This window comes from Aureimonas glaciei, assembly GCF_014643375.1.
Classification (GTDB): domain Bacteria; phylum Pseudomonadota; class Alphaproteobacteria; order Rhizobiales; family Rhizobiaceae; genus Plantimonas; species Plantimonas glaciei.
Genome location: NZ_BMJJ01000019.1, coordinates 1 through 55,318, shown reverse-complemented (window position 1 = coordinate 55,318; position 55,318 = coordinate 1). Strand labels below are relative to the sequence as shown.

Below are 55,318 nucleotides of genomic sequence, written 5' to 3'. Positions count from 1 at the left end.
CACCCACGGTCACGCCACAGGCGACCAGGTGCTGATGGCCGTTGCCGACGCGATCCTGACATCCACCCGGGCCGGCGACCACGTGGTGCGAACGGGCGGGGACGAGTTCTGCGTTCTCCTGCCCGCAACCGATCGCCAAGGCGTGCGCGACGTCGCCGAGCGCATCCGCTCGTCGATCGCCGGGGCCTCCGAGATCACGAGCCCGGACTATCAGGTGACCATCAGCATCGGCGGCGCCACCGCGCGGGATGCGCAGTGCAGCTTCACCGACCTCTACAGGCAGGCCGACGCCAATCTGTACAAGGCCAAGAACAACGGCCGGGACAACGCCGTCACGGCATGAGGTGCCGCGCTGTCGGCTGAGCAGACGTGCCGCCGCTTTCGGCCCTCTGGACTCCCCGGCAAAAACTCCCGCATCATCCCGGCATGGACGAGAGCCTCACCACCATCGGCTTCGATGCCGACGACACGCTCTGGCAGAGCGAGCAGTTCTACAGACTGACGGAGGATCGATTCGCCGGGCTTTTGGCGGGGCATGGCGACGGGCCGGACATTTCGGCGCGCCTTCTGGCGGCCGAGCGGCGCAATCTCGCGCTCTACGGCTTTGGGGTGAAGGGTTTTACCCTGTCGATGATCGAGACGGCGCTGGAGCTGACGCAGAATGCCGCGCCGGGGGCGCTGATGCGCCAGATTCTCGACATCGGGCGCGAGATGCTCGCCCATCCCGTCGAGACGCTGCCGGGCGTGCTGCCGACGCTGGAGGCTCTCGCGCCGCGGTTCCGGCTCGTTCTCGTCACCAAGGGCGACCTCTTCGACCAGGAGCGCAAGCTCGCCGCCTCCGGCCTCGGCGAGCTGTTCGACGCGGTCGAGATCGTCAGCGACAAGACGCAGGCCGTCTATGAGCGGGTCTTCTCCCGGCACGGCGACGGGCCGGCGCGGGCGATGATGGTCGGCAATTCGCTGAAGTCGGACATCCTGCCGGCGATCGCGGCCGGCAGCACCGGCGTCTTCATCCCGCACGACCTCACCTGGGTGCATGAGCACGCCGAGGCGCCGGAAACCGACCCGCGCTTCTTCCGCCTGGAGCGTTTCGCCGATCTTCTCGGCCTCGTCGACGACCTCGCCTGAGGCGGGTCGCCGCGACGCTAGTCGCGCCCGCGCAGATGCTGGGCCTTGCGCAGATCCGGAAACAGCTTTGCCCAGAGCGCGGCGATGCCCATCGTCGCCATGCCGCCGACCACCACCGCCGGAACCGCCCCGATCCAGAAGGCCATGACGCCGGCACGGAACTCGCCGAGCTCGTTCGAGGCGCCGACGAAGACCATGTTCACGGCGTTCACCCGGCCGCGCACCTCGTCCGGCGTCCAGAGCTGCAGCAGCGTCTCGCGGACATAGACCGAGATCATGTCCGAAGCCCCCATCAGCGCCAGCGCCACGATCGAGAGCCAAGGCCAGGTCGACAGGCCGAAGACGACGGTGAAGGCGCCGAACAAAGCGACGAAGGCGAACATCACCAGGCCGGCATTCTGCCGCACGGGATGGCGGGTGAGGTAGACGACCATGGCGATGGCGCCGATGCCGGGCGCCGCGCGCAGCATGCCGAGGCCCCAGGGGCCGACGTCGAGCACGTCGCGGGCATAGATCGGCATCAAGGCCACGGCGCCGCCGAGCAGCACGGCAAAGAGGTCGAGCGAGATGGCACCGAGCACTACCTTCTCGTGCCAGATGAAGCGGAAGCCGGCGACGACGGTCTCCAGCGTCGCCGGCTCGTTGGCGGCGGCGCGCGGCAGCTTGCGCATCGACAGGACGCAGGCCGCCGAGCCGAGAAACATCAGAAGCGCCACCCAATAGGCGGCATGCGGGGAAAAGCCGTAGAGGAGGCCGCCGGCGACCGGGCCGACGATCGAGGCGATCTGCCAGGCCGAGGAGTTCCAGGCGATCGCCTCCGGCAGTTCCTCGCGCGGCACCAGATTGACCACCAGCGCCTGGCTCGCCGGGCCGAAGAAGGCGCGGGCGATGCCGAAGCCGACGAGGACGGCGAAGACCGGCAGCGGCGAGGAGAGGCCCTCATAGGTCATGGCCAGCAGCACCGCCGCGCCCAGCGCCTCGACGATGATCGACACGCCCATGATCTTGCGGCGGGAATAGCGGTCGGCGACCGAGCCGGTGACGAGCACGAGGAGCAGCGCCGGCAGGAACTGGCAGAGGCCGACGAGGCCGAGATCGAGCGGATCGCGCGTCAGATCGTAGATCTGCCAGCCGACGGAGACGGCGACGATCTGCACCGCGAAGGACGTGCCGAGGCGGGCCAGCCAGTAGCGCAGATACTGGCCGTTGCGGAAGACCGCAAACCGGTCCTCCGACACAGGCTTTTCCGAGGCCACCGGCGCTGCCGGCGTCCCGCTCTCGTCCTCGATGCTCACGGCGCGCTTTCCGGGGGAAGGTGCTTGTTCGCCCGTGGCCTAGCGGGGTTTGAGCGCTTGCGCCAGAGACACCGGGCCACAGCGGCGCGGCATTCGCCGTCCGCCCGCAGCGTTTTCCTGAGGCGCGCGCGAGACCGGTGGGGCGCGCGACGAGATCCCGGCGAATAGCTCGGCGCGATCACCGGACCGTCTGCCCGCTGCAGCCCTCGGGAAGACGCACGAAGAAGCCGTGTTTCGACTGCAACCACAAGGGTTAATGGCCGTTAAGGCTCTGCTCCGACCGCCGGAGGATGACCTCACTCAGGAACCGCGCGAATGATCCTCTCGTCCTCTCCGCGCCGCCGTGCGCCCCACTCGAACCCGACGCCGATCTGGCCGACCCTCGCGACCGCCGCAGCCATGCTGATGGTCGGCGCGATGGTGTTCGTGTAGGTCCCGGGATGAGCGAACAGCATCTGAGCGACAAAGCCATTTCGATCCTCGTCTTCGCCGCCTACCATTCGCTGTCCAGCGGGGAGATGGTCGGAGAAATCGTTCTGGACGACGGGCATGGCCACAAGGCCGATTCCGACGGGCTGGCGGAGCTGGAAGCGGAGGGCCTGATCGAAACTCATGGCGCCCGCGGCCGGCTGACGGACGCCGGATCGGAAGAACTTCAGATCGTCATCGACGCCATACGCGCCTCGCAGACCTGATCGCGACGCCTCTAAGGCAAGGCATTCGGTGCGTTCTACGGGTCCTTGCTGCGCGGCAGACAAGGCAGGGCTTCGACGACGCGATCTTTCAGATCGGCCCGGAAGAATAATCGGTCAAATGAAGTGACTGGTGGAGCTGAGCGGGATCGAACCGCTGACCTCGTCATTGCGAACGACGCGCTCTCCCAACTGAGCTACAGCCCCATTCACCAGTGGGCGGGATTTAGAGGGCGCGGCTGGAACTGTCAAGCGCGGCGGAAGGCGGGGCGAGGAGGCACCGAGCAGGCGACAGGCCTGGGCGGGTGCCGCGTCGCCGCACCGGCGGCTGGCGGGTTCCGAACGCGGACCAGCGGGGGGCCGGGATCTAACGGTCGGGTGGAAAGGCCTGAGTAACCGGATCGACGTGCCGGGCGCCCGGATGCCCGGCCGCTCCTTGCGCCAATGCCGTCCCGCCGTTACATGGAAGCCGATCTCACGAAGGTTTTTCCATGCTGGCTGTCCTGCAAGTCGTCCTCCTCGTCCTCGATATGCTGTGGTGGCTGATCATTCTGTCGGCGATCCTGTCCTGGCTCTACGCCTTCAACATCATCAATCCCGGCAACCAGTTCGTCGATCAGGTCGGGCGCTTCTTCTACCGCGCGACCGAACCGCTCTACCGGCCGATCCGCCGTGTCCTGCCCGACCTCGGCGGCATCGACCTGTCGCCGCTGGTGGTGCTGCTCGGGATCTTCTTCCTGCAGCAGCTGATCCTCATCTACATCGCGCCGGCAGTCGTCCGGGCCGGCATCTGAGCCTGCCCGCCTTCGCCGAGCTTTCCGGCGAGGGACTGACCCTGCGCGTGCGGCTGACGCCGAAATCCTCGGCCGACCGGATCGACGGTGCGGGCCTCGCACCGGATGGGCGGGCGGTGCTGCTCGTCCGCGTCAGGGCGCTTCCCGAAGATGGTGCCGCCAACGCCGCGCTCATCGCGGTGCTGGCCAAGGCGCTGAAGCTGCCGAAATCCAGCCTCGGCCTCGACAGCGGCGGCAAGGGCCGCGTCAAGAGCGTGCGCGCCACGGGCGAGGCGGCGACGCTGCGCGAGGCACTCGAGCGACTGGTAGCGTCACTGCCGTCCGTCGGCTGACAAGGCCGAGTCCGGCGGAAAAGGGTTGGGCGACAAGAGCCGGCGCAAGCCGGATTTTTTGTGCGCCAATGAGGCAGCTGCTTCTTCTCCCCACCGGGGAGAAGTGCCCGGCAGGGCGATGAGGGGTGGCGCGGAGCGGCGACACCGTTTCTGGACAGGTCGCACCCCCTCTTCCGGCCGCTGCGCGGCCACCTTCTCCCCGGAGGGGAGAAGAATGGCGCCCTACGAGCCGATGCCTCCTCGAGTACCCTCAACCCGGCCCACGTAGACGGCTGCACCCCCGGCCAAATCTGTAGGGCCGCTATCGCCGAACGATCTCCACCGGGATCGCCTTCGAGGCCGGTGTATGCGAGCCTTCGGCGTGGTGCCAGAGCGGGACGAGCGGGTTGAGCTCGGGAAAATAGCCGGCGATCGCCCCTTTCGGGATCGAAAAGGCATGCACCCTGAGATCGCAGACGCGGCGGTCGACGCCGTCGTCGGCATGGGTGGCGAGGTCGACGCGGTCGTCGTCCCGCAGGTTCAGCCGCTTCATGTCCTCGGCGTTCATCAGGATCACCATGCGCGTGCCCTGGATGCCGCGCAGTCGGTCGTCATAGCCGTAGACCGTGGTGTTGAACTGGTCGTTGGAGCGGATGGTCATCAGCGACAGGATGTTCTTCCCGTCGACCTCAATGTTTGGATTGACGTCGAAACCGGAGGGCGTGAGGAAATTCGCCTTCTTGTTCTCCGTGTTCCATTCGCGCTTGCAGGCGGCGAGATCGCGGTGGAAACCGCCGGGCTGAAGGAAGCGCGCGTTGAAGTTCGAGAAATCCTTCGGATAGGTGCGCGCGATCTCGTCGCGGACCCTCGAATAGTCGGCGACCCAGAAATCCCAGTCGATATTGGAGCGCCCGGGGATGGTCGCCTTAGCCAGTTCCGCGATGATTTTCGGCTCCGACAGGAGTTCGGGCGAGGCCGGTGGGCTCCAGCCGATCGAGCCGTGGATGCAGGCGGTGGAATCCTCCATCGAGACATGCTGCAGGCCGCTCGCCTGGCGGTCGTCCTCGATGCGGCCGAGGCAGGGCAGGATGTAGGTCACTTCGCCGGGCAGGAGATGGTTGCGGTTCAGCTTGGTCGAGATCTGCACCGATAGCCGCAGTTTCCGCCAGGCCTCTTCCAGCAGCGCCGTCTCGGGCGCGGCTCGGGAGAAATTGCCGCCGAGGGAGACGAAGGCCTTCACCGACCCGTCGATGATCCCCTTGCACGCCTCGACCGTGTCGAGGCCTTTGTGGCGGGGCGGCTCGAAGGCGTAGAATTCGGCCAGCTTGTCGAGCGGCACGAGCTCGGGCTTTTCGGAAATGCCGACCGTGCGCTGGCCCTGGACGTTGGAATGGCCGCGGATCGGCGAGATGCCGGCGCCGGGCTTGCCGATATTGCCGCGCATCAGCAAGAGATTGCACAGCATCTGGACGTTTTCGGTGCCGTGCCGGTGCTGGGTGAGGCCCATGCCGTAATTGGCGATGACCCTTTCGGCGCGGGAATAGAGGCGGCCGACATGCTCGAGGCTGTCGCGGTCGAGGCCCGAGCAACGCTCGATCTCCTCCCAGGACTGGCCACGGACAAAGGCCTCGAAGTCCTCGAAGCCGTGGCCGTGTTCGGCGATGAAGGCGGTGTCGAGAATGCGCGGGCGCCCGTCGGCGATGGCCGCGTCGTCGAGGGCGAGCACGGCCTTGGCGATGCCGGTCATCGCGGCGATGTCGCCACCCGGACGCAGTTGGAAATAGTCGCTCGACATTTTGACGCCGTCGCCCGGCGATAGCATCTCCGCCGGCGACTGCGGATCCTTGAAGCGCATCAGCCCGCGCTCCTGCAGCGGGTTGAAGGTGACCACCGGCACGCCGCGCTGGCGGGCGTCGTGCACCTGGTGCAGCAGGCGCGGCGCGTTGGTGCCGGTGTTGTGGCCGAAGAAGAACAGCATGTCGGCCAGATCGAAATCTTCGATCTGCACCGTGCCGACGGGCGAGCCGATCGATTTCGGCAGGCCGACCGAGGTCGACTCGTGGCACATGTTGGAGGAGTCCGGCAGGTTCGGCGAGCCGTAGATGCGCGAGAACAGCTGCCACATGTAGGAGGCCTCGAGCGAGGCGCGGCCCGAGACGTAGAACACGGCGGAATCGGGATTGAGCGCCTGAAGCTCGGCACCGATCTCGCGAAACGCGTCCTCCCACTTCACCGGGATGTACTGATCGAGCGAGGCGTCGTAGCGCATCGGCGTCGTCAGGCGGCCCTGCTTCTCCAGATCGTGGTCCGTCCAGTGGCGCAATTCGCTGACGCGGTGTTTCGCGAAGAAGGCGCGGTCGCAGCGCTTGCGCGTGACTTCCCAGACGGTGGCCTTGGCGCCGTTCTCGCAGAACTCGGCCAGATGCGGCTCGGCGGGCTTGGCCCATGAGCAGGAGACGCAGGCATAGCCGTCCGCCTTGTTCTGCTTGCGCAGCATCTCGTACATGGTCTCGACCGACAGGCCCTCGGCCAGGGTCTTTTCCATCACCGATTTCAGCGAGCCCCAGCCGCCGGAGGGCTGATCATAGGCCTTGATGACGGGATTGTCGGTGATCTCGCTGCGGTCCATGCAATCCTCCTGTCGGGCCAGCCCGGAAAGTGGGAAGTCGTGACCCAACGTGTCGCTCCGATCGCCGTTCCCTTTCAGCCCGAGACAAGGAGCCGCACGCCGGGGCGCAGGAAGGGTTGCAGGCGCCGCATGTCGGCAGGCGACACAGCGACGCAGCCCTCGGTCGGCCGATAGTCGCCATGGGCGACGTGCAGGAAGATGGCGCTCCCCCCGCCGCGCTGGCGACGGGCGATGTTCCAGTCGAGGACGACCACGACATCATAGAGCCGGTCCTGTCGTTGCAGGGTTTCGGCGCTCGCAGGGAACGGGAAGCGCACGGGTCGGTTGTAAGACGCATGCAGCGGTGCGTCGCACCAGCCGCTACTGGGCCGCGACCAGCGGGCGGGAAGCGCCGGGCAAAGACCAACGAGCCGACCAGATCGGCGAACGGCCTCTAGGAGGGCCATGCTGGCCAGCGGGGTGGCGCCGTCGCCCTCCCGCTTCAAGGCGGTCGTGCCGGAGCGTCCGAGCGCACAGGGGAGGCGCAACGGTCCGGCCTGGAGAATGCCGCGGGAGCGCGAAAGGGGCGAGCGCCGGACGCGGAGCACGACGGAAGATACGGTTTTTTGCATGACAACGCCGAGACTAGACCTATTTCAAACCGTCATAGGCAGCTGTACCTTTAGCCAGCGATGAAAACGAGCCAGTCTGAAATCCAGTCGGGGATCATAGTTCACCCATGAGCGCACGCAGCATTCTGATCGTCGATGACGATGACGACCTGAGGCAGACTCTGGCCGAGCAGCTGTCGCTGCACGAGGAATTCACCGTCCTGCAGGAATCGAGCGCGGCCAAGGGCATCGCCGCGGCGCGGGCCGGGCTGATCGATCTGGTGTGCATGGATGTCGGCCTGCCCGACATGGATGGCCGCGAAGCCGTCAAGGTCTTGCGGAAATCCGGCTTCAAGGCGCCGATCATCATCCTGACCGGCCACGACACCGATTCCGACACCATCCTCGGACTGGAAGCCGGCGCCAACGACTACGTGACGAAGCCGTTCCGCTTCGCCGTGCTGCTCGCCCGCATCCGCGCGCAGCTTCGCCAGCACGAGCAGAGCGAGGACGCCACTTTTCAGGTCGGCCCCTATATCTTCAAGCCGAGCCAGAAGATCCTCGTCGACGATCGCGGCGGCAAGGTGCGGCTGACCGAGAAGGAGACGGCGATCATCCGCTATCTCTACCGCGCCGACCGCAAGGTGATCACCCGCGACATCCTCTTGGAGGAGGTCTGGGGCTACAATTCCGGCGTCACCACCCACACGCTGGAGACGCATGTCTACCGCCTGCGCCAGAAGATCGAGCCCGACCCGTCGAATGCTCGGCTGATCGTGACGGAATCGGGCGGCTACAAGCTGATGCCGTAGGGCGGGTGTCGGGAGTGGAGCCAGAGTGGCCGGCTCCCATCCCTTCGGCCCCATCCGGAAGCCTCCGTCGAGAGTCCACGCGGCAGGGGGAGCGACCCTGCAGGGAAAGAGGCTTCCGGCGGCCGAGTCGCACGCCCTTTCCGGATCGTCATCCCATGGCGATGGCGCTAGGGGTGACGACCACTTTGCTTAGGGACAGGCGCCTCGGCATGGATTTTGGGTCGAGCCTGGAAGGACGAATGTTGGAGGGTGGCAGAACATATCGCCGCCTGCCGAATGCACGGCACCGTCCTCTCCGGATAGTCATCCCGGACTTGATCCGGGACCCATTCCAAATCGCTGAACATGATCGAGGACGGCGCACATTCCCAATCCTGACCCGATTTGGCAGGGACAGCGCCTCGGCATGGGTCCCGGGTCAAGCCCGGGATGACTAATCTGAAAGGGTTGCAAGAAGCTTCGTTGCCTGCCGAATGCCAAGCACCGTCCTCTCCAAATAGTCATCCCGGACTTGATCCGGGACCCATGCCAAATCGCCGAACATGATCGAGGACGGCGGACATTCCCGATCCTGACCCAATGGGGCAGGGGACAGCGCCTCGGCATGGATTCCGGGTCAAGCCCGGGATGACGAAGTCTTTGAAGGTATTGCCAGTTTCTGCAGAGGCGAAGTGCGCCGGCATCAGTGCCGGCGCGTTATCGTGTGAACCGAACCTCCCTACTCCGCCGCGGCCGCCTGCCGCGACCTCAGCCGGCGCATCGCCTCGGCCGCGATCTCGAAGGAGCGCAGGCGTGCCGCCTGATCGTGGATCTGGCCGGTGATGATGATCTCGTCCGGCGTATAGCGGTCGACGAGGGCGGCGATCTCGCGGGCGACCGTCTGCGGCGAGCCGGTGGCGGAGACGGCCAAGGCCTCGTCGACGCCCGCCCGCGTCCGCGGATCGATCACCGCGTCGATGTCGTCGACGGCGCGCGGCAAGGGGCCGGGCTGGCCGGTCCTCAGATTGGCGAAGGCCTGTTCCATCGAGGTGCGGATGCGGCGCCCCTCGGCATCCGTCTCGCCGGCAAAGACGTTCATCGCCAGCATGAAATAGGGCTTTTCCAGATATTCCGAAGGCTGGAAGGTGGCGCGGTAGACCTCGATCGCCTGTTCGAGCGCGGCCGGCGCGAAATGCGAGGCAAAGGCGTAGGGCAGGCCGAGATGGGCGGCGAGCTGGGCGCCGTAGAGGCTGGAACCGAGGATCCAGACCGGCACGTTGGTACCCATGCCAGGAACCGCGCGCACGCGCTGGTTCGGGCCGGCCTCGGCGAAATAGGCCAGAAGCTCCATCACGTCCTGCGGAAAATTGTCCGAGTTGTCGAGGCTGCGGCGCAGCGCCCGTGCGGTATTCATGTCTGTGCCGGGGGCGCGGCCGAGGCCGAGGTCGATTCGGCCGGGATAGAGCGTGGCGAGCGTGCCGAACTGCTCGGCGATGACCAGCGGCGCGTGGTTCGGGAGCATCACGCCGCCCGAGCCGACGCGGATGGTCTTGGTGCCGCCGGCGACGAAACCGATGACGACGGATGTCGCGGCGCTGGCGATGCCGGTCATGTTGTGGTGCTCAGCCAGCCAGAAGCGGTTGTAGCCCAGCGCCTCGGCGTGCTGGGCCAGAGCGAGCGAGTTCGCCAGCGCATCGGCGGCAGTGCCGCCTTCGGGGATGGGCGAGAGATCGAGCACGGAATAGGGGATCATGGCGCTGTCCAATGGCTTCGGTTCCCCTTGAACATGGGTATCATACCGATCGGTTTCCACCCTTGAAGGACGACGGCGACCGCGGCCATGCTCCTAAGCAATTGGTATCATTGCGTCCGAAAAAATTGGCCATGGCCGCCTTGGCTCTCTAGCCTCCCCGCAAAAGACCGTCAGGGAGGATTATTATGCCGCAAGGCCTGCTGTTCGCGTTCGCGCTCATGCCGATCGCCATCGTTTTCGTGCTGCTCGTCGTCCTCCGGCGATCGGCGAAACTGTCGATGACCGTCGCCTATCTGACGACCGTGATCCTTGCGATGGCAGTCTGGGGCCTCGACATCGGCACCGTCGGCGGCGCCACCGTCAACGGCATCGTCACTGCGCTGACGCTCCTGTTCATCATCTTCGGCGCGATCCTTCTGCTTGCGACCGTGCAGGAGAGCGGCGCCATCCGGGCGATTCGCCAAGGCTTTACCGATCTGTCGCCGGACCGGCGAATCCAGGCGATCATCATCGCCTGGCTGTTCGGCTCGATGATCGAGGGCGCCTCGGGCTTCGGCACCCCGGCGGCGGTCGCCGCACCCCTGCTCGTGGCCATCGGCTTTCCCGCCATGGCGGCGGTGCTGGTGACGCTGATCATCCAGTCGACGCCGGTCTCCTTCGGCGCGGTCGGCACGCCGATGCTCGTCGGCGTCACCACCGGCCTTTCCGGCAACGAGGGCGTGCTGACGTCGATCGCGCCGACGACGCTGCCGGAATACATCGTTTCCCTTGCCGTCAACGTCGCCATGGTGCACGCGCTGATCGGCTTCGTGATCCCGCTGATCATGGTCGGCATGCTGACCCGCTTCTTCGGCGAGAGCCGCTCCTTCGCCGAGGGTTTCCGGGTCTGGAAGTTCGCGCTGTTCGCGGGCCTCGCCTTCACCGTGCCCTACTACCTCGTCGCCTGGATCCTCGGCCCGGAATTCCCGTCGCTGCTCGGCGGCCTGATTGGGCTCCTCATCGTCGTGCCGGCGGCAAGGCGCGGTTTTCTCGTGCCCAAAGACCGGTTCGAGTTTCCGGCCCGCGCCGGCTGGAACGCGCATTGGTTCGGCACGCTGAAGCCGGCGGATGCGGCGGAGCTCGCGGCGTCGCCCGGCGCCAACATCTCGCTGATGCGGGCGTGGTCGCCCTATCTGATCGTCGCCGTGCTTCTGGTGGCGACGCGGGTGATCCCGCCGCTGAAGGCGGCGCTGACCTCGCCCGAGGCGACGCTCGCCTTCGACGACCTCTTCGGCTCCGGCATCAGGGCGAGCGCTCAGCTGCTCTACTCGCCCGGCATCATCCTGATCCTCGCCTCGGCCATCTCCTTCTTCCTGTTCAGGATGAGCGGCAAGGCCTATGGCCGGGCCTGGGCGGGATCGGCGAGGACCATGGTCGCGGCGGCCCCGGCGCTGCTTTTGGCGGTGCCGATGGTGCAGGTGTTCCTCAACACCGGCCGCGGCCCGCTGGAATCCATGCCGCTGGTGCTGGCGGAAAGCGTCGCCGGCGTCACCGGCCAGGCCTGGCCGCTGTTCGCGCCGCTGATCGGGGCGCTCGGCGCCTTCATCGCCGGATCGAACACGGTGTCGAACATGATGTTCTCGCTGTTCCAGTTCTCGGCAGCCGAGCAGATCGGCCTCGCCGGTCTCGGCACCATCCTCGTCGTCGCGTTGCAGGCGGTCGGCGGGGCGGCCGGCAACATGATCTGCGTGCACAACGTGGTGGCCGCCTCCGCCGTGGTCGGGCTGACCGACCGCGAGGGCGAGATCATCCGCATGACGCTGATTCCGATGGCCTACTACACGCTGCAGGCCGGCCTCATCGGCATGGCGCTGATCTATGGCGGGGTCTGGGGTTTTCTGGCGCTCGGCTGGCTGGCCGTGGTGCTGGTGGCGATGTCCTACAACAAAGGCCGCCCGAAACACCTGGCGGCCGTGCCGGCGGAGTAGGACCGGCTCCGACAACATGACAGCAAAAGGCCCGGGCGATCCTCTCGCCCGGGCCTTTTGCATGAGATGAAACCGGCCGGTGCCGACCCTTTTCGAAAATGCTGCGTCAGAGGACCCTGCGGCCGCGGACGAGCTGAACGACGATCACGATGAGGGCGATGACCAGAAGGAGATGGATCAGTCCGCCCGCGACGTGAAACACGAAACCGCCGAGCAGCCAGGCCACCACCAGAATTACCGCAATCGTCCACAACATGATCTGTTCTCCTGAGCTGGCAGTCCCGCGGGCCGCCTTGAGACCACAACGGGCCGGACCGGGGGGCGTTCCCTGCCGTGTGGCGAAACTGTGTTGTGGTTAAGCTTTCGTGACTGCGGGACCGCGCCGCCGTTTGGCGACCGGCGCGGTCCCGGGCCGCTGGCCGCCTACAGGCGGTCGCGCTTGGCCAGCGTGCGCAGGCGCAGGGCGTTTAGCTTGATGAAGCCGGCGGCGTCCTTCTGGTCGTAGGCGCCGTGATCGTCCTCGAAGGTGACGAGCGCGTCCGAATAGAGCGACTTCGGGCTGGCGCGGCCGGCGACGATGACATTGCCCTTGTAGAGCTTCAGCCGGACCGTGCCTTCGACGTGCTCCTGGCTCTTGTCGATCAGCGCCTGCAGCATCTCGCGCTCCGGCGAGAACCAGAAGCCGTTGTAGATCAGCTCGGCGTAGCGCGGCATCAGCTCGTCCTTGAGGTGCGCGGCACCGCGGTCGAGCGTGAGCGACTCCATCGCGCGGTGCGCGGCGAGCAGGATCGTGCCGCCGGGGGTCTCGTAGACGCCGCGCGACTTCATGCCGACAAAACGGTTCTCGACGAGATCGAGCCGTCCGATGCCGTTGTCGCGGCCGAGATCGTTGAGCGCGGCGAGGATTTCGTGCGCGCGCAGCGCCTTGCCGTTCAGCGAGACGGCATCGCCGCGTTCGAAACCAATCTCGATTTCGGTGGTGGCGTCGGGCGCTTCCTGCGGGCTGACCGAGCGCTGGTAGACATAGGCCGGCGCGTCCTCGGCCGGGTCTTCGAGCACCTTGCCCTCGGAGGAGGAGTGCAGGAGGTTGGCGTCGACCGAGAAGGGCGCCTCGCCGCGCTTGTCCTTGGCGACGGGGATCTGGTGCTTTTCGGCGAAGTCGAGGAGGTCGGTGCGGCTCTTGAACTCCCATTCGCGCCAGGGCGCGATGATCTTGATGTCGGGGTTCAGCGCATAGGCGGAGAGCTCGAAGCGGACCTGGTCGTTGCCCTTGCCGGTGGCGCCGTGCGCGATGGCGTCGGCGCCGGTCTCGCGCGCGATCTCGACGAGGCGCTTGGAGATCAGCGGCCGGGCGATCGAGGTGCCGAGGAGATAGACGCCCTCATAGGCGGCGTTCGCCCGGAACATCGGGAAGACGAAGTCGCGGCAGAATTCCTCGCGCACGTCCTCGACGTAGATTTCCTTGATGCCGAGCATCTCGGCCTTCTTGCGCGCCGGCTCGAGCTCTTCGCCCTGGCCGAGATCGGCGGTGAAGGTCACCACTTCCGCGCCGTATTCGGTCTGCAGCCATTTCAGGATGATCGAGGTGTCGAGGCCGCCGGAATAGGCGAGAACGACTTTCTTCACGTCGCGATGGTTTGCCATGCTGTTGTCCCACGAGAGTGCGCTGCGGGCTCTATAGCAAGAGATGGCCGGGAAGAAACCCGCGCGCGGCTTGCGGGACGCCGAACGTCGCGATTCTGGCCAGCGCCAAGCGGCCAAAACAGCGTGGAGAGCGTGCGATCTGCGAGGGCCGCGTCAGAGTCTAGGGCGATGCTGTGCGACGGCCGAGGCGGCCGAGGCAGGCCGTGACGAACTGTCGGGCGGTGGCGCCGGTGCCGGCGACACTTCGGTCGATCGACGCTGCGGCGGTGGCGAAGAAGGGCCAGATCAGCAGCATCGCAATGGCGACGATCAGCCAGGAGAGCACCACGTCGGAGAGGAAGTGGCCGCCGAAGGCGATCCGGTTCAGCGAGAAGGCGGCCGCCGGCAGCGCGAGCGCGGCCAGCACGAGCGGCCGCCAGGATCGGGTGACGATCAGCCCGACCGCCAGCAGGGCCGCGGCCGATGCCGCCTCGCCGGAGGTGAAGGAGCAGTTGCCGTCGCAGCCGCCCGGGAATTGCCAGGGTCCGGAGAAGGCGAGGCTGCCGCCGAATTCGGTGATCTCCCGCGGACGCGCCCGTCCGAACAGATTCTTCAGGACGAGATTGACGACGATCCCCGGCCCCACGGCATAGACGGCGAGCAGGAACAGCGCCTTGTACGGGCGGATCAGCCAGCGCGTCGGCCAGTCCGCGGCGGCGCCGAGAAGGCTGAGCGCTGCCAAAGCGAGGAGGGCGAGAGTGAGACCCTGGTTGAGCTGGCGGACGAGGTTGAGGGTGGGGCTCGCCTGCAGGGGAAATCCGCCTTGCGTGCCCGCGAACCAGCCGGCGACGGCGAGGTCGATGCCGGGGACCGCCATGAAGACGAAGCTCAGGGCGAACAGGATCTGCACCAGCAGGGCTACCGGCGCGGTCTCCGCCCGGTCCGCGACCCCGGCCATGCCTCGGCACAGGCCGGCGTGTCCCTTGGCCAGGCTCGCCAAAACCGTCCGGCCGATGCGCCCCGCGAGCGTGTCGCGCTTGGCCTGTCCCGTCATGGCGTCCCTCCCCAGTCTGCCGCAGGAGAGGTTTGCGGCCTGCACATGACCCGGAGATGATCGGCAGGTCACGTTTGGATGACATTGGCAAAGGGGCAGCCGAGTTCGGCCGGCGAGGGGCCGAGCCGCGACGGACGGCCGACGGGACGCCCCGTTCCGGCCCGAGCGCCGGGGTGGCCGGCGTGCGCCCGAAAACGCTCCGCGGGGCAGCTCTGTCCACCGGGCGCTGCAAGAATCGATGTCGATCTTCGGGCGGACGCGGTAGGGGATGCCGAACGCCCCTTTCAGGAAGCGACAGCATGGATTTCATTCCCGGTCTCGGGCCGCTCCTCGCCTTCACCCTCGCCGCCTTCGTGCTGACGATCACGCCGGGGCCGGACATGACGCTGTTCCTGGGGCGCACGCTCTCGGCCGGGCGCATGGCCGGCATCGCCGCCATGCTCGGCGCCTCCAGCGGCATCCTGGTGCACACGATGTTCGCCGCCTATGGCCTGTCGGCCCTGGTCGCGGCCTCGCCGGAGGCCTTTGGCATCCTGAAAGTCGCCGGAGCCGGCTATCTGCTCTATCTCGCGGTCCAGGCGATCCGGAGCGGATCGTCGCTGCAGCTGGAAGCGGTGGTCCTGCAGCCGCGCTCGCTCCTCTCGCACTGGCTGACGGGGCTCGGCATCAACCTTCTGAACCCCAAGATCATCCTGTTCTTCGTCACCTTCCTGCCGAGCTTCGTGTCGGCCGGCGATCCGCATGCGGCGGGAAAGCTGTTCTTTTTCGGCATCTACTTCATCGCGCTGTCGCTGCCGATGTGCCTCGCTCTGATCCTTCTGGCCGACCGTTTCGCCGCGGCGATGCGGCGGCGCCCGAAGATCATGCGCGGCATCGACTGGCTGTTCGCCTCGGTCTTCTCCGCCTTCGCCATCAAGATCCTGCTGACGCCGGGGCGCTGAAGCTGAGCGAAAACGGTCCGCGATCTCCCAGACTATCCGGCGCGGTAAGCGATGGCGTCAGGCATAGGCGTAGGGGCCGCCGACCGCGAGCGCCTTCTGATAGGCCGGCCGGGCATGGATCCTCTCCAGGAAAGCGCGGCAGTTCGGCCGGGCGTCGAAACCGACGCGGGTGCGGGCCGTCTCCAGCGGAAAGCTCATCATGATGTCGGCGGCCGTGATCTCGGGACCGGCGAACCAGCCCGTCTCCGCCAGCGCCTGTTCCCAGTAGTCGGCATGGAGCTGCAGCTGCGGCTCCAGGAAGACGCGGTCGAGCTTGGCGAAAACCGGCCGCATCAGGGGACGCAGCAGTTTCGGCATGCCGCCGGGCAGGCGCGAGAAGACGAGCTTCATCACCAGCGGCGGCATCGCCGAGCCCTCGGCATAATGCAGGAAATGCCGGTACTGCCAGCGCGCCGCGCCTTCCGCCGCCGGACCGAAACGGCCCGTGGTCTCGGTCAGGTAGTCGACGATGGCGCCGGTCTCGGCGAGGGTCAGCGCGCCATCGGTGATGACCGGCGCCTTGCCGAGCGGGTGGACGGCGCGCAGCGAGGCGGGCGCCTGCATCGTCTTGGGGTCGCGCTGGTGGCGCTGGATCTCATAGGCGAGGCCGAGCTCCTCCAGGAGCCAGAGGATGCGCTGCGAGCGGCTGTTGTTCAGATGGTGGAGGGTGATCATCGCGGGGCGGCGCTGCCGCCTACTTTCCGGCGGCCTGGCGCAGGGCCTGGTTGATGCGGTCCTGCCAGCCCGGCCCGTCGGCCTGGAAATGCTGCAGCACGTCCGCATCGATGCGCAGCGAGACGAGTTCGCGCGCGCCCGGCACCGGCATCACGAGCGTGCGCTCGTCGATGCGCTCGGGCTTCTTGGTCACCTGCTTGAAGGCGGCTTCCGCGGCGCTGCGCGCATCGGTCGGTCGCCGTGTTCTCTCTGGCGGTCGCGCCATGTCGGTACCTCGTGTGATGGGATGCACCGTGCTTCTAGCATGGTGAAAGCGGCCTGTTCAGGCCTTGGGCGGGGATTCCACCGTTTCGATCGGACGGGCCTTGCGGGCGCGCCAGAGGCCGGCGCCGCGGCCGGCCACGATCCAGTAGACCAGAGCGAAGGTGAGGCCGGCGACGATCATCGCGGTCTGGACGCTGGCATGCGGCTGGGCGCTGACATAGGCGGTGCGGATGACGGCAAAACCGCCAGCGATGCCGGCCGCCATGTGCAGCAGCACCGAGCGCCAGCCGAGGCTTTCGGTCAGCACCATGAACACCGCCCAGGGCACGAGCGCGGTCGAGCCGACCTGGGCGCTCTGCGCGACGAGGCCGAGAACCGCCTGCAGCCAGAACAGCGGATCGCCGGTCGCCGCGCCGGTGGTGTCGATGAACGGCCAGAGCAAAGCGAAGGCCGCAGCAAAGCAGGCGAGGACGAAGCCGAGCGGAATGACGATCAGAAAGCGCAGGACGGCGATCATCGGGAACCTGAAGCCGGGCGCCGCGTCACGGGGTGGCCGCTGCCCGCTCGGTCTTGCGCATGCGCTCGCTCTCCGACTTCAGCTGGCCGCAGGCGGCGAAGATGTCGCGGCCGCGCGGCGTGCGGATCGGCGAGGCGTAGCCGGCCTGGTTCACCACCTCGGCAAAGCGCTCGATCTGGTCCCAGTCGGAGCATTCGTAGGCGCTGCCCGGCCAGGGATTGAACGGGATGAGGTTGATCTTGGCGGGGATGCCTTGGAGCAGGCGCACCAGCTCGCGCGCATCGGCGAGGCTGTCGTTGACGTCCTTCAGCATCACATATTCGAAGGTGATGCGGCGGGCATTGGAGACGCCGGGGTAGGTGCGGCAGGCCTCGAGAAGCTGCGCCAGCGGGTACTTCTTGTTGATCGGCACCAGCACGTCGCGCAGCTCGTCGCGGACGGCGTGCAGCGAGATGGCGAGGCCGACGCCCATGTCCTCGCCAGTCGGCGCGATCATCGGCACGACGCCCGAGGTGGACAGCGTGATCCGGCGCTTCGACAGCGCCAAGCCCTCGCCGTCGGAGACGACGGACAAAGCCTTGCGGACATTGTCGAAATTGTAGAGCGGCTCGCCCATGCCCATCATCACCACATTGGAGACGAGGCGGCCTTCCGAGGGCAGGATGCCGCCTTCCGGCGTGTCGGCATCGGGAAAGTCGCCGAGCCGGTCGCGCGCGACCATCACCTGGCCGACGATCTCGTCCGGCGTCAGGTTGCGCACCAGGCGCTGCGTGCCGGTGTGGCAGAAGGTGCAGGTGAGGGTGCAGCCGACCTGGCTGGAGACGCAGAGCGTGCCGCGACCTTCCTCGGGAATGTAGACGGTCTCGATCTCGACCGGCTTACCGGCGCCGCGGGCGGGAAAGCGGAACAGCCATTTGCGCGTGCCGTCGACGGAAATCTGCTCGTCGACGATTTCCGGCCGGGCGATGTCGGCGGTCTCGGACAGTTTTTGCCGGAGGTCGCGCGAGATGTTGGCCATCTTGGCGAAATCGTCGACGCCGCGGACATAGAGCCAGTGCCAGAGCTGCGCGGTGCGCATGCGGATCTGCTTGGCCGGCACGCCGGCCAGCGCGAGGACGCCGCCGAGCTCCTCGCGCGTCATACCGATCACATGCGGGCGCTCAGGTGTGGGCGACACGATCGCGGGCCTGACCATGGCGAGCGGCACCAGGGCATCGCCGGCAGGGCCGGCCGCCTTCGGGGCGAGGTCGATGGAAACGGCCATGGGTTTGCCTTCAGGCGGACCGCGCCCCCCGGGGGGCGAGCGCCGCAAAATATCTCTGGATCGCCTTCAAATGACCTGTCGCGGGGATTTTCGCAAGGCCAGGGCCCGAATCAGCCGAAGACCGGGTCTGCCGATCCCGTCGGACAAGGGCGACCTTGCCGCCTTTCGCCCGGTTTTCCGTTCATCGAGGCGAGGCTGCCACGCGCCGCCAAGAGAGCATGGTTCGGGGAAAAGGCCGGCGCCCTCCAGCGGGCGCCGTGATCAATGTGGCGCACGGCGCCGTGCGCGCGCGACGCCAAAGCGCCCCGCATGGGGCCCGGCCCGCGGCCGTCGGATCCGCGGCGCCGGCTGGCGTCAGGCCATCACTTGCAGTTGTTGATCGACGCGAGCGCCGCCGTCACACCGGCCAGCGAATAGGTGTATTGCGTCGCGGTGCCGCGCTGCGACTTGGCGTCGACCTTCATGGCCTGGCCCTTGCGCAGGGAATCGACCAGCTGCGGCTCTTCGGCGGCGTTTTCCATCCAGGCGGATTCGCCACGGGTGAAGAGCGTGTACTTCTTGCCGTCGACGTCGACGGTGACTTTCGAGCCTTCCTGCATCTTGTAGCCCATCACCACCTGCGGCTCGTAGGAGACGCCCTGGCCGGGCTTCTGCGAGATCAGGAAAAAGATGTCGCCGTGATCGACGCTGCTGGGCAGCATCGCAGTGGGCGTCGACAGGATGTAGCAGACCTTGCCGCCGGACGAGGAATAGGAATAGCTGCCCCATGCGTCGAACTGCTTGATCCGGGTCGGCGTCTGGGCCGTGGCTGCCGCGCTCGACAGTACCAGAATGGCCGCAGCCGTGGTCAGGACGTTCTTCAAAGACATGGTTCCCCGCTGTTCAGATTGTCGCTTGAGGCTCGGCGTCCGGCCGGAATGCGGACGCGACTTGCGTTCATTTAGACTTAAAAGGTGTTGATGTCTGGTAAACGTATGCTGAACGAAGCGCGTGAGGCCGGAACCGGAAATCCTGTCGATCCGCCGGGCGGCGGAGCCTGGAGGACAGGGCGCGACGCACGCCCGGTCTCTCTCGACCCCCGGCGAATGAGCGAAAAACCTTGGCGAGAGTTTGTCGAAGTGGCGGCGGATGCGCACGGGGCGCCTCTAGCCTGTCTGCCGGCGACGATCACGCCGGCTTATGGGTCTCGCCGAGGGCCTCGTTCGCCCTGACATAGTGCTCCGGCTTGATGTTGTGGCGCACGGCACCGAACGCGGCCCAGAGAACCGCGATGTCGTCGGTGAAGCCGAGGCCGAACAGGAAGTCGGGCACGATGTCGATCGGCAGCACGAAATAGGCGAGCGCGGCCAGAAGGATGCCTTTGCTCGCCCTCGGCGTCTCGGGATCGAGCGCGCAGTAGTAGGAGGCCACGACATCCCGCGCGAAGGGGATGTGGCGCGCGGCCCGGCGCAGCGTGTCGAAGAAGGAGAAGCGCACCCGCTCTTCCTGTTCCGCCTGCCGCTCGAGCGATGCCGGCGCCAGAATTTCCGCGATCTTGGCCTTGTCCATGCTCATCTTTTTCGTCTCCCGCGATGCCATCCATCAGATGGCGCTGTTCGCGGCGCGTGCAAGATGGGCCCAAACCCCGCCCTTATCCTCGACCGTCGCCCAGGTCACGCCGACCTGGGTGCCATGGCGGCCGACCGTGCTGCCCGCGCCGGCCTAGCGGCCGAAACCGGAGACGCCGGATGCCAGGGCGCTGGCCTCTTCCAGGGGGCGAAAACGCTCCGTCGCCGGGCGCAGGGGATAGCTCTCCTCGCGCACATAGGGGCCGCCGCCGACGGAATCGCGCGAGGAATAGAGGACGAACCTGCCGACGGGAAAGGCGGGCGTGCGGAAATCGCCGCGCGCGGCCAAATAGTGCGCGACATCGTCGATCCGCGGCTGGCGCAGCCGCGCCAGCGTCACATGCGGCATGAACTTCTTGGGATCGGACGGCAGGCCGAGCCGCCGGCAGACCCGGTCGATATCGGCCTGCAGGGCTTCCAGCGGCGCCGAGGGCGCGAGTCCGGCATAGAGCGAATGCGGCTTCTTCGAGCCGAAGGCGCCGACGCCGGAGAGGCTGAGCTCGAAGCCCGGCCGTTCGATCCGGTCGAGGGCGGCGACCAGCTCGTCGGCGAGGCGGCTCTCGACATCGCCGATGAAGCGCAGCGTCACATGATAGTTCTCGACGTCGATCCACCGCGCCGAGGGCAGTCCGCCGCGCAGGAAGGACAGGGAGAGGGCCGCGTCGCGGGGGATCTCGACGGCTGTGAACAGTCTCGGCATCAGACAACCTCTCCGGGAGCAGTGGTCTCGAATCGAATCCTTTCACCTCGCTCGCATGGTTTCAAGACAGCCATGCCGCGATGGCGGCGGCGGCGGCTTGTCTCGCGCGTCATGCACAACTAGTTTCGGTGCTGCGTTGGGAGGCGCCGTCCGGGAGGGGAAACAAGGGTGGAGATTATCCCATGCCCGCCGCGCCGTCCGTGTCCGCTTCGCCGCCCGACCTTCGGCGCAAGGCGCCGTCCTTTGCCGTCAGGCGCCTGCACAAAGGCGATGTCCTCGGCTTCTCCGACCATCTGAAGCGGCTCGATGCCGAGGCGCGGCGCCTGCGCTTCGGCAATCCGGTCGATGACGCCTTTCTCGAAGCCTATAGCGCGCGCACGCTGGCGAGCGACGCCTGCATCCTCGGCTGCTTCGTCAAGGGACGGCTCTGCGGCGCCGCCGAACTGCGGTTCCTGACGCCCGACCGGCACGCCGCGGAGGGCGCGGTCAGCCTCGATCCGGACATGCGCGGCCTCGGCCTCGGCGGCCAGCTGTTCGGCCGGCTCATCGCCTTGGCCCGCCGACGCGGCGTCCGGCGGCTGTTCCTGACCTGCCTGCGGGAGAACCGACGCATGCAGAAGATCGCCCGCCACCACGGCGCCGATCTCGCCTTCAGCGACGGCGACATCATGGTAGAGATCCGCAGGCCCTTCGCCGAAGCCGAGACAGCGGCGCGGGAATGGCGCGACGAAGGACAGACCTACGTCTTCGGTGTGCTGGAATGGCGCAGCGGCTGGCGCGAGCGCATTCAGCGGCGATGGCGGCTGTTGTCGGGCTTCGTCGGGCTCTGACGCCAGGGGTGTCCGGCCGTTCAGTCCGCCGGCGCCGCGGCGATGGCGTCGAGCTCGGCCGTCACCGCCGGCAGGATCTTCTCGACGATGACGGCGACCCCCTTCGCATTGGGGTGCATGGCATCGGCCTGGTTGAGATCCGCGGTGCTGGCGACGCCCTCGAGGAAGAAGGGATAGAGCGGCACGCCGTAGCGCTCGGCGAGGCGGGCATAGATCGGATTGAAGGCGGCGGCGTAGTCGGGCCCCATGTTGGGCGGCGCGATCATGCCGGCGAGAAGCGTCGGGATCTTGCGCTGCTGCAGGCGCTGCAGCATGGCGTCGAGGTTCTTTTCGCTGATCTCGGGCGAGACGCCGCGCAGCGCGTCGTTGGCGCCGAGCTCGACGATGACGAGGTCGGCGCTGTCCGGCACCGACCAGTCGAGGCGGGCGAGGCCGCCGGTGGTGGTGTCGCCGGAGACGCCGGCATTGACGACGGTGGCCGCGTAGCCCTTGGCGATGAGGGCGGCCTGCAGCTGCTCGGGAAAGGATTCGCCCGGACCGACGCCGTAGCCGGCCGACAGGCTGTCGCCGAAGGCCACTACTTCCAGCGGCGTGGCGGCGGGCTGCGCGGCAGCCGTCGCGGCGAGACCAAAGGTCGCGGCGAAGGCTGCCAGCCATGACAATGCCGTCAGGCGGGCGGAGAGCGGTTTAAAGCGTGACATCAGGGGCCCATATAGCGATCGGCCTCCGGCGAAGGCCCGTAACCCAGCATATAGGGACCCTGACGCGTGGCAGAACCGGCGATCCGATTACAGAATGTCCACCTGACCCTCGGCAGCGGCCGGTCCTCGGTGCATGTGCTGAAGGGCATGGACCTCGTGGTCGAGCGCGGCGAGTCGGTCGGCATCGTCGGCCCCTCCGGTTCCGGCAAGTCGACGCTGCTGATGGTGCTGGCCGGCCTCGAGCGCGCCGACAGCGGGCTGGTGGAGATCGCCGGCCAGGCGCTGGGGCCGCTTAGCGAGGATCAACTCGCGACCTTTCGCGGCCGCAACATCGGCATCGTCTTTCAATCGTTCCACCTCATCCCAAACATGACGGCGCTCGAAAACGTCGCGGTGCCGCTGGAGCTCGCCGGCCATTCGGATGCCTTCGCGCGGGCCGAGCGCGAGCTCGCCAATGTCGGTTTGAAGGACCGGGTGACGCATTATCCGGGAGAGCTCTCCGGCGGCGAGCAGCAGCGCGTCGCCATGGCGCGGGCGCTGGCGCCGGAGCCGGCGATCCTCATCGCCGATGAGCCCACCGGCAATCTCGATGCGGCGACGGGGGTGCAGATCGCCGACCTCCTCTTTGCCGAACAGGCGCGCCGGCAGATGACGCTGGTGCTCGTCACCCATGACCGCGATCTCGCCGCGCGTTGCGGCCGCGAGGTGCGGGTGCGCAGCGGCGAAATCGAGACGCCAAACGGTGTCGGCCGGCCGCCGCTTGCCGGCCAGAGCGGCGAGAGCCGCTCCGGGATGGTGCCATGACGGCGGTCGACGCCGTCGCCGGGTCGCGCGACCGGGCCCGCGCCGCCGCGGGCGGACGCGGCGCCCAGCTGAAGCTGGCGGCGCGCTTCGCCTTCCGCGAAATGCGCGGCGGCCTCTCCGGCTTCTACATTTTCCTCGCCTGCATCACCCTCGGCGTCGCCTCGATCGCGGCGGTGAACTCGGTCTCGCAGATGATGACCCAGGGCATTTCCGACCAGGGCCGCGCCATTCTCGGCGGCGACCTGCGCTTTGCCCTCGTCCAGCGCACGGTGAGCGAGCCCGAGCGTGCTTATCTCGACAGCCTCGGCACGGTGTCCACCACGATCGGCATGCGGTCCATGGCGCGCCTCCCCGACGGCAGCGACCAGTCGCTGGTCGAGGTGAAGGCGGTCGGCGAGGGATATCCGCTCTATGGCACCCTCGTCACGCAGCCGGCCGTGCCGCTGCCCGAACTCCTCGGCGAGCGCGACGGCCGTTTCGGCGCCGTCGTCGCGCAGGAACTGCTCGACCGGATGGGCATCGCGCCGGGGGCCCTGCTGAAGCTCGGTTCGGCTGAGCTCGAGATTCGCGGCGTCGTCACCGCCGAGCCGGATCTCCTGTCGGACGGCATGAATTTCGCCCCGCGCCTGCTCCTGTCGGAAGCGGCGCTCGCGACGACGGGCCTGATGCAGCCGGGCAGCCTGATCGAGCACTCCTACAAGGTGCGGCTGCCGGCCGGCGCTGATGCCGAGGCGATCTCGGAGCAGGCGAACGAGCGCTTTCCCGCCGCCGGCTGGAGCGTGCGCACCTCCGACCGCGCCGCCCCTTCGCTCCAGCGCAACATCGAGCGCTTCTCGCAGTTCCTGACGCTGGTCGGCCTCACCGCGCTGATCGTCGGGGGGGTCGGCGTTGCCAATGCGGTGAACGCCTATCTCGATTCCAAGCGCCAGGTGATCGCGACCTTCAAGAGCCTGGGCGCCGGCGGAACCTTCGTCGTCACCATCTATCTCATCCAGATCATGACGCTGGCGCTCGTCGGCGTGGCGCTCGGCCTCGTCCTCGGGGCGCTGGCACCGTTTGCCACGGCGCGCTTCCTCGAAAGCGTCATCCCGGTGGCGGCCAGTGCCTCCATCTATCCCAGCGCGCTGGCGCTAGCGGCGGTGTTCGGCCTGCTCACCTCGCTCGCCTTCGCGCTGCTGCCGCTCGGCCGCACGCGCGACGTACCGGCCACGGCGCTGTTTCGCGAAATGTCGACCGCCGGCAATACCGGCATGCGCTGGAGCTATCTCCTCGGCGCTATCGGGCTGGCCGCCGTCATTGCCGCGCTGGCGCTCGCCATGGCGGACGATCGGCGGATCGCCGGGACGTTTCTCGTGGCGACGGCCGTCGCCTTCCTGATCCTGCGCGGCGTCGCCTGGGGCATCCAGCTTCTGGCGCGCAAGATGCCGCGCGTCGGCTCGACGCCGCTCAGGCTCGCCATCGGCAACATTCACCGGCCGGGGGCGCTGACGGCCTCGGTCGTCCTGTCGCTCGGCCTTGGGCTGACGCTGCTCGTGACGCTCGCCGTCATCGACAACGACCTGCGCCGGGAGATCTCGACGGGGCTCGCCGACCGGGCGCCGAACTTCTTCTTCGTCGACATCCAGAAGGACCAGATCGATCCCTTCCGCGCCGAGATCGACCGGCTGGCGCCGGGCTCGACGCTCGATGCCGCGCCCATGCTGCGCGGCCGCATCACCCAGCTGAACGGCGTCGACGTCGCCAAGATTCCGATCCCGGCCGAGGGCGGCTGGGTCCTGCGCGGCGATCGCGGAGTCACCTACGCGCCGAGCCTGCCGGAAAACTCCAACGTCACCGAGGGCGCATGGTGGCCGGCCGACTACAGCGGCGAGCCGCTCGTCTCCTTCTCCGCCGAGGAAGCGGGAGAGCTCGGGCTGAAGATCGGCGAGACGCTGACGGTGAACGTGCTCGGCCGCGACATCACGGCGAAGATCGCCAATTTCCGCACGGTCGAATGGGAATCCCTGTCGATCAACTTCGTCATGGTGTTCTCGCCCAACACCTTCGCTGGCGCGCCGCATGCCTGGCTGGCGACGCTGTCCATTCCCGGCGCCAGTGCCGACACCGAGCGGGCGGTGCTGAACGGCGTCACCAATGCCTATCCCGCGGTGACGACGGTGAGGGTAAAGGAGGCGCTCGACGCGATCAACGGGCTGATCGCGCAGCTGGCGCTGGCGATCCGGGCGGCGGCGGCGGTGGCGCTCGTCGCCTCGGTGCTGGTGCTGTCGGGGGCGCTCGCCGCCGGCAACCGCAACCGCATCCACGACGCCGTCGTCTTGAAGACGCTGGGCGCGACACGGGCGACGCTGATCCTGGCCTTCACGACGGAATACATGCTGCTGGGCCTCGCCACCGCCGTCTTCGCCATCGCCGCCGGGGCGCTGGCCGCCTGGTTCGTGGTCTCATCGATCATGCAGTTGCCCTACCACTTCGATCCGGTGGTGGCGCTCACGACGCTCGTCGTCTCGCTGGTCCTCACCGTCGGCTTCGGCCTGCTCGGCACCTGGCGGGTGCTCGGGCAGAAGGCAGCGCCCGTGCTGCGGAGTCTCTGATCCTCGCCGGAAGGGGCTCAGGCGCCGGGATGACGGAGATTTAATCCCGCCCGGCGCCTTCAACCGAGGTCGAAGCCGGTCATGGCCTTGTGCCGCGGCGCGGCAATCCGCATATTAACGTCAGGCATGCTGGACCCCGACAGCGGCGCCTCGATCGCGCCACGGCGCTGGATCGACACCGGACGGGGAGGGCAGAAGAGGGAAGCTAACGATGGCTGACAAATGGAATCAGGGCGCGCGCAGCGTCCCGCTGGCCGGGTCCACGGTTGACGTCACGATCGACCAGGGCCTGCGCTCCTACATGATCAAGGTCTACAATCTGATGGCGGGTGGTCTCGCCATTACCGGCATCGCGGCCTACGTGATGTTCACGATGTCCGTGGTGACGAACGCCAACGGCGACATCACCGCGCTGACGCCGCTCGGCCAGACGGTGTTCGGATCGCCGCTGAAGTGGGTGCTGATGTTCGCGCCGCTGGCGATGGTGATGTTCCTGTCGTTCCGCGTGCACAAGATGAGCGTCGCGGCGGCGCAGGCGACCTTCTGGGGCTATGCGGCGCTCGTCGGCCTGTCGCTGTCGACGATCTTCATGGTCTACACGCAGCAGTCGATCGTGCAGGTGTTCTTCGTCACTGCCGCCTCCTTCGGCGCGCTGTCGCTCTTCGGCTACACGACGAAGCGTGACCTCTCGGCCTGGGGCTCGTTCCTGTTCATGGGCGTGATCGGCATCATCATCGCCTCGGTGGTGAACATCTTCCTCGCCTCCAGCGCGCTCGCCTTCGCCATCTCGGCGATCGGCGTGCTGGTCTTCGCCGGCCTCACCGCCTACGACACGCAGCAGATCAAGGAAATGTACTACGAGGGCGACGGCTCGGCGGTCATGGGCCGCAAGGCGATCATGGGCGCGCTGCGCCTCTACCTCGACTTCATCAACATGTTCATGTTCCTGCTGCAGCTCTTCGGCTCGCGCCGCTAAGCCAGCGAGATCGGAACGACAGAAAGGGCGGCCCTCGGGTCGCCCTTTTCTTTTGCGCGCGGGTTTGCGATGGGAAGGACGCGGATCAGCCAGAACTGGAACAGCGATGAGTGCCTTTGTCCTGCGTGAGGCGGTTCTCGCCGACGTGCCGCGGCTTGCCGAGATCTACGGCCACGCCGTCCTGAACGGAACCGCGACCTTCGAGCTGGTGCCGCCGGACGAGGCGGAGATGCAGGCGCGCTTCGAGACCCTGAAGGCGCAGGGCTATCCCTACATCGTCGCCGCCGACCGCCACGACCGCGTCATCGGCTATGCCTATGCCGGCCCCTTCCGGGCCCGGCCGGCCTATCGCTGGTCCGTCGAGGATTCCGTCTACATCGCCCCGGAAGCCTACGGCCGCGGCGCCGGCAGCGCGCTGCTCGAACGCCTCCTGGAGCTCTGCGAGGAGGGCGGCTTTCGCCAGATGATCGCGGTGATCGGCGGTTCCGACCATGCGCCTTCGATCCGGCTGCACGAGCGGGCCGGGTTTCGCACCATCGGCATCTTCCACGGCTCGGGCTTCAAGTTCGGCCGCTGGATCGACACCGTCTTCATGCAGATCCCGATCGGCGACGGCCGCATGAGCCTGCCCGACGAGACCCACCCGCCCGGGTTGATCAAGGGCTGAGGTTTTTCGGCGGGCCGAAGGGCTGGTTCAAGCGGCCTCTGCCGGCCGACCGTCTGCTGTCGCATCCACGTCCCCGGGCTGGAGAAGCCGGCGCCGGGGGCCGTGCTCACCGGACCAGCTTCAGAGCCTTGTCAAAAACCTTCATCACCTGGCCGAGATCATGGCCGCGCTTCAGCACGAGGCCGCCGGCGGCCACGACGCTGAAGGCGCCCTGGCGCCGGGCGAGTTTCGGGTTCTTCTCGATGCGAAACAGCGGCATCTCGCTCGTCCGGCGGAAGATCGAGAACACCGCGCGGTCCTTCAACGTGTCGATCGCGTAGTCGCGCCACTCGCCGGCGGCGACCATGCGGCCGTAGACGTTGAGGATCTCGGAGAACTCCCGGCGGTCGAAGCAGACGAGCGGGACGGGCGGGCTTCGGGCGGCGGCGAAGTCGATGAGGGTCGCCGTGGCGGCGTGTTCCGAAGCGAGATCAGCCAAATTCCGTTCCCCTTGCGAGCCTGCGCAAGAGCGCGAGGCGAGCGTTCAGGATGAAGGATCTGCGTCCCTCGATTCCGTCATGGTGCCATGAAAGCCTCTGGTCGGCAAAAGCTTTTGCCTGACGGTGCGCGCGCTGCGTGCGGTTTTTGCGATGTGCCTGACCGCGCGCGAGCCAGCCAGGGCCTGTCCGGCAAGGGCAAAGGCGCCCGTCGGCGGCGATCCCGCGGCCGGTGACCGGGGCGTCAGTCGGCCATCAGAAGTCGATGGCGGCGGCGGCCAGGATCGGCCCGGGCGCGCCGGCCGCGGTGACCGATTGCAGCACCGCCGCGCAGCCGCCCTTGCGGGCTTCCGGTCCCAGGATCGACGCCAGCGGGATGTCCACGGCCAGGGCCTTGCCGTCCCACATGCCGAGAATGCGCCAGTCGCGCACGGCATGGGCGTCGCGGAGCGTCAGCCCCTTGTTCTCGCCCTTGTCGATCACCGTCTCGATCGCTTCGTCGTAGGTGATCAGCATCAGCACCGGCGCGCGGCCACCGATCCTGGCGGGGACGCCATCGGCGCTGATGTGTAGGCGGTCGCCCTGAATGGACAGTTCGACCGAGACCGGCCGCTCGTCGCCAGCCGTCGCCGTCTCCTCGAGCGCGCGGCGGATGTCCGCCTCGCGCGAGCCGACGACGTCGCGCTGGCCGTTGACGACGGCCTGCGGCGTATAGATCGTGCCGCTGCCGAGCGCCTTGGAATAGGCCCGCTGGCGGTCGGTATTGGCGCGGCTGCCGAGCGGATCGCTCCAGCCGATATAGTCCCAGTAGTCGACATGATAGGCCAGCGCGACGATGTCGGGTTCCCGCGCCAGCTTGGCGAGGATGCGGTCGGCCGGCGGACAGGAGGAGCAGCCCTGGCTGGTGAAAAGCTCGACGACGCCCCTGACGTCGCGACTGTTCGACGGATGCTCGTCGGCAGCCACCCGGCCGGCGAGGAGCAAGGCAGCGGCAAGGGCAAGGACGCGGCCAGTAGTCACGTGGGTCGATTTCCGCTTCGAATCCGGGGGCAGGGGCATGGCCGGTCGAATGGGGACCGTCTTGCCGTCTCCACGCAGGGCCATCGTCATCAGCAATCCATAAGGCAGACGCATAACGCGCTTGCTGGCGGCAAACTAGTCGCGGAAGCGTGCACTCACCACTCAATTGCGGGTGAGGGCGGGCCGCGGGGCCGCACCCGAAACGTGATCGGCCGACCCTGTCCTTGCCAAGAAAAAAACCGCCGGCACGGGTGCCGGCGGTCGGAGCCTTTATCCTGGCGACGGCCTGGCGACCCTTAGGCGGCGAGGCGGCGCAGGACGTATTGCAGGATTCCGCCGTGGCGGAAGTATTCGAGCTCGTCGAGCGTATCGATGCGGCAGAGCAGCGGCACCATGGTCACCGTGCCGTCGGCCCGCTCGATCTTCGCCTCCATCTTCTGGCGCGGCTGGATCGTCGTCAGGCCCTCGATGGTGACGATCTCGTCGCCCTTGAGGCCCAGCGTCTGCCAGGACGTGCCTTCCTCGAACAGGAAGGGCACGACGCCCATGCCGACGAGGTTGGAGCGGTGGATGCGCTCGAAGGACTGGGCGATCACAGCCCGGACGCCGAGGAGCACGGTGCCCTTGGCCGCCCAATCGCGCGACGAGCCGGTGCCGTATTCCTTGCCGGCGAACACGACGAGCGGCACGGTCTCCGCCTGGTACTTCATCGCCGCGTCGTAGATCGGCATCACCTCGCCACCCGGGAAGTGCTTGGTCATGCCGCCCTCGATGCCGTCCAGCATCTGGTTCTTGATGCGGATGTTGGCAAACGTGCCGCGCATCATCACCTGGTGGTTGCCGCGGCGGGCGCCGTAGGAGTTGAAGTCGACCGGGCGGACCTGATGGCTGACGAGATAGTCGCCGGCCGGGCCGTTCGCCTTGATCGAGCCCGCCGGCGAGATGTGGTCGGTGGTGATCGAATCGAGGAGCAGCGCCAGGACGCGGGCGCCGTGGATGTCTTCCACCGGCACCGGATCCATGGTCATGCCCTCGAAGTAGGGCGGGTTCTGGACATAGGTCGAGCGATCGTCCCAGTCATAGGTCAGGCCGCCGGAGACCTCGATCTTCTGCCAGTGCTCGTCACCCTTGAACACGTCGGAATAGCGCTCGACGAAGAGGTCGCGCGTCACCGTCTTGCGGACGATCTCGGCGATCTCCTGCGTCGTCGGCCAGATATCCTTCAGGAAGACGTCGTTGCCGTTCTGGTCCTTGCCGAGCGCATCCTTGGTGATGTCGACGAAGAGCGAGCCGGCGATGGCATAGGCGACGACCAGCGGCGGCGAGGCCAGCCAGTTGGCGCGCACGTCCGGATTGACGCGGCCCTCGAAGTTGCGGTTGCCCGAGAGCACCGAGCAGGCGACGAGATCGTTCTTGGCGATCGCCTCGGAAATCGCTTCCGGCAGCGGGCCGGAATTGCCGATGCAGGTGGTGCAGCCGTAGCCGACGAGGTTGAACCCCATCGCGTCGAGGTCCTTCTGCAGGTCGGCCTTTTCCAGATATTCGGTGACGATCTGCGATCCCGGGGCGAGCGAGGTCTTCACCCAGGGCTTCACCTTGAGACCGAGCGCATGCGCCTTGCGGGCGACGAGGCCGGCGGCGACGAGGACATTCGGGTTCGAGGTGTTGGTGCAGGAGGTGATCGCGGCGATCACCACGTCGCCATCGGCGATGCCGTGCTCGGCACCCTCGACGGCGTAGCGCGTCACGGCCGGGCCCTCGAAGGCGCCGGTTGCGCCCTCGGAGACGAAGCGGGCCTCGTCCGTCGACGGCGCCTTGGCGCGGTTGCCCTGGAGCTCCGGCAAAGCGGCGGCGAAGGCGGTCGAGACGTCGGTCAGGGCGACGCGGTCCTGCGGGCGCTTCGGGCCGGCGAGCGAGGGAACGACCGTCGACAGGTCGAGCGACAGCGTGTCGGTGAAGACCGGGTCCGTGCTCGTCTCGTCGCGGTACATGCCCTGCGCGCGCGAATAGGCCTCGACGAGGGCGACGCGCTGCTTGTCGCGGCCGGTGGCCTCGAGATAGCTGATCGTGTCCTTGTCGACCGGGAAGAAGCCGCAGGTGGCGCCGTATTCCGGTGCCATGTTGGCGATCGTCGCCTGGTCCTCGAGGGTGAGGTTCGACAGGCCCGGGCCATAGAACTCGACGAACTTGCCGACGACGCCCTTCTTGCGCAGCATTTGCGTGACGGTGAGGACGAGATCGGTCGCGGTCGTGCCTTCGGGCAGCTTGCCCTCGACGCGGAAGCCGATGACTTCCGGGATCAGCATGGAAACCGGCTGGCCCAGCATGGCCGCTTCCGCCTCGATGCCGCCGACGCCCCAGCCGAGGACCGACAGGCCGTTGACCATGGTGGTGTGGGAATCGGTGCCGACGAGGGTGTCGGGATAGGCGATCGTCTCGCCGTTCTCTTCCTTCGTCCAGACCGTCTGCGCGAGATACTCCAAATTCACCTGATGGCAAATTCCGGTGCCGGGCGGCACGACGCGGAAATTCTCGAAGGCTTCCGAGCCCCAGCGCAGGAAGGTGTAGCGCTCGCCGTTGCGGCCGTATTCGGCGTCGACGTTCTTCTTGAAGGAATCGGCCTGGCCGAAGAAGTCGACCATGACCGAGTGGTCGATGACGAGGTCGACGGGCACGAGCGGGTTGATCTTGGTCGGATCGGCGCCGAGCTGGCGGGTGGCGTCGCGCATGGCGGCGAGATCGACGACGGCGGGAACGCCGGTGAAGTCCTGCATCAGGACGCGGGCCGGGCGGTAGGCGATCTCATGGCCGGCGGTGCCGCGATCCTCGACCCAGTTGGCGACGGCGCGGATGTCGTCGGCCTTGACCGTGCGGCCGTCCTCGTTGCGCAGCAGGTTCTCGAGGATGACCTTCATCGAGAAGGGCAGGCGCGAGGCGCCGGCCAGGCCATTGCGCTCGGCTTCCTGCAGGTCGAAATAGACATAGGGCTTGCCGTCGACGTCGAGCGTCTTGCGGCATTTGAAGCTGTCTGGATGAGACACGGCGTCTGTTCCTTCTCGAACTGAATGATTGTCCGAAAGGCGAACGCCTGCGGCGCGCGGAAAAGCGCCGAAAGTGCGGGTACGACCATTTCCGCCTGTCCGCCCCGAAGCCCGTCCGCAAGGGGAGGGCGAATTCGTTTCGGCACTGAAACTCCACCCCGGCCGCTGGTGTGGTTGCCGCCCTTATAGGCAAGTTTGTAACGGCTATAAAGGGCGAACCGGCAGGATTTCGCGAATATCGCCGCGCTGCGAAAAGCCTCGCGCAAGACCGCCGCCGCGGGTGTGGCGGGCTTGCACCGGATGCTGCGCCGGACCGCCGCGCGGCGTCCCGCGGCAGGCCGCTTGCCGGCAGCCAGGCTTTGCGGCAAAGCAGCGGGATGATCCTGTTGTCGCTCTCCACGCTGCCTCTGCCGAAGCGGGCTTCGTCCCCCGTCGCCGGCCGATGAGGATCGTCGTGCGGGAACTCTGCGCGTCCCGCGGCGGCAGCGTCATCGCCGGGCCGCTGGACTTCGCGCTTTCGGGCGGCGAGGCGCTCGTCGTCACCGGCGAGAACGGCGCCGGCAAGTCGACCCTCTTGCGCACGCTCGCCGGCCTGCTGCCGCCGGGGGGCGGCGCGCTCGAGATCGAGGGTTTCCTGGCCGCCGACGGCGAGCCGGCGCGGCATCTCGGCGACATCGCGCATTATCTCGGCCACCGCCAGGCGATGAAGCCGGCCGAGAGCGTCGGCGGCGGCCTCGGCTTCTGGCGCGATTTTTTCGGCACCCCCGGCCTTGCCATCGAGGCGGCGCTCGCCGCCGTCGGCCTGCCCGGCGTGGCAGGGCTGCCCTTCGGCTACCTCTCCGCCGGCCAGCAGCGCCGCGCCGCGATCGCGCGGCTGCTCGTCGCCCAGCGCTCGGTGTGGATCCTCGACGAGCCGACGGCGGCGCTCGACCAGGGCTCGCAGGCGATGTTCGCCCGGCTTCTCGCCGCGCATCTGGAAACCGGCGGCATCGTCGTCGCCGCGACGCACCAGCCGCTGGGGCTCGCCGCGCGGGAACTGCGGCTGGAGCGCCGGGGCGACGCTTCGTCGCCGCAGGGTGCCCTGTCGCTCGATGCGGCCGATCGGCTCGCGGCGGAGGGCTGGCTGTGATCGCGGTGTTCCGCCGCGATCTCAGGCTCGCCTTTGCCGGCGGCGGCGGGGCGATGACCGGGGTGATCTTCTTCCTCGCGGTCGTGGCGACCATGCCCTTCGGCCTCGGGCCGGATCTCAACCTCTTGTCGCGCATCGGCCCGGCGATCCTGTGGATCGGCGCGCTGCTATCGGCGCTGCTCACCCTCGACCGGCTGTTCCAGGCGGACCGGGACGACGGCACGCTCGACCTTCTCGTCATGGGCGACACGCCGCTGCCGCTGGTGGTGCTGGCGAAATGCCTTGCGCACTGGGCCGCGAGTTCCTTGCCGCTGGTTCTGGCGACGCCCGTCCTCGGCCTGTTCCTGGCGCAGGAGCCGTTGGCCTCCGGCGCGGTGATGCTGACGCTGCTGGTGGGAACGCCGGCGATCACCTTCATCGGCGCCGTCGGCGCGGCGGTCGCCATCGCTCTGCCGCGCGGCGGCCTGCTCGTTTCGGTGCTCGTCCTGCCGCTCGCCATCCCCGTCCTGATCTTCGGCGTCTCGGCGAGCTATGGCGCGGTCAACGCCAACGATCCCTTCCTGTCGCCGCTGATGATTCTCGGCGCCCTCACTCTGTTCTTCGCCGTGCTGGGGCCGATCGCCGCGGCGGCGGCGCTGAAAAACGCCGGCGACTGAGCCGCTGCGGGCATCGGTCGCGACGATGACGAAGAAGTCTATTTGCTCAAGGTTTCCACACCTTCTAAAGTAGCTGATATGACCGATCTCTCCGCCACCCCCGGCCGTTTCGCCATCCTCGCCAATCCGACGCGCTTCCTGCAGATCTCGGGGGCCGTCCAGCCATGGCTCTACGGCCTCGCGGCAACGGCGCTCGCCGTCGGCATCGGGCTCGGGCTGACGGCGCCCGAGGACTACCAGCATGGCTCGACCGTCAGGATCATGTTCATCCACGTGCCCTTCGCCTGGATCTCGATGATGGCCTGGACGGTGATGTCCGCCTCGGCGCTCGGCACGCTGGTCTGGCGCCACCCGCTGGCCGACGTCGCGGTGAAGGCGGCGGCGCCCGTCGGCGCGGTGTTCACGGCGCTGGCGCTCGTCACCGGCTCGATCTGGGGCCGGCCGATGTGGGGCACCTGGTGGGTCTGGGACGCGCGGCTGACCTCGGTCTTCATCCTGTTCCTGATGTATCTCGGCCTGATCGCGCTGACGCGCGCGCTCGACGATCCCGGCCGCTCGGCCAAGGCGGCGGCGATCCTCGTCCTCGTCGGCTTCGTCAACATCCCGATCATCAAGTTCTCGGTCGACTGGTGGAACACGCTGCACCAGCCGGCGAGCGTGATGCGCGCCGGCGGGCCGTCGATGCCGGCCGCCTATCTCGTGCCGCTGCTGGTCTCGGCCGTCGGGTTCACGCTGCTGTTCTTCGCCTTGCACCTGACGGCAATGCGCACGGAGATCCTGCGCCGGCGGGTGCGGGCGCTGACCAAACTGTCGCTGCGCGCGACCGACGCCTGAGCGGCGACCCCGCGGAGAGCCCTTTCATGCCAAACGACTATTTCGGCTTCATCCTCGCCGCCTATGCCGCCTCCGCGCTGGCGCTGGGCGGCCTCGGCCTCTGGATTTTTCTCGACGCCCGCGGGCGCCGGGCGGAGCTCGCGGCGCTGGAAGCGAGCGGCGTGCGCCGGCGCTCGGCGCGGGAGGGCGGCGCGTGAGCGTGGACACCCCGACGACCAAGCGAAAGCCGTCGCTCTTCGTCCTGCTGCCGCTGCTGCTTTTCGTCGCGATGGCCGGCGTCTTCCTCTACCAGCTGGTATCGGGACACGACCCGCAGGAACTGCCCTCGGCGCTGATCGGCAATCCGGCGCCGCCGACGAACCTGCCGCCGGTGGAGGGCATCCTCGCGGCCGACGGCACGCCGGTGCCGGGCCTCGACCTGGCGCAAAGCGACGGGCGGCCGGTGCTGGTCAATGTCTTCGCCTCCTGGTGCGTGCCCTGCCGGCAGGAGCATCCGGTGCTGATGGACCTCGCCAAGGATTCCCGCTTCCGTCTCGTCGGCATCAACTACAAGGACGAGCCGAAGAACGCGCAACGATTCCTCGACGGGCTCGGCAATCCCTATGCCGCGATCGGCAGCGACCTCTCCGGCCGCGCCGGCATCGACTGGGGCGTCTACGGCGTGCCCGAGACTTTTCTCGTCTCGCCGTCGGGCACGATCGTCTGGAAGCAGACCGGGCCTTTCTCACCGGAGGACGTCACGCGCAAGCTCGAGCCGGCGCTGGCAAAGCTGCTGGCGGCGGGGGGCTGAGGGGAAGCCTTCACTCCTGTCGGGCGTTTGCTATGATCGGCCGTCATTGAAGGAGGGCTTCATGGGAGCAATGCAGACCAAGCTCGGACCTCATTTCGAGAGCTTCATCGATCGGCAGACGGCATCCGGCCGATACAAGGACACGGCCGAGGTCCTCGAAGCAGCGTTGCGCCTTCTCGAGCGGGAGGAAATGAAGCTCGAATGGCTGCGGGGAGAGATCGCCAAGGGTGAGGCGAGCGGCGATCCTCAGCCTTTCGACATCGACGAGTTTCTGGCGGAAATGCACCGGGAGTCGGACGAAGTGGATTGAGCCCGATCGAGTTCCTGCCCGCGGCGCGGCGGGATCTTGCCGGCATCTTCGTGTTCACGACGGATCATTTCGGCCGCCGTCAGGCCGATCAATACGTCTCGCTCATCGCCGAAAGATGCACCGACTTGGCTCGGAGACACCGGCGGCCTCGAAACGAGGACGCCATCCGGCCGGGCCTATTTTCGTATCGGATCAAAGCCCATCGGGCATCTTGCCTTCGCGGGCCGGACGGGCATTTGATCGTCGTCCGCATCCTGCACGAAGCCATGGATTTCGAGGATCATCTGTAAGCCGATGAGCGAACCCGCCTTCACCCTCCGCACCCCCGACGACGACTCGCTCCCGCGCAAGATCTGCGACGCCTGCGGCTTCGTCGCCTACGAGAACCCCAAGATCGTCGTAGGCTCCGTCGTCCGGGACGCGGGAAAGATCCTGCTCTGCCGCCGCGCGATCGAGCCGCGGCGGGGGTTCTGGACGATCCCGGCCGGCTACATGGAGCTGAACGAGACGCCCGAGGAGGGCGCGACGCGCGAGGCCCGCGAGGAAGCCAATGCGGCGTTGTCGATCGAGCGGCTCCTCGCCGTCTACGCCGTGCCGCGGATCAGCCAGGTCCAGCTGATCTACCGGGCAAGCCTCTCGCAGCCCGGTATCGCCGCCGGCCCGGAAAGCCTGGACGTCGGCTTCTTCGACTTTGCCGACATTCCCTGGGATGAGCTCGCCTTTCCCTCGGTGCACTGGGCGCTTCGGCACGATGCCGAGGCGGAAGCCGGCGCGCCGCCGGTGCCCTTCGGCAATCCGGCGGGGTCCACCGGCGACCGCATGCCCGATGGCCGGCTGCTGCCGACGGACGAATTCTAGCCCCTTATCGCGACCTGCGAACGCCCCCGTTCAGATCCCGCCGACAGTGCGGGCTTCCATCGTCGTGGCCGTCCCGAGAATACGGGCGGCCAGGCGATATCGCCCGCCGGTCCCCCGGATTGAACCCACGTCGACAATTGACTTCTGCCGCCTGTACGGCATTATTTCCAAGGGGATGGACACATGTCGCCTCGTTCTGACTGCCGGGCGCCGAGCGACCTGCATCAAGAATGCCGACAGAACCTGGAATTTTGAATTCGCCATAGTCGATACGCCAGCATCATCTCTGATGGCTGGGTGATTTTGACGTATCGGCCTGTTCGCATGCGATTTTCATCGCTCCATGCGAAGTCATCAATGCGCAGAGAAGCATCCGTGAAATAACAAAACCGTTCACCGTTTTGCGGAGTGGCAAAGATGGCGGCTGTTCGAATCCGAAAAGCAGGCGGCGTTGCGACGATTGGGCCGTCGGGTCTCTTGCTCCTGGCAAGCTTCGGGCCGGCAACGGCAATCGGGGATTTTGGGCCCGATACCTGCGCAGAGGGCTTTGTCTGGCGCGAGGCGGGCCCGAACGATCACGTCTGCGTCAGTCCTGAAACCCGCGACCAGGCCCGCCGCGACAATGCGGAGGCCGCCAGCCGCGTTCAACCCGGCGGCGGAGCTTGGGGTCCAGACACCTGCAAGCAGGGCTATGTATGGCGAGAGGCCTTCGGTCCTGCCGATCATGTCTGCGTCGCCGTGGAGACGCGCACCACCGCCCGCAACGACAACCGACAAGCGGGCGAGAGAAAGAAGTATCCCATCTGTCAGACATATGCGCGCGACGCGATCCAGACGGCGGCCGCGGCGGTCACGTTCAACTGCATGTTCAGCGGGCCGCGGTGGGATGCCACCTATGATCAGCATTTCCACTGGTGCCTGGACAATGGCAACCGTGCCATCAGCCGGGAGATCCAGGGCCGCGGCACGGAGCTGGTCATGTGCCAGCAGAACTACACGGTCAGGTAACGCCGAGCGGGCCGGCGGCATGTCGCCCGCCAAGGTCGGGCCCATGCCGCCGCAGCCGAGAAGGTCCCGGCTGAACTCCGGATCCTCGGCGGCCCGCGCGGCATGGGCGGCGCGCGCATACCCATCTCGTGCGAACTTTGGCGGTTTTAGGCGGCCAAAGCGTCGGCGCTGCGCCGCACCTCCGCCGTCAGCGCGGCAGGCAGCTGCAGACGCGCCGCCAGCATGTCGAGATAGGCCCGCTCCGCCGGGTGGTCCGGGTCGATGGCGAGGACCGAGGCGGTATAGACCTCGATCGCCGCTTCCGGCGTCTTGGCGGCCTCGACGAGGTCGTCGATCGACATCGGCCGGCGCATCTCGTCGATGACGAACCCCTTGGCCTCGGCGTCGAGCCCGAGATCGTCGATGCGGCCGAAGATCGCCTCCTGCTCGCCGGCGTCGATATAGCCGTCGGCCTTGGCCGCGGCGATCATCGCCGAGAGCATCAGGCGCGCGCGGTCGGACTCCTGGCCGCCCGGCAGAAAGGCTGTGCCGGCCGGCTCCGGCAGTTCGCCGGCCGTGCTCGGCGCCGGCAGTGCCGGCAAGGGCGCCGCGCCGGGCAGGGCGGTGGCGCCCTGGCTCGCCTGATAGTTCTGGTAGGCCTTGTAGGCGAGGCCGGCGACGAGCGCGGCGCCGCCGAGCTTCAGCGCCGTGCCACCCATCTTGCCGACGCCCTTGCCGCGGAAGAGCTGCGAGGCCAGTCCGCCGGCGAGACCGCCCGACAGCGCAGAGCTGCCATGGGTGCGGATCAGGTTGCCGACCGTATCCTGCAAGGAGCCGCCTTGCGGCCGTCCCTGTCCGAAGGGCGATTGGCCGCCGCCGAGCGGCGACTGGGTGCCGAGGAACTGGCCGAGAAGCTTCTGTACGTCGAGCATGGTTGTCCTTGCCGTTGATGTCACTGCAAGGGATATCGAAACGCCGATGCTCCGGCGCAATGCGGCGGCGACGTCTTTCTGGCGCCTTTCGAGGCCGATCGCGGGAAAACCGTGCGGGGCCTCAGCCTTGCGCTGCCGCCGCCCGCCGCACCTCGGCCGTCAGGGCGGCGGGAAGCCCGAGGCGGATGGCCAACCGGGCGAGATAGGCCTGCTCGGCCGGATGGTCGGGATCGATGGCCAAGACCGAGGCGGTGTAGATCTGCAGCGCCGCCTCCGGCGTCGTCGCGCCGGCGACGAGCTCGTCGATGGTCTGCGGCTTCTGCATTTCCCGGCGCACGAACTGCCGCTCTTCGGGATCCAGATCGAGGCTCTCGAGCCGGCCGAGGATCTCCTTCTCCTCGCCGGCGTCGATATAGCCGTCGGCCTTGACCGCCGCGATCATCGCCGAGAGCAGGAGACAGGCCCAGGCGTCGTCCGTGCTGTCCGGGCTGTGCACGCTGAACTGCCCTGCCGGCGCGGCGAAGGGTGCGGGCCCGGCAGCCCGCGACGGCTCGGCCGGGCTTGCCTTGGGGGCCAGGCCCGCAGAGTCCGCGCCCTCGGCGGACGGGCGCGACCCCTCCGGCGTGCTTAGGTAGTTCTGGTAGGCGGTGTAGGCGAAGCTGGCGATCAGGGCGACGCCCCCGGTCTGCAGCGCGGCTGTGCCGGCGCTGCCGAGATTGCGGCCGCGAAAGAGACGCGATGCCAGCCCACCCGCCAGGCCGCCGGCCAGCGCCGCCGCCGCGGGATTGCGCAGGAACGCGTCCAGCGACGCCTCGATCGAAGCGGCGGGCGCGCCATCGTCCGGAGTTGTGCCTGGGGCGGCGGCGCCAAGGAACTGGCCGAGAAGCTTCTGGACGTCGAACATGGATCGGCCTGCTGGCGGAAGGGAAAGCACGGTCGCGGCGATGGGCGTCCGACGAAGGTCTGTTACTTCTTGGGTTCGGTGTCGCCGAACAGCGACTCCGTCGCATGGCGCTGCAGCAGCGGGATCTGGCACAGCATGAAGACCATGGTGATCGGCATCGTCGCCCAGACCTTGAAGCCGGCCCAGAAATCGGTCGAGAAATTGCGCCAGACGATCTCATTCACCGCGGCCATCACCAGGAAGAACAGGCCCCAGCGCATGGTCAGCTTGCGCCAGCCGGCATCGTCGAGCTTGAAGGCCTGGTTGAAGACGTAGCCGAGCAGCGAGCGGCCGAACAGCAGGCCCCCCAGCAGGATGGCGCCGAACAGCGCGTTGACGATGGTCGGCTTCATCTTGATGAAGGTCTCGTTCTGCAGCCAGATCGTCAGCGTGCCGAAGACGATGACGAAGAAGCCGGAGACCAGCGGCATCACCGGCAGCGTGCGCGTCAGCGCCCAGGATACCGACAGCGCCACGACGGTCGCCACCATGAAGAGGCCGGTCGCGATGAACAGCGGCCCGCCCAGTTCGGCGAGCGCTGGAAAGCGCTCCGCCAGCCAGGGCCCGCGCGAATTGGCGAAGAAGAACACCACCAGCGGCCCGAGCTCCAGCGCGAACTTCAGCATCGGGTTGATCTTGTTTTCCTCGGGGGCGTTGGGCCCGCCCTCGATCAGATGGTGTTCGGCCATGGTGTTTCCTTTCGCCGCTGCGCTAGCGGCCGAAGTCGACGGATATGGGGCAATACCCCCGCGGGCCGGGAATTGCGAGCGTGTGTAGCGATGTGTATAAACAACCGATATCAGCGATGGGATGGCTCGTGGACAGTCGCATCATCCTGTCGAAGCTTCTCACCGACGGCTGGGTCGAGGTTGCCCGGGCCGGTAGTCATCTGCAGATGAAGCATCCCGCCAAGCCCGGGCGGGTGACGCTGCCCCATCCCCGGAGGGACATCCCGATCGGAACGGTGAAGAGCATCGAGAAGCAGTCGGGGCTGAAGCTGAAGTGAGATCCATGCCGAACTACATCGCCATTATCCATAAGGATACCGACAGCGAATTCGGCGTGTCCTTTCCGGACTTTCCCGGCTGCATTTCGGCGGGCCGCGACCTCGACGACGCGCGGGCCATGGCCGGGGAGGCGCTGGCGCTGCACCTGGCCGGGATGGAGGCGGACGGCGATCCCATCCCGGAGCCGTCCTCGCTGGAAGCGGTAATGGCAGATCCCGACAACCGCGATGGCGTTGCGATCCTCGTCGCCGTACCGGAACGAACCCGAAAGACCGTTCGGGTCAACGTTACCTTCCCCGTGGACGCGCTTCGGGCGATCGACAGGGCTGCCGAGCAGCGCGGGCTGACGCGATCCGGTTTCCTCCTGGAATCGGCGAGATCGGCCATCGGTCAGAAGGGTATCAAGCGGTCTGCCGGATGAGGACGCAAGCCCGATCCTTCACGCCGTCTGGCCGGCGATCGCCATGGCAAACTCGCGCGCCTTGAACGGCTCGAGGTCGTCGATGCCCTCGCCGACGCCGATGAAGTAGACGGGCAGGCGGTATTTCGCGGCGATGGCGACGAGAATGCCGCCGCGCGCGGTGCCGTCGAGCTTGGTCATCACCAGACCGTTGACGCCGGCGACGTTGCGAAAGATCTCGACCTGGGAGAGGGCGTTCTGGCCGGTCGTGGCGTCCAGCGTCTGCAGCACCGTATGCGGCGCGTCCGGCTCGCGCCGCTGCAGCACGCGGACGATCTTCTCCAGCTCGGCCATCAGCTCGGTGCGGTTCTGCAGCCGGCCGGCGGTGTCGATGATGAGGACGTCGGAGCCGTTGGCCACGGCCGCGTCATAGGCCTCGAAGGCCAGGCCCGCGGCGTCCGCGCCGATCGCTTTGGCGATCACTTCCGAGCCCGTGCGTTCGCCCCAGATCTTCAGCTGTTCCACGGCCGCGGCACGAAACGTGTCGCCGGCGCAAAGCGTGACCTTCAGGCCGCCGCGCGTCAGCTTGGCCGCGAGCTTGCCGATGGTGGTGGTCTTGCCGGTGCCGTTGACGCCGACGACGAGGATGACGTGCGGCTTCTTCTCCAGGTCGAGCTCCAAGGGCACAGCGACGGGGCGGAGCGTCGCCTCGACCTCGTCGGCGAGGATGGCGCGCACCTCGCTGCCCGTGATCTCCTTGCCGAACCGGCCTTCCGACAGGCGGTCGGTGATGCGCAGGGCCGTCTCGACGCCGAGGTCCGCCTGGATCAGCACGTCCTCGAATTCCTGCAGCGTCGCCTCGTCGAGCCGGCGCTTGGTGAAGAGAGCGGTGATCTGGCCGGAAAGCTGGCCGGACGAGCGCGCCAGCCCTTCGCGCAGCCGCTCCAGCCAGGGTTTTGGCGCGGCCGGCGCGGCGGGAGCGGGGGCGGCGACCTGGCGCAGGCGCCAGCCGGCGTCGGCGCTGCTGGGGGCGGCCGAGGCCGTGGCGGCGGCGATGCCGGCGGCGGCGACCGAGGCGACTGCGTCGGATGGCGAGCCTGCCTCGTCGGCGGGCTCGTCGTCGACGGGCGCCTCGAGCCAGGAGAAATCGGCCGGCTCTTCTGGCAGGGGGGCTTCCGGATCGAGGAAGGAGAAGTCCGGCTCGTCCTCGGCTTCTGCCACGGCGTCGCCGGACAGCGTCGCCGGCAGGGGCAGGCTGTCTTCCCCCGGCACTTCGTGCAGAACCGGCGCCGGCGACCCGTCGGATGCGGTCTCGACAGGAACCGTCCGTTCCGGGACGTCTTCCACGGGCCCATCGGCCTCGAGCCAGGAAAAGTCGGTCTCCGGCTCGGGCGCGTCGGGATCGAGCCATTCGGGCGTGTCCGCGACGACCAGCGCGGGCTCCGGCAGCTCCGCCGGCTCCGGCAGGTCCTCGGCCCCTGGGGCCAAGGCGTGTTCGGCCGCCGTGTGGTCGGCGTGCGATGCGCGCTCGTCCATCGGCGCCACCGGCGCGGCGGCAGGATCGGCGGCGACCGGAAGGGCCGGTACTGTCGCCGCGGATTCCCCGGCAGTCGCGCCAACGTCGGGCGCCGGCCGTTCAACAGCCGGCGCCTCGGCCGTTGGCAGGAGCGTCTCGGACGGAAGCATCTCCGCGGGCGCCGGGCTCGTGTCCTCGGCCGCGCCGAAGGAGAAGACGCGCCGGAAGAAGCCTTTTTTCTCAGACATGGACGAAGGTTTCCTGTTCCGCGGCGTTGATGGGGCCCTGCATTGCAGGCGAACGCACCAGCGTCCACCCCCGTTGCGCCGGTTGGCTCACGCTGCTTGCGCCGCGATGGGGCGTGTGGTGAGCCGCGTGCCGTCGTGTCCGGTGATGATAGTGCGCACCAGCGTGCCGGGCAGGCCCGTGTCGATATGGCAGGGCGTGAAGTCGGCGAGGCGCCCGCGCTGGCCACGCTCGACCAGCACTTCCTCGGTCGTGCCGAGCTTGGCGCCGAGATGCCGGGCGAGCGCCGCCGCGCCCTTTTCCCGCAGCCGCGCGGCCCGCTCCGCCACCACCGTCGGCGGCAGAAGCGGCATGCGCGCCGCCGGCGTGCCGTCGCGCGGCGAGAAGGGAAAGACGTGGAGGAAGCTGAGGCCGCAATCCTCGACCAGCGCCAGCGAGTTCTCGAACATCGCCTCGGTCTCGGTCGGAAAACCGGCGATGATGTCGGCGCCGAAGGCAATGTCGGGCCGCGCCGCGCGGATCGACGCGCAGAAGTCGGTGGCGTCCTGGCGACTGTGGCGGCGCTTCATGCGCTTCAAGATCATGTCGTCGCCGGCCTGCAGCGAGAGGTGGAGATAGGGCATCAGTCGGCGTTCCCCGCCGATCGCCTCGACCAGCGCGTCGTCCGCCTCGACGCTGTCGATCGAGGAGAGGCGCAGGCGCGGCAGGTCCGGCACATGGCGCAGGATCGCCTGGACGAGGGTGCCGAGTTTCGGCGTGCCCGGTAGGTCGGCGCCGTAGCCGGTCAGGTCGACGCCGGACAGAACGATCTCGGCGGCGCCATTGCCGACGAGGCGCCTGACCTGCTCCACCACGGCGCCCATCGGCACCGAGCGCGAGGGGCCGCGGCCATAGGGGATGATGCAGAAGGTGCAGCGGTGGTCGCAGCCGTTCTGCACCTCGACGATCGCCCGCGCGCGTCCCTCGATCGCCTCGACCATGTGCGGCGCGGTCTCGGTGACGCTCATGATGTCGTCGACGCGGATCTTTTCGCTCGCCGACACGCCGAAATCGGGCAGGGCGCGGTAGCTCTTCGCCACCAGCTTTTCCGCATTGCCGAGAACGGCGTCGACTTCGGGCATGGCGGCGAAGGCGGCGGGATCGATTTGCGCGGCGCAGCCGGTGACGAGGATCTGCGCGTCCGGATGGTCGCGGCGGGCGCGGCGCACCGCCTTCTTCGCCTGGCGCACGGCCTCGGCGGTGACCGCGCAGGTGTTCACCAGAATAGCGTCGCGGCCGGTCCCGAGACCGGCTTCCGTCGCCGCCTGGCGCATCACCTCGCCCTCGAAGGTGTTGAGGCGGCAGCCGAAGGAAAGAATGTCGAGGCTCATACGGGGATCACGCGGGCGTCGAAGGATCTGAAGAGGCGGGCGGTCACGCCGCGACCGCGTCCCGCTCGAAGGCGCCGGTCGCGGGATCGAGCCGGCCGGACCACTCCCATTCGGCGGGGCCGGTCATCACGACGCGGTCGTCGTCGCGCCAGTCGATCAGGAGATCGCCGCCCGGCACGGTCACCGTCACCCTGCGGCCGGTCCGCCGCGTGCGGGCGCCGGAAACAGCGGCGGCGCAGGCGGCCGAGCCGCAGGCGCGCGTCAGCCCGACGCCGCGCTCCCAGGTGCGGATGGTCATCGCATCGTCCGCCGTCACCTCAGCGATGGAGATGTTGGCGCGCTCGGGAAACAGCGGGTGGTTCTCGAGGATCGGGCCGAAACGCTCCAGCTCGTAGGACCCGACGTCGCGCGTCACCCAGAAGATCGCGTGCGGATTTCCCATCGAGGCGACGGAGGGCGAGTGCAGCACGGGCGCGTCGATCGGCCCGATCTGCAGCTCGATCGCCCGCGTATCGTGAAACGGCTCGGAGAGCGGGATGTCCTGCCAGCCGAACTTGGGTCTGCCCATGTCGACGGAAATCGTGCCGTCCTCATGCTCTTCCGCAAACAGGATGCCGGCCCGCGTCTCGAAGGTGAAGCTTCTGCGGCCGAGTTCGGCGGCGAGCGCCTGCACGACGCAGCGCATGCCGTTGCCGCAGGCCCCGGCCTCGGTACCGTCGGCATTGACGATGCGCACCAGCGCGTCGGTGTCGGGGGTGACCGGGTCGTGGATCGCCATGATCTGGTCGAAGCGGGTTTCCGCCCGGCCGGCCAGAGCGATCGCGGCCGCCGGCAGGATGCGATCGTCGCGGCCGCGCAGGTCCGCGACGAGGATCTCGTTGCCGAGCCCGTTCATGCGGGCGAAGGGGACGGTCGAGGCGACGGCGTGCGGGGTCATCGGGTTTATATGGCCGACAATGCCCCAAGTTTCCACCCCGGCCGATGTCGCAACTCGCCATCGTCTGTCGTGCCGAGGCCACGCCATCCCGGCCCCTTCCACCTCTTCCCGCATGTGTCGGGCAATCCAGCGGTTCGTCGCCCGTCGGCGATCCCGCTCCGATCGAGGGGTGGGCTCGACCGTGCCGTCATTCCCGTCGCCGCGAACTCCTTGCAGCGGGTGACGGATGAGATGCTAAGTAAGCAGATCATTATGTTCTCCATAACATCCCGACCAACGCTCACGAGGCTGCCGTCTTCTCTCTTTTGGGCTTTCAAGCAAAATTAGGAACTCGGAATTATAAATGAATAGAAATAGTAATTCTGAAAACGTACTGGTTTCTTATTATATTTAGAGATTTCTTTATTTCAGGTGACTTCGGCTCGCTGCTTTCGATGCGCTTCATCCACCAAACTGGCATTCGACCTCCGGCCGGATGCCACCCAATCCCATTCGTCCAAAACAGGATCTAGGATCGTCACATGTCGCAGGCCGGCCTCACCATCGCCAAGAAGACGTCGCTCGCTCTCTCCTCCCTTGCCGTGCTGGTCGCCGGCATCGGGGGTTTCACCTACTGGCAGAACGCCAAGACGGGCGACGCCATGAAGTGGAACAATCACACCTATCAGGTCCTGGAAAAGATCGACGACGTCCGGATCGACCTCGTCAACCAGGAGGCCGCGGTCCGCGGCTATCTGCTGACGGAGGACAAGGCTTTCCTGCCCCGCTATCACGCGAACCAGAAAGCCGGGGACGACGCGCTTCTGGCGATCAAGACGTTGACCTCGGACAACGCCGCGCAACAGCAGCGCGTGGCCGAGCTCCAGGCCACGGTCGAGAGCTGGCACAGCGAGGTGACCGACAAGCAGATCAAGCTGATGGACGAGCCAATGGGCGTCGAGCGCGCCGAGGCGATCGAAACGGCGCGGACCGGCAAGCCCATGCTGGACAGGATGGGCACGCTGCTCCAGGCCATGCGCGACGACGAGGCCGCCCTTCTGGTCGTGCGGAGCGCGGTCGCCAATTCCGCAATGAGCATGTCATCGCTGGCCTCGATCCTCGGCGGCCTGCTCTCCGCCCTCGCAGCGGCGGGAATCGCGGTGTTCATCGCGCGCTCGATCGCCTCGCCGATCCGGGCCATGACGGATGCCATGAAGCGCCTCGCCGACGGCGACAACACGGTGGCGGTGCCTTCGGCGGCTCGCCGCGATGAAATCGGCGCCATGTCCGCGGCGGTCCAGGTGTTCAAGGACGCCGCCATCGCCAAAGAGCGGCTGGAGGCGGATGCCAAGGCTTCGCAGCAAGCGCAGGAGAGCCAGCGCGCCCGGCAGACGGCGCTGGACAATTCCAAGGCGGAGGATCTGCGCAATTTCGTCCATGCGGTTGAGGATGGGTTCAACGGCCTGTCGGACGGCGACCTGACGGTGCGGATGGATCAGGTGGTGGCACCGGAGTTCGAACCGATCCGCGCCAAGTTCAATGAAAGCGTCGGCAAGCTGGAACAGGCGATCGGCAGCGTCGTCACGGGCGTCGCGACGATCCGCACGGGCCTTGCCGAGATCACAGTGGCCTCCAACGACCTCGCCCAGCGCACCGAGCAGCAGGCGGCGAGCCTCGAGGAGACGGTCGCAGCGCTGAGCCAGGTCGCCACCGGCGTCAATCAGACTGCCGAAGGCGCGGCACAGGCGCAGGGCACGGCGATGACGGCGCGCAAGAACGCCGAAAAGGGCGGCGAGATCGTCGCCCGGGCCGTCGCCGCCATGGCCGAGATCGAGCATTCCTCGGAAGAGATCGGCAAGATCATCGGCGTCATCGACGAGATCGCCTTCCAGACCAACCTCCTGGCCCTCAATGCCGGCGTCGAGGCGGCGCGGGCCGGCGAGGCGGGGCGCGGTTTCGCGGTGGTCGCCCAGGAAGTGCGCGGGCTCGCCCAGCGTTCGGCGGAAGCGGCCAAGGAGATCAAGAACCTGATCTCGACCTCGTCGAAACATGTCGGCGAGGGCGTCGAACTGGTCACGGCCTCGGGCAAGTCGCTGGAGGAGATCGTCGTCCAGGTTACCGAGATGACCGACGTCGTCACCGAGATCGCCCGCAGCGCCAAGGAGCAGGCCGTCGGCCTGCGCGAGGTCTCCGCCGCCGCCGACCAGATGGACAAGGTCACGCAGCAGAACGCCGCCATGGTCGAGGAGGCCACCGCCGCCGCGCAGACGCTGTCGGACGAGACGGACACGCTGGCCGGCATGGTCGCCAATTTCCGCACCCATGCCACGACCGTGCGCACCGCTTCCGCCCCGCGTGCCAAGACCCGGCCGCAGGCGACGGCGGCGCCGCAGCGTCGCGGGGCAGTGGTGCAGATGCGCAGCGCCAGCCAGGCCGCGCCGCAGGCGGCCGACGCCGGCTGGGAGGAGTTCTGAACGCCAGGAACGCTCGCGTCAGCCGAATACGGCTGGCCCTGCGACGACAAGGGGATCGCCGGTGGCGGTCCCTTTGTCGTTCAGGCCCTGCGGCATGGCTCTGCTCGTCTGGTCATAAAAGGCGGGGGTTTTCGGTCAATCCAAACTTAAGAAGATCTCACCACACTGTCCTGGAGAATTGCATGGAAGCGCGAGGAGAGAGGTCGTTGCTTCTGGTTTGTTTGCAGTGTTGAATATACTCAACCCGATATTGTATCGAGGATGAGTCGACCATAGGCCTGGAGCGACGATGAGCATTCTGAAGAACGCAAAGATCTCGACCAAGATCATGAGCATGGTGCTTGCCATCAGCGCGGTCGGCGTCGCCCTCAGCGCCTATTCGGCCTGGACGATGTCCTCGATCAATCATCGGTACTCCGAGATCATCAATGTCCGTGCGCCAGCAGTGGTCCAACTCGTGCGCGCCCGCACAGCGCTGGTCGAGTCAGCCTACGACTCCTACAAGATCCTGAGTTACGACGGCTCCTCCTCGGTAGCGAGAGCATCCGCCGACGACTGGAAAGCCCAGATCGACAAGACCGAGGCCAGACTGCAGGAGGCCAAGGCCGTTCTTCCGGATGCGGCGGCGTCGATCGACGAACTTGCCGGGATCGTGCAACTTATCCGTTCCAAGGGAACGCTCGCCATCCAGCGTGGTTTGGCAAACGATAACGAGAGCGCGCGCACCATGCTTGCCGCAATCGACCCGCTCGTCGCCGATTTTGCCGAAAAGAGCAGGGTCATGAACGATAGACTGCTCGCGCAAGGAGACGCGGCCTCGTTCGCGATGTCGGAGTCGGTCGCCTTTTCCAGTACGACGGCGGTCGCGCTGTCGCTTCTTTCTGCCGTTCTCGGCACGGTCGCTGCGCTGATGGTCTCCGCCAAGGGAATCACCGGGCCCCTTTCCCGGCTGCGTGACCGAATGGGCGAGCTGGCCGCGGGGCGGCTCGATGTCGAAATCGACGGACAGGACCGTCGCGACGAGGTTGGCGCCATGGCTTCGGCGGTCCAGGTGTTCAAGGACGCGGCGCTGCAGAACAAGCGTCTGGAAGAGGAGGCGGCCGAGGCGCGCAAGACCCAGAAACTGCAGGGCGACCGGCAGTCGGCGATCGAGAATGCCCGCGCCGAGGACCTGAAGCTCTTCGTCACCGCCGTCGAAATGGGCTTCAACGGCCTGGCCGAAGGCGACCTGACGGTGCGCATGAACCAGGCCGTCGCGGCGGAATTCGAGCCGATCCGGCAGAAGTTCAACGACAGCATCGAGACGCTGGAGTCGACGATCGGTGCCGTGGTCAACGGCGTCGCGACGATCCGCACCGGCCTTGCCGAGATCACGGTGGCCTCCAACGACCTCGCCCAGCGCACCGAGCAGCAGGCGGCGAGCCTCGAGGAGACGGTCGCAGCGCTGAGCCAGGTCGCCACCGGCGTCAACCAGACTGCCGAGGGCGCGGCACAGGCGCAGGGCACGGCGATGACGGCGCGCAAGAACGCCGAAAAGGGCGGCGAGATCGTCGCCCGGGCCGTCGCCGCCATGGCCGAGATCGAGCATTCCTCGGAAGAGATCGGCAAGATCATCGGCGTCATCGACGAGATCGCCTTCCAGACCAACCTCCTGGCGCTCAATGCCGGCGTCGAGGCGGCCAGGGCCGGCGAAGCCGGCCGCGGTTTCGCGGTGGTCGCCCAGGAAGTGCGCGGGCTCGCCCAGCGTTCGGCGGAAGCGGCCAAGGAGATCAAGAACCTGATCTCGACCTCGTCCAAACATGTCGGCGAAGGCGTCGAACTCGTCACCGCGTCGGGCAAGTCGCTGCAGGAGATCGTCGTCCAGGTCACCGAAATGACCGACGTCGTCACCGAGATCGCCCGCAGCGCCAAGGAACAGTCCGTCGGCCTGCGCGAGGTCTCCGCCGCGGCCGACCAGATGGACAAGGTCACGCAGCAGAACGCCGCCATGGTGGAAGAGGCCACCGCCGCCGCGCAGACGCTCTCGGACGAGACGGACACGCTGGCCGGCATGGTCGCGACCTTCCGGACCAGTGCCGGCACCGGACGCGTGCCGGCGGCCTCGAGACCGCGGCCGGCCACCCGCCCAGCCGCGCCCCGCGCCCCCGCCCGCCCCGTGGCGCAAATGCGCACCACGAACCCCGTCGCCCCGCAGGCCGATGCGGCCGGCTGGGAGGAGTTCTAGGCCCTTCGCTGACGCTTGCTTCCGACAGGCGGTCGTCCGGGCCGTCTCCGGGCCGGTAGTCCGGCGTCGATGATCAGACAAAGGCCCGGCGATGGGGACATCGCCGGGCCTTCGGCGTCGCCAGCCTCACGTCTCCCAGTCGGTGCCGATGGCCTCGCGGTCCAGCTTCTTGCCCTCGTCGACGATCTCGCGCTTCTCCTCCCGATCGCCCGAGTCTTCCTCGTCGGGCGTCGCCGCCCCGTCGGCGCTGCGCGTCAGAGCGAGGCGGAACAACATGGGAAAATGGTCCGAGCCGCCGGCCGGCAACCGCCGGATCTCGACCAGGGCGAAGCGGGGATCGTGGAAGAGGTGGTCCAGCGGCCAGCGCAGGAAGGGAAAGCGCGCGTCGAACGTGTTGTAGAAGCCGCGGCCGATGCGCGGATCGAGCAGGCCGGAGACGCGCTGGAACAGCCGCGTCGTATGCGACCAGGCGACGTCGTTGAGGTCGCCCGACACGATCGAGGGCAGGCTTTCCTTTGAAACAGCGTCGGCGACGAGGAGGAGTTCCGTATCGCGTCCGACGGAGTCGACCGAGGGCACCGGCGGCTCGGGATGGACCGCGTGCAGGCGAAAGCGCTGGCCGTCCCGCAAGGTCACCGTGACGGTGATCGAGGGAACCTCCTCCATCACCAGATGGTCGATCCGGATGTCGTCGAGGGCGAGGCGCGAAAACAGGATCATGCCATAGGCATTGTCCTCGGGCGCGGCGACGACGTGCGGCAAGGTCTCGCGCAGGGGCTCCAGCGCGTCGCACCAGGGCTGGTCGGTCTCCATGAAGACGGCGATGTCGGGATCGCCGTCCCGCGCCATGCGCAGCGTCGCGTCATAGTCGCGGTTCGACATCTTCACATTGCAGGAGAGGATGGTGACGCTCTCGTCGCCGACCTCGCCCGCCTTCTTCGCCTTGGACTGTTTTCGCCAGAGCGGCGTGAACGGAAGGATCGACAGCGCCTGGATGACGATCGTGACGAGGTTTGCCGCCGCCGTCACTTCCATCAGGCCCATCGGCCGGACGAAGACGACGACCAGCGGCAACAGCACCACCGCGACCGCGAAAATCTGCAGGCGCGGAAAGGAAAAGCTGCGGAAGAAACCGTGGGCGACGCGCACGAAAGACAGGAGCGTCGCCAGGAGGGCGAGGCCTGTCAGGGTGCAGAGCACGATCGTCCAGGTCATTGCCGTCTCCCGATAGGTCTTCGCCGAACCCGGCGAGGATGGCTGGAAGAGTCGGGCGCGGGAGGCGAAAGGCAAGGGGCATGATGGCGCCGTGACGATCGCCGGTCACGCGGGCGGGAGCGAGCCGTGATCCGTCGGGGCCGTCGCCTCGGCCGTCGGCGCGAGGAACGGCGGCAGGGATGCGTCGATCCGGTGCGGCAGGCAGTGGACGCGGCCGGGATGGGCCGGCAGGAAGCGCGACGGCGAGAGGTCCCAACGGGCAAGCGCCGCCTCAAGCCGCGTCACCGGATCCTCCAGCGCCTCGTCGGTCAGCTGAAAGGTGCCGAAATGGCTGCCGAGCGACATTTCCGCTTGCAGAAACCGGGCGGCCCGCACCGCCTCGTCCGGATCCTGGTGCTGCGGCCGCATGACGGAACGGGGCGCATAGGCGCCGATCGGCAGCACCGCCAGTTTTGGCGCGCCGTAGCGCGCCCGCGCGGCGCGATAATTCTCGCCGCCGTGAAAGCCGGAATCGCCGACGACGTAGACGAGGCCGGCCGGCGTCTCCACCGCGAACGAGGCCCAGAGCGTCATCCGCCGGTCGAGGGCACCGCGCGCCGACCAGTGATGCGTCGGGTCGAGCGTCACCGCGACCTCTCCCGACAGGCGCACCCGCTCGTGCCAGTCATGCGCCGAAACGTCGGCCTTCTTGCGAAAGCCCCGGATCAGCGCATCGCAGCCGAGCGGCGCGAGAAACCGCGGCCGGTGCCGGTCGAACAGGCGCTCCAGCGTCGGCCGGTCCATGTGGTCGTAGTGCGAATGCGAGACGCAGACGACGTGGATCTCGGGTAGGTCGTCGAAGGCGATGCCCGGCACGTTGTGGCGCTTCGGCCCGACCGGTGGCGCGCAGCGGTCCGACCAGACCGGATCGAAGAGGATGTTCAGTCCGCCGGTCTGCAGGAGAAAGCTCGCATGCCCGATCGCGACCATCCGCGCCGCGTCGCCGGTCACCGCGGCCGGCGGGACATCCGGTGCAAGCGGGCTGGGCGCCGCGACCGGCCATTTCAGCCTTTGGCCCGAGCGCTGCCACTCCCAGATCTGCCGTAGCGAGGCCGGCATCTCGCCGCCGGGATTGAAGAAGCGCTTGCCGTCGAAATGGTCGGAGACGGGGCCGGCATAGTAGGGATTGACGAAGGGTTTCAGCACAAGGCCTCGCGCAAGGGGACGGGTCCGCCGGGATATAGGGAGAGATCGTCGGCATGGCAGCCGTCGCCGGGTGAGCGGGGCCTGCTTCCGCGGCCCCGTGCCGGGGCTCGCGCTTCGCCAGGACTGGAGGTCGCCGGCCCCACGAGAGCGCTGGGGCCTTTTCTTGACCGTCACCCCCGATCCGTGCTTTACCCCCGTTGAAATCCGCGACAGTCCGTCCGCGAGCCGCCGACCGTGCCTCTCTTATGGAGCCGCACGGAGGTCACCATCCGCCAGCGAGTGTCGCCCGCGGATGACGCTTTGCTTTGGGCTACCGCGGCATGTTGCGGTTGCTGGTCCGTCACCACATTTCGCAAGGTGAAGAGGCGCCTTGGCGCAGATCTTTGCGGAAAGAGACGGAAGGGAAGACATGTTCGATTCGCTTCAGAACCGGCTCGGTTCGATCCTCAACGGCCTGACCGGGCGCGGTGCGCTCTCGGCCGACGACGTCTCCGCCGCCCTGCGCGAAGTGCGCCGGGCGCTGCTGGAGGCCGACGTCTCGCTCGAGGTCGTGCGCTCCTTCACCGACCGGGTGCGCACAAAAGCCGTCGGCGCGGAAATCCTGAAGTCGATCCGGCCGGGCCAGATGGTGGTCAAGCTCGTCCATGACGAGCTGGTCGCCACGCTCGGCTCGGACCATTCGCCGATCGATCTGAATGCCGCCGCGCCCGTGACCATCATGATGGTCGGCCTGCAGGGCTCGGGCAAGACGACGACCTCCGGCAAGCTCGCCAAGCGCCTGACCGAGAAGCAGCGCAAGAAGGTCCTGATGGCCTCGCTCGACACGCGCCGCCCGGCCGCGCAGGAGCAGTTGCGCATCCTCGGCGAGCAGACGGGCGTCGCGACGCTGCCGATCATCGCCGGCCAGGACCCGGTCGAGATCGCCGCGCGCGCCGCCCAGGCGGCGAAGCTCGGCGGCTACGACGTGCTGATCCTCGACACTGCGGGCCGCACCCATATCGACGAGCCCCTGATGGCCGAGATGGCCGAGATCAAGGCGCGCACCAAGCCGCACGAGATCCTGCTCGTCGCCGACAGCCTCACCGGCCAGGACGCGGTGAATCTCGCCCGCTCCTTCGACGAACGCGTCGGCATCACCGGCATCGTCCTCACCCGCATCGACGGCGACGGCCGCGGCGGTGCGGCGCTCTCCATGCGCGCCGTCACCGGCAAGCCGATCAAGCTGATCGGCACCGGCGAGAAGATGGACGCGCTGGAGGATTTCCATCCCTCCCGCATCGCCGACCGCATTCTCGGCATGGGCGACATCGTCTCCCTCGTCGAGCGGGCGGCGGAGAACATTGACGCGGAAAAGGCCGCGTCGATGGCCAAGAAGATGCAGTCCGGCAAGTTCGATCTGAACGATCTCGCCGACCAGATCGGCCAGATGCAGAAGATGGGCGGCATGGGCGGCATGATGGGCCTGATGCCCGGCATGGCGAAGATGAAGGACCAGGTCGCCGCCGCCGGGCTCGACGACAAGATGCTGAAGCGCCAGCTGGCGATCATCTCGTCGATGACCGCGGCCGAGCGCGGCAATCCCGACATCCTGAAGCATTCCCGCAAGAAGCGAATCGCCGCCGGTTCCGGCACCTCGTCGGCCGACATCAACAAGCTCCTGAAGATGCACCGCCAGATGGCCGACGTCATGAAGTCGATGACCAAGGGCAAGGGCGGCATGATGGGGCAGCTGATGGGCGGCCTCGGCGCCAAGCTCGGCCTCGGCGGCGGCGGCGGCATGGGCGGGATGGGCGGCATGCCCGACCTCTCCAAGATGGACCCCAAGCAGCTCGAGGCCATGGCCAAGATGGCACAGTCCGGCGGGATGCCCGGCGGCATGCCGGGCCTTCCCAAGGGCCTGCCCCCCGGCTTCGGCGGCGGCGGCGGCCTTCCGGGCCTTCCCGGCGCCGGCTTTCCCGGGTTTCCCGCCAAGAAGAAATAGGGGCCGGCGCGTCCGGCTCTTTCGACAGACAACACCCAAATCAATCAAGGAACGAAAACATGCCCCTGAAGATGCGTCTCGCCCGTGCCGGCTCCAAGAAGCGCCCCTATTACCACATCGTCGTCGCTGACGCCCGTAGCCCCCGCGACGGCCGCTTCGTCGAGACCATCGGTTCCTGGAACCCGATGCTCGCCAAGGACGCCGTCCGCGTCACGCTGAACGAGGAGCGGATCAAGTACTGGCTCGGCGAGGGCGCCCAGCCGACCGACCGCGTGCTCCGCTTCCTCGACCAGGCTGGCATCGCCAACCGTCCCGAGCGCAAGAACGAGACCAAGGGCCTGCCCGGCAAGAAGGCGCAGGAGCGCATCGCCGAGCGCGAGCAGAAGGTGATCGACGCCCGCGAGAAGGCCGAGGCTGATGAGGCTGCCGCCGTCGCCGCCGCTGCCGAGGCCGCGGAAGCGGCGGAAGCCGCCAAGAACGCCCCGGCCGAAGAGCCGGCGTCGGACGCGACCGAAGAAGCCTGAGCCGGCCAGGGCCATCCCCCGGGGATGGCCTTGCCCTTGCTGAAACGACGAACGGCGCCCCTCGGGGCGCCGATTTTCGTTCAGGGCATGGGAAAAGGACGAGAGAGGCGGCCGGGGCGATCCCGGCGTTAGGCAGTATCGGACTGAAAATGTCGGTCGCTGGGGGAGGGGCGCCGCGCCAGGAGGCCACGGCGGAATAGGCGTCTATGCGAGCGCCGCCTGACGGCTTAGCGAAACAGCGCCAAGATCGCCTGCCCGGCCGGGCTCGGCACGGGAAGCGGTGGTTTTGGCAAGGCGCGCGGGTACAGCACGATGACGTTGCTCATGACCCTTCCACCGATCTGGGGCTGACGCTCTTGATGACCGCACCTTCGTTGCGTGCAAGACCCTGGCTTTGCCAGAGTCTTTCTCTCCGTTTGGCACAGTAGATCGCGCGAAGTAAAAGATCTCTCTAGAGAGATGCTTAACGCCGAGGGCTTCCGACCGTGTTGTCATCAACCATGACTCGGAGAGGGCGGCGGATCGCGGTTTCGACTGGGCGAAAGACGAAAGTCAGGCGATCGAACGGGAAGAAGGTCCCGGCTGGGCGTTTCGGCCGGAGGGCCGCTTCGCCCAAGGCTGCGCTGACGGCGAAGAGGAGGGGGCAATGCCGCCGGCGGCCCGGAAGCGCACGGCCGCGCACCGGCAGCTGCCCCCGACGGGCTGGCAAGGGCACTCGGCCCCAGACGATGCCTGCCTCGCTTGCCGTCCGGATTGCGCCATGGGGTCGCGCTGCGCCGTCGGCGGGGAAGCAAACGGCCGGAGCCCGGCGAGGAGGAGCGGATTTACAGGTCGGCACGGCGGGCGGCGCCAGCCGGCGCGTTTCGCCAACCGCTTCTGCCATAGGGGCTGCGGCCTTGTGAACGGGGGATGACGGCCGGCCCGTCCAGGGGCGTCGGGGCTTGCGGCATTCGCGCCATTTCCGCCGGGCGTGATTTTTCTCGAAAAAGGTCGTTGACACTTTGGGATGGCGGGGCCTATAAACCGCCCATCGACGGAGACGGCGCCGCCGGCGAGCCAAACAGCTCGCACTGAGGTTAGC

54 protein-coding genes and 1 tRNA gene (1 of these 55 cut by a window edge) are annotated in these 55,318 nt (G+C 67.6%); 28 read left to right on the top strand and 27 right to left on the bottom strand.

Features of this window, described 5'->3' with window-relative positions; all coding sequences use genetic code 11:
* Both IEX88_RS25420 and IEX88_RS25415 read left to right on the top strand, forming a co-directional pair.
* Positions 1–343, top strand: partial view of a GGDEF domain-containing protein gene (locus IEX88_RS25420; protein WP_188855281.1) — the 3' end only. Its footprint begins 617 nt before the window's first position; 343 of the gene's 960 nt are visible here — the last part of the coding sequence; its start codon lies off the left edge, out of view; the stop codon is at positions 341–343.
* Between the two features lie 83 nt (positions 344–426).
* Complete coding sequence (locus IEX88_RS25415) at positions 427–1,128, top strand: HAD family hydrolase (RefSeq protein WP_188855288.1); 702 nt, start codon at positions 427–429, stop codon at positions 1,126–1,128.
* Positions 1,129–1,145: 17 nt separating this feature from the next.
* Here IEX88_RS25415 and IEX88_RS25410 read toward each other — a convergent pair whose 3' ends face one another.
* Positions 1,146–2,384, bottom strand: a complete 1,239-nt coding sequence (locus IEX88_RS25410) for an MFS transporter (protein ID WP_188855287.1) — start codon at positions 2,382–2,384, stop codon at positions 1,146–1,148.
* Between the two features lie 479 nt (positions 2,385–2,863).
* On the opposite strand from IEX88_RS25410, the gene IEX88_RS25405 reads away from it, so the two are divergent.
* Positions 2,864–3,118: a hypothetical protein gene (locus IEX88_RS25405; RefSeq protein ID WP_188855280.1), complete on the top strand. Its 255-nt coding sequence runs from the start codon at positions 2,864–2,866 to the stop codon at positions 3,116–3,118.
* 128 nt (positions 3,119–3,246) lie between these two features.
* Here the strand turns inward: IEX88_RS25405 and IEX88_RS25400 are convergent.
* A tRNA-Ala gene (locus IEX88_RS25400) sits at positions 3,247–3,322 on the bottom strand.
* 284 nt (positions 3,323–3,606) lie between these two features.
* On the opposite strand from IEX88_RS25400, the gene IEX88_RS25395 reads away from it, so the two are divergent.
* Positions 3,607–3,909 carry a YggT family protein gene (locus tag IEX88_RS25395; protein ID WP_188855279.1) on the top strand — a complete coding sequence of 101 codons (303 nt, stop codon included), beginning with the start codon at positions 3,607–3,609 and terminating at the stop codon, positions 3,907–3,909.
* On the top strand, positions 3,906–4,241 hold the full coding sequence (locus IEX88_RS25390) for a DUF167 family protein (protein WP_308423871.1): 336 nt from the start codon (positions 3,906–3,908) through the stop codon (positions 4,239–4,241). The genes IEX88_RS25395 and IEX88_RS25390 overlap by 4 nt, the downstream gene beginning before the upstream one ends.
* Positions 4,242–4,542: 301 nt before the next feature.
* Here IEX88_RS25390 and IEX88_RS25385 read toward each other — a convergent pair whose 3' ends face one another.
* On the bottom strand, positions 4,543–6,849 hold the full coding sequence (locus tag IEX88_RS25385) for an FdhF/YdeP family oxidoreductase (RefSeq protein WP_188855278.1): 2,307 nt from the start codon (positions 6,847–6,849) through the stop codon (positions 4,543–4,545).
* Between the two features lie 74 nt (positions 6,850–6,923).
* A complete protein-coding gene (locus IEX88_RS25380; protein ID WP_188855277.1) occupies positions 6,924–7,460 on the bottom strand; it encodes a L,D-transpeptidase family protein in 537 nt (178 codons plus the stop codon).
* 107 nt (positions 7,461–7,567) lie between these two features.
* Between IEX88_RS25380 and IEX88_RS25375 the strand changes: the two genes are divergently transcribed.
* Positions 7,568–8,251 (top strand): response regulator transcription factor, encoded by a 684-nt coding sequence (locus IEX88_RS25375; protein WP_188855276.1) that lies wholly within the window; start codon positions 7,568–7,570, stop codon positions 8,249–8,251.
* Between the two features lie 718 nt (positions 8,252–8,969).
* Here the strand turns inward: IEX88_RS25375 and IEX88_RS25370 are convergent.
* Positions 8,970–9,983, bottom strand: coding sequence for an LLM class flavin-dependent oxidoreductase (locus tag IEX88_RS25370; RefSeq protein WP_188855275.1), 1,014 nt, complete (start codon positions 9,981–9,983; stop codon positions 8,970–8,972).
* 185 nt (positions 9,984–10,168) lie between these two features.
* Between IEX88_RS25370 and IEX88_RS25365 the strand changes: the two genes are divergently transcribed.
* Positions 10,169–11,950 (top strand): L-lactate permease, encoded by a 1,782-nt coding sequence (locus IEX88_RS25365; RefSeq protein WP_188855274.1) that lies wholly within the window; start codon positions 10,169–10,171, stop codon positions 11,948–11,950.
* 106 nt (positions 11,951–12,056) lie between these two features.
* Here IEX88_RS25365 and IEX88_RS25360 read toward each other — a convergent pair whose 3' ends face one another.
* From IEX88_RS25360 to IEX88_RS25350, 3 genes are all read right to left on the bottom strand, one after another.
* Positions 12,057–12,206, bottom strand: coding sequence for a lmo0937 family membrane protein (locus IEX88_RS25360; RefSeq protein WP_188855273.1), 150 nt, complete (start codon positions 12,204–12,206; stop codon positions 12,057–12,059).
* Positions 12,207–12,373: 167 nt separating this feature from the next.
* Positions 12,374–13,594 (bottom strand): argininosuccinate synthase, encoded by a 1,221-nt coding sequence (locus IEX88_RS25355; RefSeq protein WP_188855272.1) that lies wholly within the window; start codon positions 13,592–13,594, stop codon positions 12,374–12,376.
* Positions 13,595–13,754: 160 nt separating this feature from the next.
* Positions 13,755–14,627: a phosphatase PAP2 family protein gene (locus tag IEX88_RS25350; protein WP_188855271.1), complete on the bottom strand. Its 873-nt coding sequence runs from the start codon at positions 14,625–14,627 to the stop codon at positions 13,755–13,757.
* 299 nt (positions 14,628–14,926) lie between these two features.
* On the opposite strand from IEX88_RS25350, the gene IEX88_RS25345 reads away from it, so the two are divergent.
* A complete protein-coding gene (locus IEX88_RS25345; RefSeq protein ID WP_188855270.1) occupies positions 14,927–15,568 on the top strand; it encodes a LysE family translocator in 642 nt (213 codons plus the stop codon).
* 57 nt (positions 15,569–15,625) lie between these two features.
* On the opposite strand, the gene IEX88_RS25340 is transcribed toward IEX88_RS25345, so the two are convergent.
* The 7 genes from IEX88_RS25340 to thpR all read right to left on the bottom strand — a co-directional run bounded on the left by IEX88_RS25340 (position 15,626) and on the right by thpR (position 20,634).
* Positions 15,626–16,282, bottom strand: a complete 657-nt coding sequence (locus IEX88_RS25340; RefSeq protein WP_188855269.1) for a glutathione S-transferase family protein — start codon at positions 16,280–16,282, stop codon at positions 15,626–15,628.
* A 19-nt stretch (positions 16,283–16,301) separates the two neighbouring features.
* Positions 16,302–16,547, bottom strand: coding sequence for a BrnA antitoxin family protein (locus IEX88_RS25335; RefSeq protein ID WP_188855268.1), 246 nt, complete (start codon positions 16,545–16,547; stop codon positions 16,302–16,304).
* 57 nt (positions 16,548–16,604) lie between these two features.
* Positions 16,605–17,063 (bottom strand): hypothetical protein, encoded by a 459-nt coding sequence (locus tag IEX88_RS25330; protein WP_188855267.1) that lies wholly within the window; start codon positions 17,061–17,063, stop codon positions 16,605–16,607.
* Positions 17,064–17,088: 25 nt separating this feature from the next.
* The gene (gene rlmN, locus IEX88_RS25325; protein WP_244640500.1) at positions 17,089–18,258 is read right to left on the bottom strand and encodes a dual-specificity RNA methyltransferase RlmN; all 1,170 of its coding nucleotides are present in this window, start codon (positions 18,256–18,258) and stop codon (positions 17,089–17,091) included.
* 431 nt (positions 18,259–18,689) lie between these two features.
* Entirely contained in the window at positions 18,690–19,196 is a 507-nt protein-coding gene (locus IEX88_RS25320) for an invasion associated locus B family protein (protein ID WP_188855265.1), read from the bottom strand.
* A gap of 298 nt (positions 19,197–19,494) precedes the next feature.
* Positions 19,495–19,875, bottom strand: a complete 381-nt coding sequence (locus IEX88_RS25315) for a YkvA family protein (protein ID WP_188855285.1) — start codon at positions 19,873–19,875, stop codon at positions 19,495–19,497.
* Between the two features lie 153 nt (positions 19,876–20,028).
* A complete protein-coding gene (thpR, locus tag IEX88_RS25310) occupies positions 20,029–20,634 on the bottom strand; it encodes an RNA 2',3'-cyclic phosphodiesterase (RefSeq protein WP_188855264.1) in 606 nt (201 codons plus the stop codon).
* Positions 20,635–20,816: 182 nt separating this feature from the next.
* Between thpR and IEX88_RS25305 the strand changes: the two genes are divergently transcribed.
* Positions 20,817–21,464 carry a GNAT family N-acetyltransferase gene (locus IEX88_RS25305; RefSeq protein WP_188855263.1) on the top strand — a complete coding sequence of 216 codons (648 nt, stop codon included), beginning with the start codon at positions 20,817–20,819 and terminating at the stop codon, positions 21,462–21,464.
* Positions 21,465–21,484: 20 nt separating this feature from the next.
* On the opposite strand, the gene IEX88_RS25300 is transcribed toward IEX88_RS25305, so the two are convergent.
* Entirely contained in the window at positions 21,485–22,165 is a 681-nt protein-coding gene (locus IEX88_RS25300) for an arylesterase (RefSeq protein WP_188855262.1), read from the bottom strand.
* Between the two features lie 147 nt (positions 22,166–22,312).
* On the opposite strand from IEX88_RS25300, the gene IEX88_RS25295 reads away from it, so the two are divergent.
* From IEX88_RS25295 to IEX88_RS25280, 4 genes are all read left to right on the top strand, one after another.
* A complete protein-coding gene (locus IEX88_RS25295; RefSeq protein WP_373289667.1) occupies positions 22,313–22,969 on the top strand; it encodes an ABC transporter ATP-binding protein in 657 nt (218 codons plus the stop codon).
* Positions 22,966–25,560 carry an ABC transporter permease gene (locus IEX88_RS25290; RefSeq protein WP_188855260.1) on the top strand — a complete coding sequence of 865 codons (2,595 nt, stop codon included), beginning with the start codon at positions 22,966–22,968 and terminating at the stop codon, positions 25,558–25,560. Before IEX88_RS25295 ends, IEX88_RS25290 begins: the two co-directional genes overlap by 4 nt.
* 211 nt (positions 25,561–25,771) lie before the next feature.
* Entirely contained in the window at positions 25,772–26,536 is a 765-nt protein-coding gene (locus IEX88_RS25285) for a Bax inhibitor-1/YccA family protein (protein ID WP_188855259.1), read from the top strand.
* A gap of 106 nt (positions 26,537–26,642) precedes the next feature.
* Entirely contained in the window at positions 26,643–27,203 is a 561-nt protein-coding gene (locus tag IEX88_RS25280) for a GNAT family N-acetyltransferase (RefSeq protein ID WP_188855258.1), read from the top strand.
* A 106-nt stretch (positions 27,204–27,309) separates the two neighbouring features.
* On the opposite strand, the gene IEX88_RS25275 is transcribed toward IEX88_RS25280, so the two are convergent.
* From IEX88_RS25275 to acnA, 3 genes are all read right to left on the bottom strand, one after another.
* A complete protein-coding gene (locus IEX88_RS25275) occupies positions 27,310–27,639 on the bottom strand; it encodes a DUF2794 domain-containing protein (protein ID WP_244640498.1) in 330 nt (109 codons plus the stop codon).
* 295 nt (positions 27,640–27,934) lie between these two features.
* Complete coding sequence (locus tag IEX88_RS25270; RefSeq protein WP_188855256.1) at positions 27,935–28,699, bottom strand: DUF1223 domain-containing protein; 765 nt, start codon at positions 28,697–28,699, stop codon at positions 27,935–27,937.
* 296 nt (positions 28,700–28,995) lie between these two features.
* Positions 28,996–31,740: an aconitate hydratase AcnA gene (gene acnA / locus IEX88_RS25265; RefSeq protein WP_188855255.1), complete on the bottom strand. Its 2,745-nt coding sequence runs from the start codon at positions 31,738–31,740 to the stop codon at positions 28,996–28,998.
* A gap of 454 nt (positions 31,741–32,194) precedes the next feature.
* Here acnA and ccmA point away from each other — a divergent pair, with 454 nt between their 5' ends.
* The 9 genes from ccmA to IEX88_RS25220 all read left to right on the top strand — a co-directional run bounded on the left by ccmA (position 32,195) and on the right by IEX88_RS25220 (position 37,325).
* A complete protein-coding gene (gene ccmA, locus IEX88_RS25260) occupies positions 32,195–32,869 on the top strand; it encodes a heme ABC exporter ATP-binding protein CcmA (RefSeq protein ID WP_308423870.1) in 675 nt (224 codons plus the stop codon).
* Positions 32,866–33,525 (top strand): heme exporter protein CcmB, encoded by a 660-nt coding sequence (gene ccmB, locus IEX88_RS25255; RefSeq protein WP_188855253.1) that lies wholly within the window; start codon positions 32,866–32,868, stop codon positions 33,523–33,525. Before ccmA ends, ccmB begins: the two co-directional genes overlap by 4 nt.
* A 78-nt stretch (positions 33,526–33,603) precedes the next feature.
* Positions 33,604–34,359, top strand: coding sequence for a heme ABC transporter permease (locus IEX88_RS25250; RefSeq protein WP_188855252.1), 756 nt, complete (start codon positions 33,604–33,606; stop codon positions 34,357–34,359).
* Positions 34,360–34,385: 26 nt separating this feature from the next.
* A complete protein-coding gene (ccmD, locus tag IEX88_RS25245; RefSeq protein ID WP_188855251.1) occupies positions 34,386–34,556 on the top strand; it encodes a heme exporter protein CcmD in 171 nt (56 codons plus the stop codon).
* Positions 34,553–35,149 carry a DsbE family thiol:disulfide interchange protein gene (locus tag IEX88_RS25240; protein ID WP_244640496.1) on the top strand — a complete coding sequence of 199 codons (597 nt, stop codon included), beginning with the start codon at positions 34,553–34,555 and terminating at the stop codon, positions 35,147–35,149. Before ccmD ends, IEX88_RS25240 begins: the two co-directional genes overlap by 4 nt.
* Before the next feature lie 61 nt (positions 35,150–35,210).
* Positions 35,211–35,459, top strand: coding sequence for a type II toxin-antitoxin system ParD family antitoxin (locus IEX88_RS25235; protein ID WP_188855250.1), 249 nt, complete (start codon positions 35,211–35,213; stop codon positions 35,457–35,459).
* Positions 35,456–35,749, top strand: coding sequence for a type II toxin-antitoxin system RelE/ParE family toxin (locus tag IEX88_RS25230; RefSeq protein WP_188855249.1), 294 nt, complete (start codon positions 35,456–35,458; stop codon positions 35,747–35,749). Before IEX88_RS25235 ends, IEX88_RS25230 begins: the two co-directional genes overlap by 4 nt.
* A 4-nt stretch (positions 35,750–35,753) precedes the next feature.
* Positions 35,754–36,317, top strand: a complete 564-nt coding sequence (locus IEX88_RS25225) for an NUDIX hydrolase (protein WP_188855248.1) — start codon at positions 35,754–35,756, stop codon at positions 36,315–36,317.
* A gap of 417 nt (positions 36,318–36,734) precedes the next feature.
* Complete coding sequence (locus IEX88_RS25220; protein ID WP_188855247.1) at positions 36,735–37,325, top strand: hypothetical protein; 591 nt, start codon at positions 36,735–36,737, stop codon at positions 37,323–37,325.
* Positions 37,326–37,471: 146 nt separating this feature from the next.
* Here IEX88_RS25220 and IEX88_RS25215 read toward each other — a convergent pair whose 3' ends face one another.
* The 3 genes from IEX88_RS25215 to IEX88_RS25205 form a co-directional block, all read right to left on the bottom strand.
* Positions 37,472–38,236, bottom strand: a complete 765-nt coding sequence (locus tag IEX88_RS25215; RefSeq protein WP_188855246.1) for a tellurite resistance TerB family protein — start codon at positions 38,234–38,236, stop codon at positions 37,472–37,474.
* 121 nt (positions 38,237–38,357) lie between these two features.
* On the bottom strand, positions 38,358–39,140 hold the full coding sequence (locus IEX88_RS25210; protein WP_188855245.1) for a tellurite resistance TerB family protein: 783 nt from the start codon (positions 39,138–39,140) through the stop codon (positions 38,358–38,360).
* A 62-nt stretch (positions 39,141–39,202) separates the two neighbouring features.
* Positions 39,203–39,868 (bottom strand): septation protein A, encoded by a 666-nt coding sequence (locus IEX88_RS25205; RefSeq protein ID WP_188855244.1) that lies wholly within the window; start codon positions 39,866–39,868, stop codon positions 39,203–39,205.
* Positions 39,869–39,996: 128 nt separating this feature from the next.
* Here IEX88_RS25205 and IEX88_RS25200 point away from each other — a divergent pair, with 128 nt between their 5' ends.
* Both IEX88_RS25200 and IEX88_RS25195 read left to right on the top strand, forming a co-directional pair.
* Positions 39,997–40,185 carry a type II toxin-antitoxin system HicA family toxin gene (locus tag IEX88_RS25200; RefSeq protein ID WP_188855243.1) on the top strand — a complete coding sequence of 63 codons (189 nt, stop codon included), beginning with the start codon at positions 39,997–39,999 and terminating at the stop codon, positions 40,183–40,185.
* A gap of 5 nt (positions 40,186–40,190) precedes the next feature.
* Positions 40,191–40,607, top strand: a complete 417-nt coding sequence (locus IEX88_RS25195) for a type II toxin-antitoxin system HicB family antitoxin (protein ID WP_188855242.1) — start codon at positions 40,191–40,193, stop codon at positions 40,605–40,607.
* Positions 40,608–40,625: 18 nt separating this feature from the next.
* Here the strand turns inward: IEX88_RS25195 and ftsY are convergent, their stop codons facing one another.
* From ftsY to dapF, 3 genes are all read right to left on the bottom strand, one after another.
* Positions 40,626–42,350, bottom strand: a complete 1,725-nt coding sequence (ftsY, locus tag IEX88_RS25190; protein WP_188855241.1) for a signal recognition particle-docking protein FtsY — start codon at positions 42,348–42,350, stop codon at positions 40,626–40,628.
* Positions 42,351–42,437: 87 nt separating this feature from the next.
* Positions 42,438–43,718, bottom strand: a complete 1,281-nt coding sequence (mtaB, locus tag IEX88_RS25185; RefSeq protein ID WP_188855240.1) for a tRNA (N(6)-L-threonylcarbamoyladenosine(37)-C(2))-methylthiotransferase MtaB — start codon at positions 43,716–43,718, stop codon at positions 42,438–42,440.
* Between the two features lie 43 nt (positions 43,719–43,761).
* Complete coding sequence (dapF, locus tag IEX88_RS25180; protein ID WP_188855239.1) at positions 43,762–44,655, bottom strand: diaminopimelate epimerase; 894 nt, start codon at positions 44,653–44,655, stop codon at positions 43,762–43,764.
* A gap of 521 nt (positions 44,656–45,176) precedes the next feature.
* Between dapF and IEX88_RS25175 the strand changes: the two genes are divergently transcribed.
* Both IEX88_RS25175 and IEX88_RS25170 read left to right on the top strand, forming a co-directional pair.
* On the top strand, positions 45,177–47,108 hold the full coding sequence (locus tag IEX88_RS25175; protein ID WP_188855238.1) for a methyl-accepting chemotaxis protein: 1,932 nt from the start codon (positions 45,177–45,179) through the stop codon (positions 47,106–47,108).
* Positions 47,109–47,397: 289 nt separating this feature from the next.
* Complete coding sequence (locus IEX88_RS25170) at positions 47,398–49,332, top strand: methyl-accepting chemotaxis protein (protein ID WP_244640495.1); 1,935 nt, start codon at positions 47,398–47,400, stop codon at positions 49,330–49,332.
* A gap of 126 nt (positions 49,333–49,458) precedes the next feature.
* Here the strand turns inward: IEX88_RS25170 and IEX88_RS25165 are convergent, their stop codons facing one another.
* Together IEX88_RS25165 and IEX88_RS25160 are read right to left on the bottom strand one after the other, a co-directional pair.
* Positions 49,459–50,547 (bottom strand): endonuclease/exonuclease/phosphatase family protein, encoded by a 1,089-nt coding sequence (locus IEX88_RS25165; RefSeq protein WP_188855237.1) that lies wholly within the window; start codon positions 50,545–50,547, stop codon positions 49,459–49,461.
* A 105-nt stretch (positions 50,548–50,652) separates the two neighbouring features.
* A complete protein-coding gene (locus tag IEX88_RS25160; protein ID WP_244640494.1) occupies positions 50,653–51,732 on the bottom strand; it encodes an MBL fold metallo-hydrolase in 1,080 nt (359 codons plus the stop codon).
* A 409-nt stretch (positions 51,733–52,141) separates the two neighbouring features.
* Between IEX88_RS25160 and ffh the strand changes: the two genes are divergently transcribed.
* The gene (ffh, locus tag IEX88_RS25155) at positions 52,142–53,713 is read left to right on the top strand and encodes a signal recognition particle protein (protein ID WP_188855236.1); all 1,572 of its coding nucleotides are present in this window, start codon (positions 52,142–52,144) and stop codon (positions 53,711–53,713) included.
* Positions 53,714–53,772: 59 nt separating this feature from the next.
* A complete protein-coding gene (rpsP, locus tag IEX88_RS25150) occupies positions 53,773–54,237 on the top strand; it encodes a 30S ribosomal protein S16 (protein WP_188855235.1) in 465 nt (154 codons plus the stop codon).
* Positions 54,238–55,318: the final 1,081 nt, after the last annotated feature.

Bases quoted from the DNA above. Each gene is read 5' to 3' on its own strand.
- IEX88_RS25415 (WP_188855288.1), top strand. From the start codon at position 427: ATGGACGAGAGCCTCACCACCATCGGCTTCGATGCCGACGACACGCTC.
- IEX88_RS25405 (WP_188855280.1), top strand. From the start codon at position 2,864: ATGAGCGAACAGCATCTGAGCGACAAAGCCATTTCGATCCTCGTCTTC.
- IEX88_RS25395 (WP_188855279.1), top strand. From the start codon at position 3,607: ATGCTGGCTGTCCTGCAAGTCGTCCTCCTCGTCCTCGATATGCTGTGG.
- IEX88_RS25385 (WP_188855278.1), bottom strand. From the start codon at position 6,849: ATGGACCGCAGCGAGATCACCGACAATCCCGTCATCAAGGCCTATGAT.
- IEX88_RS25380 (WP_188855277.1), bottom strand. From the start codon at position 7,460: ATGCAAAAAACCGTATCTTCCGTCGTGCTCCGCGTCCGGCGCTCGCCC.
- IEX88_RS25375 (WP_188855276.1), top strand. From the start codon at position 7,568: ATGAGCGCACGCAGCATTCTGATCGTCGATGACGATGACGACCTGAGG.
- IEX88_RS25370 (WP_188855275.1), bottom strand. From the start codon at position 9,983: ATGATCCCCTATTCCGTGCTCGATCTCTCGCCCATCCCCGAAGGCGGC.
- IEX88_RS25365 (WP_188855274.1), top strand. From the start codon at position 10,169: ATGCCGCAAGGCCTGCTGTTCGCGTTCGCGCTCATGCCGATCGCCATC.
- IEX88_RS25360 (WP_188855273.1), bottom strand. From the start codon at position 12,206: ATGTTGTGGACGATTGCGGTAATTCTGGTGGTGGCCTGGCTGCTCGGC.
- IEX88_RS25355 (WP_188855272.1), bottom strand. From the start codon at position 13,594: ATGGCAAACCATCGCGACGTGAAGAAAGTCGTTCTCGCCTATTCCGGC.
- IEX88_RS25350 (WP_188855271.1), bottom strand. From the start codon at position 14,627: ATGACGGGACAGGCCAAGCGCGACACGCTCGCGGGGCGCATCGGCCGG.
- IEX88_RS25345 (WP_188855270.1), top strand. From the start codon at position 14,927: ATGGATTTCATTCCCGGTCTCGGGCCGCTCCTCGCCTTCACCCTCGCC.
- IEX88_RS25340 (WP_188855269.1), bottom strand. From the start codon at position 16,282: ATGATCACCCTCCACCATCTGAACAACAGCCGCTCGCAGCGCATCCTC.
- IEX88_RS25335 (WP_188855268.1), bottom strand. From the start codon at position 16,547: ATGGCGCGACCGCCAGAGAGAACACGGCGACCGACCGATGCGCGCAGC.
- IEX88_RS25330 (WP_188855267.1), bottom strand. From the start codon at position 17,063: ATGATCGCCGTCCTGCGCTTTCTGATCGTCATTCCGCTCGGCTTCGTC.
- rlmN (WP_244640500.1), bottom strand. From the start codon at position 18,258: ATGGTCAGGCCCGCGATCGTGTCGCCCACACCTGAGCGCCCGCATGTG.
- IEX88_RS25320 (WP_188855265.1), bottom strand. From the start codon at position 19,196: ATGTCTTTGAAGAACGTCCTGACCACGGCTGCGGCCATTCTGGTACTG.
- IEX88_RS25315 (WP_188855285.1), bottom strand. From the start codon at position 19,875: ATGGACAAGGCCAAGATCGCGGAAATTCTGGCGCCGGCATCGCTCGAG.
- thpR (WP_188855264.1), bottom strand. From the start codon at position 20,634: ATGCCGAGACTGTTCACAGCCGTCGAGATCCCCCGCGACGCGGCCCTC.
- IEX88_RS25305 (WP_188855263.1), top strand. From the start codon at position 20,817: ATGCCCGCCGCGCCGTCCGTGTCCGCTTCGCCGCCCGACCTTCGGCGC.
- IEX88_RS25300 (WP_188855262.1), bottom strand. From the start codon at position 22,165: ATGTCACGCTTTAAACCGCTCTCCGCCCGCCTGACGGCATTGTCATGG.
- IEX88_RS25295 (WP_373289667.1), top strand. From the start codon at position 22,313: ATGGACCTCGTGGTCGAGCGCGGCGAGTCGGTCGGCATCGTCGGCCCC.
- IEX88_RS25290 (WP_188855260.1), top strand. From the start codon at position 22,966: ATGACGGCGGTCGACGCCGTCGCCGGGTCGCGCGACCGGGCCCGCGCC.
- IEX88_RS25285 (WP_188855259.1), top strand. From the start codon at position 25,772: ATGGCTGACAAATGGAATCAGGGCGCGCGCAGCGTCCCGCTGGCCGGG.
- IEX88_RS25280 (WP_188855258.1), top strand. From the start codon at position 26,643: ATGAGTGCCTTTGTCCTGCGTGAGGCGGTTCTCGCCGACGTGCCGCGG.
- IEX88_RS25250 (WP_188855252.1), top strand. From the start codon at position 33,604: ATGACCGATCTCTCCGCCACCCCCGGCCGTTTCGCCATCCTCGCCAAT.
- ccmD (WP_188855251.1), top strand. From the start codon at position 34,386: ATGCCAAACGACTATTTCGGCTTCATCCTCGCCGCCTATGCCGCCTCC.
- IEX88_RS25235 (WP_188855250.1), top strand. From the start codon at position 35,211: ATGGGAGCAATGCAGACCAAGCTCGGACCTCATTTCGAGAGCTTCATC.
- IEX88_RS25225 (WP_188855248.1), top strand. From the start codon at position 35,754: ATGAGCGAACCCGCCTTCACCCTCCGCACCCCCGACGACGACTCGCTC.
- IEX88_RS25220 (WP_188855247.1), top strand. From the start codon at position 36,735: ATGGCGGCTGTTCGAATCCGAAAAGCAGGCGGCGTTGCGACGATTGGG.
- IEX88_RS25215 (WP_188855246.1), bottom strand. From the start codon at position 38,236: ATGCTCGACGTACAGAAGCTTCTCGGCCAGTTCCTCGGCACCCAGTCG.
- IEX88_RS25210 (WP_188855245.1), bottom strand. From the start codon at position 39,140: ATGTTCGACGTCCAGAAGCTTCTCGGCCAGTTCCTTGGCGCCGCCGCC.
- IEX88_RS25205 (WP_188855244.1), bottom strand. From the start codon at position 39,868: ATGGCCGAACACCATCTGATCGAGGGCGGGCCCAACGCCCCCGAGGAA.
- IEX88_RS25195 (WP_188855242.1), top strand. From the start codon at position 40,191: ATGCCGAACTACATCGCCATTATCCATAAGGATACCGACAGCGAATTC.
- ftsY (WP_188855241.1), bottom strand. From the start codon at position 42,350: ATGTCTGAGAAAAAAGGCTTCTTCCGGCGCGTCTTCTCCTTCGGCGCG.
- mtaB (WP_188855240.1), bottom strand. From the start codon at position 43,718: ATGAGCCTCGACATTCTTTCCTTCGGCTGCCGCCTCAACACCTTCGAG.
- dapF (WP_188855239.1), bottom strand. From the start codon at position 44,655: ATGACCCCGCACGCCGTCGCCTCGACCGTCCCCTTCGCCCGCATGAAC.
- IEX88_RS25175 (WP_188855238.1), top strand. From the start codon at position 45,177: ATGTCGCAGGCCGGCCTCACCATCGCCAAGAAGACGTCGCTCGCTCTC.
- IEX88_RS25170 (WP_244640495.1), top strand. From the start codon at position 47,398: ATGAGCATTCTGAAGAACGCAAAGATCTCGACCAAGATCATGAGCATG.
- IEX88_RS25165 (WP_188855237.1), bottom strand. From the start codon at position 50,547: ATGACCTGGACGATCGTGCTCTGCACCCTGACAGGCCTCGCCCTCCTG.
- ffh (WP_188855236.1), top strand. From the start codon at position 52,142: ATGTTCGATTCGCTTCAGAACCGGCTCGGTTCGATCCTCAACGGCCTG.
- rpsP (WP_188855235.1), top strand. From the start codon at position 53,773: ATGCCCCTGAAGATGCGTCTCGCCCGTGCCGGCTCCAAGAAGCGCCCC.